Origin of the sequence: Allobosea sp. TND4EK4, assembly GCF_900156025.1 — a bacterium.
GTDB lineage: Bacteria > Pseudomonadota > Alphaproteobacteria > Rhizobiales > Beijerinckiaceae > Allobosea.
The window spans coordinates 57,672-115,146 of the sequence record NZ_FTMO01000009.1 but is presented as its reverse complement, the minus strand read 5'-3'; the positions used below and the strand labels follow the sequence as shown (position 1 = coordinate 115,146).

Sequence of the window (57,475 nt, the reverse complement as noted above, 5' to 3'; positions counted from 1 at the left end):
GGCGGAGGCCACCGCGACCCCCCTCTCGCCGCAGCGAAGCCTCGAAGCGCCCGAGACCGAACGCAGCCACCTGTTCGACTACGTCCTCCATGAGCTGCGCCATGACATCGCCGAAACGAGCGGCGATCCCGCCATCGTGGCGGCCGCCAAGAACACCGCCAAGGTGGTGAAGTATCTGCGCGAATGCGATCGCTTCGGTCACGCCGTCGAGGACGCTGAGCGCGCAGCCCTCACCGACGTTCTCGGCTCGCCCCCCGCCGATATCGCAGCCGGCATGGCGACGCTGGCGGACCGGCTCGAAGCCGGGGACATATCGTTCGAAACCGCGCTCCGCTTCTTCGCCGGAAGCGTCGCGCGCGACGCCGCCTTGGCGGCCTCCGCGTCCGGCGGCCTCGCCACGCGTGACTTCCCGCCTTTGACAGAGAAGACCCATGTCTGAGTTCGCCATGCCCGAGACCGCCCCGCTCGCCACCGGAACGGACACGCCCTTCACGGCGAAGGACGACAGCTTCCATTTCGACCAGATGAGCGATCGCTGGTGGGAGACCGAAACCGCCTGGTTCGCCTTCTGTGCGCCCGAGCGCAAACTCGGTGGCTGGCTCTACAGCATGGCGCGGCCCAATATCGGCACCATCGCGGGCGGCTGCTGGATCTGGGACAACACGGCCTCCGTGCCGTGGGAGGTGCCCTACTCCGCCAACTACACGGCGCTGCGGCTGCCGCGCGACCAGGACCTGACCGACATCGCGTTGCCGACCGGAGTCAGCATCAAGGCGCTGGAACCGCTGACGCGCTACAAGCTCGGCTTCGCGGATGAAGACCGCCTCACGGTCGATCTGACCTTCGACGCGGTGATGCCGGCCCGCCCGCTGCGCAAGGGCGATTCCTCCTTCAAGAACCTCAACCATTTCGACCAGTTCGGGCATGTCACCGGCAGCCTCGTCCTGCACGGCGAAACCATTCCGATCGACTGCTACGCCATCCGCGACCGCAGCTGGGGCCCCCGCCCCGAGCATCGCCCCGGCAAGAGCGCCTATGTGACCGGCATCGCCTCCCCCGACGACGCATTCCTCGCCGTAACCAAGTGGAACGACGAGGCCGACCCGATCGCCTACGGCTTCATGATCAAGGACGGGAGGATCGGCGATCTCGTCTCCGGCCGCCGCATCGTCGAGCGCGATCCCGACAAGGGCTGGGTCACCCGCATCACCATCGAGGCTAAGGACGAGTTCGGCCGCGATCTCCACGCTGTCGGAGAGCGCCTGAGCGGCATCATCATCAACCGCCACAGCTTCATCGACAGCAACGGGCTGATCGAATGGACGATTAACGGCAAACGCGGCCATGGCGAGGACCAGGACATGTGGCCGGTCCACCGCTGGTCGGCCTTCCGCCGCGACGCCCGGAAAGGCCGCGCGTCGTGAATCCGCTCGACCAGCCCCCCGATCCGGCGCGCCAGCCGCTCGACGGCATCGTCGTCGTCGATCTCAGCCAGATCTACAACGGCCCCTACGCGACCTTCCTGATGGCGGCGGCCGGCGCGACCGTGATCAAGGTCGAGCCGCCCGGCGGCGAGCCGCTGCGCCGGCGCGGCGTCGTCGGCGGGGCGGCCCTGCCCTTCGCCATGCTGAACGGCTGCAAGCAATGCATCGTGCTCGACCTCAAGAGCGCCGAGGGCAAGGCGACCCTGCGCGATCTAATCAGGGACGCCGACGTGCTGGTCGAGAACTTCGCGCCGGGCACGATGGACCGGCTCGAACTCGGTGCCGACATCCTGCAGGGGCTGAATCCTCGGCTGATCTATGCCTCCAGCTCGGGCTTCGGCAGCGACGGCCCCTACCGGAGCTATCCGGCGATGGACCTCACCGTCCAGGCGATGGCGGGCGTGATGAGCACGACGGGCTATCCAGACCGGCCGCCAGTGAAGGCCGGCCCGGCGCTCTGTGACTTCTTCGCGGGGGTCCATCTCTACGGCGCGATCGCGACCGCGCTCTTCGAGCGCGAGCGGACGGGCGTGGCGCGGCGGCTCGAGGTCGCGATGCAGGATGCGGTCTATCCCGCGCTCAGCTCCAGCCTCGGCATGCATTGGGGCCAGCGCGATGCCAAGAGCCCGCCGCCGCCCCGCACCGGCAACCGCCATGGCGGGCTCGCGGAGTCCCCCTACAACGTCTATCCGACGAGCGACGGCTGGATCGCGATCATCTGCGTCGGCGACATCCATTGGCGCTCCCTCGTCAACACCATGGAGCGGCCCGAGCTCGCCGAGGATCCGCGCTTCTCCGGCCTCAAGCAACGCGTCGCGCTGATGGACGAGGTCGACGCCCTGGTCTCCGATTGGACGAGCCACCGCACCAAGGAAGAGGCCTTCCAGGCACTGATGGCCAACAAGGTGCCCTGCGCACCTGTGCGTGATCTGGAAGAGGTCGTGAACGACCCCAACATGCATGCGCGCGGTTCGCTGCAATGGCAGGACCATCCGGAGCTGGGCCGCATCGTCGTTCAGCATTCGCCTTTGCGCTATGCCGGCGTGCCGCGCCTCACGCTGGAGCCCAGCCACGCGCTCGGCGCCGACACCGCCATCGTCCTGCGCGAGCGGCTGGGCCGGAATCAGCACGATTCTTCCGCCGCAGCGCCCCGCGCGGCGGCCAAGATCGGAGACTGAGATGGGCGGCATTGTCGGAATCGACGTCGGCGGCACCTTCACCGACCTGTTCTATTCGGCCGACGGGCTGGGCGTGGACGCCGTGCTCAAGGTCCCCTCGACCCCGGACGATCCAAGCCGTGGGCTCATCGACGCGCTGAAGGCGGCGAATGTCGCGCCGGCGTCGCTCGACGTCATCCTGCACGGCACGACCATCGCGACCAACGCGGTGATCGAACGCCGCGGCGCACGCTGCGCGCTGATCACCACCGCCGGCTTCCGCGACATCCTCGAACTCGGCCGCCGCGACCGGCAGCGCATGTACGGCCTCACCGGCTTGCAGCAGCCGCTGATCCCGCGCGCCATGCGCTGGGAGGTGGAGGAGCGGCTCGATCATCGCGGCGCGGTGCTGACACCGCTCGACCAAGCCGCTCTCGCCCGGCTCGCCGAGGCGCTGGCGCAGGAAGAGATCGACGCCGTCATCGTCTCCTTCCTCCACGCCTATGCCAACCCCGCCCATGAGCAGCGTGCACGCGACATCCTGAAGGCAGCCAATCCGAACTGGGAGGTTGTGATCTCCAGCGACGTGGTGCGCGAATATTACGAATTCGAGCGCACCAGCACGGCGACCGTGCAGGCCTATCTGCAGCCGCTCGTCTCGCGCTACGCCCGCAATCTCACCGGCAAGCTGCAAGAGCTCGGATTCAGGCGCCAGACGCTGGTCATGCAGTCGAATGGCGGGCTGATCCCGCTCGGGCAGCTTCACGAGCGCGCCGCCAACATCGTCCGCTCCGGCCCCGCCGCCGGCGTGATGGCGGCGGCCAAGCTCGCGGCCGAGGCCGGCTTCACCCATGTCATCACCGGCGACATGGGCGGCACCAGCTACGACGTCGCCGTGGTGGTCAACGGCGCCCCGCGCATCGCCGAGACCACCGAGCTCGATTTCCGCATCCCCCTGCGCCTGCCGATGATCGACGTGCACACGATCGGCGCCGGCGGTGGCTCGATCGCCTATGTCGACCGCGGCGGCATCCTGCAGGTCGGGCCGCGCAGCGCCGGCGCGGTGCCGGGCCCGGTCTGCTTCGGCCGCGGCGGCACCGAGCCGACAGTCACCGACGCCAACGCCGTGCTGGGCCGGATCAATGCGGACCAGCCGATCGGCATGAAGCATCTCGCCCGCCTCGACATTGAGGAAGCGCGCGCCGCGATGCAGGCGCTGGGCGAGCCTCTCGGCCTCGGGATCGAGCAGACGGCTGAAGCAATCCTCACCATCGTCAACCACGTCATGGCGCGGCGAACCCGGCTCCTCAGCGTCGAGCAGGGGCATGATCCGCGCGCCTTCGCGCTCGTCGCTTTCGGTGGTGCCGGGCCTCTGCACGGGGCGGCGATCATGCGCGAGGTCGGCATCCGCACCATGCTGCTGCCGCCTCATCCCGGCGTCCTCTGCGCGCTCGGCTGCGCCGTCGCCGATCTGCGCTACGACCTGTCGCAGACGGTCGAAAAGCCCCTCTCCGACATCGCGCCCGGCGTCGTGCGCGACGTGCTGACCGGGCAGCGCCGGGACGGCGAAGCCAGGCTGTCCGCCAGCCGCACGCCGCTGGACAGCGTCGTGGTCGGCCATGCCGCCGAAATGTCCTATCTCGGGCAGATCCACACGCTGCGAGCGGTCGTCGACCCCTCCTGGGACCATGCCCGGATGATCGAGGCCTTCGAGGAGGTATACCGCCGCGAATACGGCAACACGCTTGGCGACATCCCCGTCGTGATCGTCAGCCTGAAGACCTCGGTCCAAGGCGTGCGCGCCAAGCCGGAAATCCGCCCGAGCCCGCTCCAGCCGCGCCCCGCGCCGTCGAAGGCCAGCCGTGAGGTCTATTTCGGCGGCTGGATGACCACGCCGATCTACGACCGCACCGAGCTCGCACCCGGCATGACCTTCGACGGGCCCGCGATCATCGAGCAGGCCGACACGACCAGCGTCGTCGAGCCGGGCATGCACGGGCGGGTCGACGCCTACGGCAACATCCTGATCGAGGTGGCCTGAGATGGATCCGGTGACGCTCGCCGTCGTTCGCGGCGCCCTCGAACAGATCGCCGACGAGATGGACCTCCATCTCATCCGCGCCGCGCTCTCCCCGATCATCTCCGAGACGAACGACTGCGCACACGGGCTCTACGACCCGGTGACGGGCGAGACGATCGCGCAGGGCGGCTACGGCCTGCCGATGTTCCTGGCGAACATGCAGTTCACCGTGCAGCGCCTGATCCCGATCGCAGAACAAGCCGGCGGCTTCCGGCCCGGCGACATCTGGATCACCAACGATCCCTATCTCAGCGGCACGCATCTCAACGACGTCATTCTCGTCGCGCCGCATTTCGTCGACGGCAAGCTTTTCGCGCTCTTCGCCAATACCGGCCACTGGATGGATATGGGCGGCAGCGTTCCGGGCGGCTGGGCGCCCACGGCGCGCGAGATCCATCAGGAAGGGATGATCATCCCGCCGCTGCGCCTCTACGAGGAAGGCCGGCGCAACGATGCGGTGGTGGCGATGATCACCGCCAATGTCCGGTTGCCGCAGCAGCTGCTCGGCGATCTCGCGGCGATGACCAACGTCTTCGCGCTCGGCCGGCGCGGGCTCGACGACCTCGTCGCGCGCTACGGCGTCGCCACGCTGAAGGACTGCATCGACGAGATGATGCGCCGGTCCGAGGCGGAGATGCGCTCCTATATCGCCGAAATCCCGGACGGCACCTACGCCATCACCGATTATTTCGACAATGACGGCGTGGTCGACGAGCCCCTCGCCGTCACGCTGGTGATCACGGTCGAAGGCTCGGACCTCGTCTTCGATTTCACCGGCACATCCGGCGCAGCGACGGGACCGATGAATATCTCGGACGCGACGACGCGCTCGCTGTGCTTCGTGGCGCTGAAGCACATCTTCCCGGAGGTCCCGGTGAATGGCGGCGCCTTCCGGCCGACGCGCTTCGTCATCCCGCGCCGATGCATCCTGGCGGCCGAGTATCCCTCCGCCGTCGGCGGAACCACCGACGTCACCCAGCGCATCGTCGATGTCGTCTTCGGCGCGCTGGCGCAGGCTATTCCGGACCAGACGCCGGCCGCCCCCTTCGGCACCACCGGTGTGGCGACCGTCTCCGGCCGGCATCCCGACACCGGCAAGTACTTCGTCGCCGTCTATCCCTATCCCGGCGGTTATGGCGCAAGCCGGGACTCGGACGGGCTGATCAACGGCACGCCGCCGGGCTCGATGGCCAAGTTCATGTCGGTCGAGATGTCGGAGCATCGCTACCCTGTCCGCTTCGGGCATTACGCGATCCGCGAAGGCTCGGGCGGCGCCGGCCGGCACCGCGGCGGCTGCGGCTCCGACTACGCCATCGAGACCCTGACCGACACGGTGATCTCGATCCTCGGCGACCGCGTCGATCATGCGCCCTTCGGCGTCCAGGGCGGTGGCCCGGCGGCCACCAACAGCGTCGTCCTCACGACCGGCGGCAGGAGCTGGGTCCCGCCGATGCGCAGCAAGGCCGAGAAGATCCCCTTCGCGGCCGGCGACAGCTTCCATCTCGGCTCGCCCGGCGGCGGCGGCTTCGGCGACCCGCTCGAGCGCGACCTCGCCGCGGTCGAGACCGACCTCAACGCCGGGTTGATCGACAAGGCGGCGGCCGAGGCCGTCTACGGCGTCGCGATCGCGACGACACGCAGCATCGACGGCCGGCCCGTCTTCACCCTCGACCCGGAGCGAAGCCGGGCGAGACGAAGCGGCATGAGGCCGGACCGGCGCCGGGCCGGCTGAACGACAGAACAGATAAAAACAATCACGAGGGAGGATGAGATGAAGCTGACGAGACGGCAATTCGGAGGCGTAGTCGCCGGTGCGGCGATGATGGCTGGGACGCGCGGCTCCTTCGCCCAGGGTGGCCCGATCAAGATCGGTGCGATCAACCCCTATTCCGGCGCGATGGCGCAGTATGGCGACGAGGTCACGCGCTGCTACGAGCTGGCGGCCGACTGGGTCAACGGCCAGGGAGGCGTGCTCGGCCGCCAGATCCAGATCGTGCGCGGCAACGCGACCTCGGCGCAGGAGGGCATCGCCGCCATCGAACAGCTCGTCGGGCGCGACAAGGTCGATATTCTCGCCGGCACCTACGTCACCGCGATCTCGAACGCGGCCAGCGAAAGCGCGCTGAACTACGGCAAGCTCTATTGGGAGACGAACGCTCTGGCGCGCGACCTCACAGATCGCGGCCTGCCCAATTTCGTTCGCTCCGGCCCGAGCAGCAACGAATTCGCCTCCCGCGCCGTCGAAGGCGCGCTGAAGATCGTCGCGGCCAAGCTCGGCAAGCAGCCCAAGGACCTCAAGGCCTGGGTCGAGCACGAGGATTCCGCCTATGGCACCTCGATCGCCACCGAGCAGCAGCGCCTGCTCAAGGAGGCCGGGGTCGGCTTCGGCGTCGGCTCGCACAGCGCGCGGGCCATCGACGTGACCGACTCGATCCTGCGCGCCAAGAACGCGGCTCCCGACATCTGGATCAGCACGGCCTATGTCGTGGACACCAATCTCCTGCTCCGCGCCGCGCGCGACCAGGGCTTCAAGCCCGCCGCGATGATGCTGTGCGGCGTCGGCGACACCAAGGAAACGCTGGAGGCGCTCGGCAAGGAGTATCTCGAAGGCATCTTCGTGGTCTCCTATCCGAGGCCCGACGTCAGCGAGAAATACGGGCCCGGTGCCGGCGCCTTCCTGAAGCTCTACCGCGACAAGCTCGGCCGCGACCCGATCGCCCCGCAGGGCATGAACGCCTTCGTCGGGATGAAGATGCTGTTCGAGGCGGTGAAGGCCGCGGGCGGCGTCGACTACGAGAAGGTCGTCAAGGCGGCCGCCGCGATGGACAAGCCGCTCGGCACCTACGAGACCGGCTACGGGGCCAAGTTCGACGCCAAGATGCAGAACACTCGCGCGCTCCCGGTCGTCGCGCAGTGGCAAGGCGGGCTTGTCAAGGCGGTCTTCCCGACCGAGGCGGCGGCCGAAGGCGTCGCCGTCGTCAACCTGCCGCGCGCCTGACGCGATAGCGAGGGGCCGCAAGCCGGCCCCTTCTCGCCCCTATGCCCGGAGAAGCCCGTGGCCGAATTCCTGAACATCCTCGCGATCGGGCTGCTGCTCGGCGGCATCTATGCGCTGGTCAGCGTCGGCCTGAACCTGATCTTCGGCGTGATCCGCGTCGTGAACTTCGCCCAGGGCGAGTTCGTGATGCTGGGCATGTACGGCGCCTTTGCCGCGCAGACGGCGCTGCGTCTCGACCCTTATCTCGCGCCCGTCCTCGTAGTGCCCGCACTTTTCCTGCTGGGCTGCGCCGTCTATTGGGTGCTGCTCCGGCCTCTCCAGGGCGAGCCGATGATGCAGGTCTTCGCCACCTTCGGGCTGCTGATGGTGCTGGAGAACAGCGTGCTCGCCGTGACGCGCGGCGTCAGCTTCAGTGTCGGCTCCGTGCTTTCCGACACGACGATCGCGATCGGACCCGTGCAGATGCCGCTCGCGCGCATCATCGTGCTGGCGGCGGCGACGGTGGTGGCCGCCGGCCTCGGCTGGTGGCTGCGCGCGACCATGCCCGGCAAGGCGATCCGCGCCGTGGCGCAGGACCGCAAGGCCGCCAGGCTGATGGGGATCCCGGTCGAGCGGATGTACATGGTGACTTTCGGCGTCGGCGCGGCCCTGGCGGGGCTCGCCGGCTGCCTGCTTTCGCCGCTCTATTCCATGTCCCCCCAGATCGGCATGAACTTCATCATGCCGGCCTTCGCCGTCGTGGTGCTCGGCGGCCTTGGGAGCGTGCGCGGCGCCTATGTCGGCGGCTTCATCGTCGGCCTCACCGAGGCGCTTGCGGGGTTTTATCTCGATCCCGCGCTGAAGCACGCCGTACTATTCATGGTCTTCATCGCCGTCCTGATCATCCGCCCCTCCGGCCTGTTCGGGGTCGCGGGCGCCGAAGAGGTGGGTCTTCGTGAGCAATCCTGACACCCGCTCCGCCGCGCCTGCCCGGACGGGCGTCCGGACGCTCCGGCACGAGCTGCCGGTGACGCTCGGCGTGATCGCCGCGGCCGGCGCCCTGATCGCCGTCTTCTCCGGCGACAGCTTCACCCTGAACATCCTCGCCACCGCCTTCCTCTTCGCCGGGCTCGCCACGGCGTGGAACATCATCGGTGGGCTGGGCGGCCAGTTCTCGCTCGGCCACAGCGTGTTCTTCGCGATCGGCGCCTTTACGGTCGCGAACATCTACCTCAAGCTTCAGATCTCGCCCTGGCTCGCCATCGTCCCGGCGGCGGTGTTCTCGGCGCTGCTCGGGGCCCTGATCTCCTGGCCCGTCTTCCGGCTGCGCGGGCCGTTCTTCGCCATCGCGACCATGGCGATGACGGAGGTCCTGCTCTCGCTTTCACTGTATTTCGACACCTTCACCGGCGGCTCGCGCGGCATCTCGATCCCGTTCCGGCTCGGTGTCCAGAACATGATCTTCCGGGACCGGATGTCCTATGCGCTGCTGATGCTCGGCTTCCTCGCCATCTGCCTTCTGGTGATGGCGGCCGTGACGCGCAGCCGCCTCGGCTACGCCCTCCAGGCGGTGCGCGACAACGAGGACGCGGCGCTCGCCGCCGGCATCGACGTGCTACGAACCAAGCTGACCGGCATGGCGATCAGCGCCGCGCTGACCGGCGTCGGCGGCGTGCTCTATATGATGTATGTCCGCGTCGCCGACCCGCCGACATTGTTCTCGCTTTTCGACATCGGCGTGAAGATCGCGCTCATCGCCCTGATCGGCGGGATCGGCACCGTCTACGGCCCGTTGCTCGGCGCCCTGCTGATCGTGCCACTGGAAAACTACCTGCGCGCCGAGCTCGGCGGTTCGGTCCCCGGCGCCAATCTCATCGTACTCGGCGTCGTCCTGATGCTGACGGCGCTGTTCCTGCGCCACGGCGTCATGGGCGCATTGCGGGCGGGCGCACTCAGGCTGTTTGGAGCGCGAGCATGACGCCGGCGCCCTTCCTCGGCATCGAGAACGTCTCGCGCCATTTCGGCGGCCTGCGCGCCGTCGACGAGGTCAGCTTCACGGTTTCGCGCGGCGAGATCGTCAGCATCATCGGCCCGAACGGCGCCGGCAAGACGACCCTGTTCAACCTGCTGACAGGCCAGCTTCAGCCCTCCAGCGGCACCGTGCGCTTCGAAGGCCGCGACATCGGCTCCCTGCGGCCGAACGAGCGGGCACGGCTCGGCTTCGGCCGCACCTTCCAGATCTCGCAGACGCTGACCTCGATGAGCGTGCTCGAGAATGGCATGGTCGGCGCCTTCATGCATGAGCGCTCGCTGCCGGGCGCCGCGGCGCGGGCCGCCGAGGCGCTGGAGATGGTGGGGCTTTCGAAGCGTGCCGGCGATCGTGCGGGCTCGCTCACGCTGGGCGAGCGGCGCCGGCTCGAGGTCGCCCGCGCACTGGCGATGAAGCCACAGATCGTGCTGCTCGACGAGGTGATGGCCGGGCTGAACCAGACCGAGGTCCGCGAGATCATCGACATGGTCCATGCCCTCAACGCAGCCGGCGTCGCCTTCCTCGTCATCGAGCACAATCTCAAGGTCGTCCGCGCCTTCTCGCGACGCGTGGTCGTGATCAATCGCGGCCGCCTGCTCAAGCAGGGAACGGCGGACGAGGTACTGGGCGATCCGCAGGTGATCGAGGCCTATGTCGGAAAGACGCGCTCATGAGCGATGAACTCGTCGTCGAAGGCCTCTGCGCCGGATACAACGATCTCGGCGTCCTGCACAACGTGGCCTTCTCGGTGCCGCATGGCTCGGTCGCCGCCATCGTCGGCGCGAACGGGGCGGGCAAGAGCACGCTGCTGTCGACGATCGCTGGGCTGATCCCCTCGTCGGCCGGCCGCATCGCGTTCAAGGGCCGCGACATCACCCGCGAGAACGCCGACGCCCTGCCTGGGCTGGGCCTGGCTCTGGTGCCCGAGGGCGGGCGCCTGTTCCCGTTCATGACCGTGGAGGAGAACCTCCAGCTCGGCGCCTATTCCCCCCATGCGCGCAGCGGCATGGCCGCGCGCATTCGCGAGGTGACGGCGGCCTTTCCCGTCCTGACGGAGCGTCGCGACCAGCTCGCCGGCAAGCTCTCGGGCGGCGAGCGCCAGATGTGCGCGATCGCACGGGCGCTGATGTGCCGGCCCTCGCTACTCCTGCTCGACGAGCCCTCGGTCGGCCTCTCGCCGCTGATGGCCGAGAAGGTGCTGGAGATCGTCGCGGGCCTGGCGCGCGACGAGGGGCTCAGCGTCCTGATCGTCGAGCAGCGCGTAACCGAAGTGCTGGAGATCGCCGACGAGGCCCATATCCTGGACCATGGCTGCATCGTCCGGTCGGGGCGCGCCCAGCAATTCCTCGCCGACAGAAGCATTCAGGAAGCCTATATGGGATTATGATACCAAGGGTGGACCATTGACCACGCCTCGTGCCGACGGCCGAAGGAAAGCTGCATGACCGTGAAGTTGTCCGCCCTGATCTCGCCGGTGGTGGTTCCCAAGGCGGCCGATGTCCTGGCGAACCGCCTCCGGGACCTCATCGTCAAAGGGCAGATCACGCCCGGCAGCTTTCTGCCCACGGAGCGGGACCTCGTCACCGAATCGGGCCTCAGCCGGACCTCCGTGCGCGACGCGCTGCGCGTGCTGGAATCCGAGGGGCTGATCACCACCAAGGTCGGCCGCACCGGCGGATCGATGGTCACCCTGCCGGGCCGCGCTTCGGTCGCCCGCTCGGTCGAGCTGTTCGTGCGGACGCACGGCATCCGCCTCGAATCACTGCTGGAGTGCCGCGTCGCGGTGGAGCCGACGCTGGCCCGGCTCGCCGCCAAGCGCCGCACCGACGACCAGCTCGCGGAGATGGAGGAGCTGCACGAGCAGTTCGTCGGCTCCGTCGACGACGTCGCGCGCTACAAGAACATCAACCTCGACTGGCACCTGGCCATCGCCCGCGCCAGCGGCAACGAGCCCCTGATGGCGCTGATGGAAGCGATCTCGACGCCGATCCGCGACGCGATGGACTATCAGCACGTCACCACGCCGGAGCTGCGCGTCATCGCCGTCAAGGCGCATACGGTCATCCTCAAGGCCATTCGCGAGCAGGACCAGGACGCCGCCTTCCAGCGCATGGACCGGCACGTCGCCGGCTATCGCGATATCGCGACCGGCGCAGCCCCGATGCCCTCCGCCGCAAAGAAGGTGGAAGCCGGGACCTCATGATCGATTTTTGAAATAATTGGACCATTTAGCTTGCCTGCCGTCCGGCAGGCGCATAATCTCGCCCCCGGATGCGGCCCTCAAGGTCGCCGCACGCATAAGCGCCCAGAATGCGCGTTCGCGGGAGGATCGAGATGAGATTTCTGACAGCATTGACGCTCGGTGCGGCAATCGCCCTTTGCGCGGCTGCGCCGGCCGGCGCCCAGAGCTATCCCAGCCGCAACGTGACCATCGTCGTGCCCTTCGCGGCCGGCAGCGGCAGCGACACCGCCGCCCGCGTCCTCGGGCAGCATCTGGCGGCGCGGCTGAAGCAGAACTTCATCATCGAGAACCGCGCAGGCGCCACCGGCGCCATCGCCACTGCAGCCGTCGCCAAGGCCGCGCCCGATGGCTACACACTGTTGCTCGGCACCAACTCCACGCATGGCTCGAACAGCGCGCTCTACAAGAAGCTCGCCTATGATCCGATCAAGGATTTCGCGCCGATCGCCCATACCGGCGTTTTCTCCTACTTCCTGGTGCTGGATCCCAAGCTGCCGATCAAATCCGTCGGGGACCTGATCGCCGCCGCCAAGGCGAAGCCCGGCGAGATCAGCTATGCCGGAGGCAGCTCGACCAGCATCGTCATGGCCGAGAGCTTCGCGAAAGGTGCCGGCATCCAGCTTCTCAAGGTGCCCTATCGCAGCAATCCGCCAGCCCTGACGGACGTGATCGGCGGCCGCATCAACATGATGTTCTGCGACATGTCGTCGGCCATCGGCTCGGTGAATTCCGGCAGCCTGCGCGCCATCGCCGTGACGACCAAGAACCGCAGCACGCTGGCGCCCGACCTGCCGACCATCGCGGAGACCGCCGTCAAGGATTTCGACCTCGCCTCGTGGACCGGCCTGTTCGCGCCCGCAGGAACGCCGAACGAGATCGTCGAACGGCTGAACACCGAGGTGAACGCCATTCTGGCCCTGCCGGACGTGAAGGAGCGCTTCGCCCCGCTTGGTATCGAGGCGCAGCCCGTCTCGGCCGCCGAATTCACTCGCTACGTCCAGGGCGAGGTCGTGAAATGGACGGCACTGGTCAAGGAAGCCGGCATCGAGCCGGAGTGACACGCAACCGAGGCCGGCGATGAGAACCATCAGGATCGGGGCCGGATCGGGCTTCGGCGGCGATCGGGTCGAGCCCGCGATCGAGCTCGCCGACCGGGGCGGCCTCGACTACCTTGTCTTCGAGTGCCTGGCCGAGCGCACCATCGCGCTCGCCCAGCAGGCAAGGCTGCAGGACCCCGACGCCGGCTACGATCGCCTGCTCGAAGAGCGCATGGATCGGGTGCTGCCGCCCTGCCGCAGGAACGGCATCCGGATCGTCAGCAATATGGGCGCGGCAAACCCCGCCGCCGCGGCTCGCGCGGTCGCCAGCGTCGCGCGTCGGCTCGGCCTTGCGGGCTTGAAGATCGCCTATGTTCTCGGCGACGACGTGCTTAGTCCGGTTCGGGCCGCGAACTGGCCGCTTACGGACGGGCCGAGCTCCACGGCCGATCTCGGCGCGCGCATCGTCTCCGCCAATGCCTATCTCGGCGTCGAGCCGATCGTATCGGCGCTCAGACAAGGCGCCGACATCGTCATCACCGGGCGCGTCGGCGATCCCGCCTTGTTCGCCGCGCCGCTGGTCCATGAGTTCGGCTGGGCGCTGGACGATTGGGTTAGGCTCGGCCGCGGCGCCATGATCGGCCATCTGCTGGAATGCGCCGGTCAACTGACGGGCGGCTACTTCGCGGATCCCAGCCGCAAGGACGTGCCGGGACTGGCGCGCCTCGGCTTCCCCTTCGCCGATGTCGATGAGGACGGCACGGCCCTGTTCGGCAAGGTCGACGGCTCTGGCGGCGAACTCAGCATCCGCACCTGCAAGGAACAGCTGCTCTACGAGGTTCACGACCCGGCTCGCTACATCCAGCCCGATGTCGTCGCGGACTTCACCAGCGCGCGTTTCACGCAGGCCGGCCTCGACAAGGTCCGGCTCGAGGGCGGCGGCGGCTCGCCTCGGACCGACAGTCTCAAGGTCACGATCGGCTATCGCGACGGCTTTATCGGCGAGGGGCAGATCTCCTATGCCGGCACCGGCGCGGAGCGGCGGGCGCGTCTGGCGCTCGAGGTGGTGCGCGAACGGCTCGATCTGATCGGGGTCGCCATCTCCGAGCTGAGGCTCGACGTGATTGGCGTCGACGCGCTCTATGCCGGCCCGCGCGGTCCGCATGAGCCGATGGATGTCCGCGCGCGGATCACGGGCCGGACCGCATCGCTTCAGGACGCGCAGCGCATCGGCCGCGAGATCGAGGCCGCCTGGATCAATGGCCCGGCCGGCGGCGGCGGCGCGACATGGTCGGCGCGCGAGGTTATCGCCGCAGCCTCCATGCTGCTGCCGCGCGACCTCGTCGAGCCGACCATCCATTGGCTGGAGTCGTGACGATGCGCCTCGGCGAACTCGCCCATGCCCGGGCCGGCGACAAGGGCGACATCTCCAACATCAGCGTCATCGCCTATGAGCCCGGCGACTACGCCTTCCTCGCCGAGCATGTGACGGCGGAGCGTGTGAAGGCGCTCTTCGGCGACATCGTCCGCGGCGCGGTGACCCGCTACGAACTGCCGGAACTCGGCGCCTTCAACTTCGTGCTCCAGCGGGCGCTCGGCGGTGGCGTGACCCGCTCGCTGAGGCTCGATCCGCATGGCAAGAGCCTGAGCTCGCTCCTGCTCGAACTCGACATTCCCGATCGGCAACGCGCATGACGCCGATGCCGCTCTCGACCCGCTTCAGCGGACGCTGCGTCCTCGTCACCGGCGCGACCGGCGGCATCGGCCAGGCGGCCGCCCGGCGGCTCGCCGAAGACGGTGCCAGCCTCGTCCTGACCGACCAGGCCGAGGGACCGCTGGCGGAACTCGCCGCATCGTTCGGGCCGCAGGCGATCACGATCGTCGGCGATGTCACGCGCGAAGAGACGATGGACCGCGCCGTCCGCGATGGGCTCGCCGCCTTCGGACGCATCGACGGCGCTTTCCTCAATGCCGGGATGGTGGGTCGCGTCGCGCGGCTCGGCGAGGCTGCGCTCGCCGATTTCGAGCGGGTCATGGCCGTCAATGTCGGCGGCTGCTTCATCGGCCTGAGCAAGTTGATGCCGCTGATGACACGGCAAGGCGGCGGATCGATCGTGCTGACCTCTTCGACCGCCGGCCTGCGCGGCAGCGTCGGGCTGGCGCCCTATGTCGCTAGCAAGCATGCCGTGCTCGGCCTGATGCGTTGCGCCGCGCTGGAAGGTGCCGCCGCGGGCGTGCGCGTCAATGCGCTCCACCCCGGTCCGATCGACACCGTCATGATCCACAAGATCGAGCGCGGCTTCGCGCCCGAGGCGCCGGAGATCGCCGGCAAGGCGACGATCGCCCGTGTGCCGCTCAAGCGCTACGGGACGCCCGAAGAGGTCGCGGCGCTGCTCGCCTTCGTGCTCAGCGACGAGGCCTCGTTCTGCACCGGAAGCGCCTTCTCGATCGACGGCGGGATCATGGCAGGCTCGGCCGGCTGAGACATCAGGCTTGCCGCTAGGCTTCCACCAGCACCGCGCGGCCGGTGATCTCGCCGTGCCTGAGCTTCTGCAGGACGTCGTTCGCCTGATCTTTCGGAAACCGCGTCACCGGCATGGCCGGCAGCTTGCCCGACTTGGCGAGTTCGACCACGGCGCGCAGGTCCTTGACGCTGCCCGTGTTGCTGCCGACGACGCTCACGGCGCGGAAGACCATGCCGGCGAGTGACAGCGTCAGCTCGCCACCGGCCACACCGACATTCACCAGCCGGCCGCCCTTGGCGAGCGCACCGAAGCCTGCCGCGGCCGTGCTCGTCGCATTGACGAAGTCGATAACGGCCCGCACGGGTCCGCCGGCGGCATCGATGATCGCCTGCGCGGCGCCCTCCCCGCCGCCATCGACGGCGGCGGTGGCGCCCATGTCGAGCGCCGCCTGCCGCTTGGCCGGATCGAGATCCACCGAGACGATCGCCCGGTGTCCGAAGGCCCGCAGCATCGCGATCGCGGCGAGGCCGAGCCCGCCGGCGCCGATCAGCACGATCGGCTTGTCGGGCGCGATCGGCATCACCTTCTGGATCGCGCTATAGACAGTGATGCCCGAGCAGGCGAAGGTCGAAGCCAGCGCCGGGTCGAGACCGCCGACCGGCACGAGATAACGCGGATGCGGCGCCACCACCTCCCCGGCGAAGCCGCCATGCTGCATCACGCCGATGCTCTTCTGGGCAGTGCAGAGATTGTCGTCCTCGTTCAGGCAATTCTCGCAATCGCCGCAGCCGATCCAGGGATACACGATATAGCTTTCGTCTATCGTCACGCCCGAGGCGTCCGGCCCCGTCGCGATCACGCGCCCGACGACCTCGTGGCCCGGCGCGCGCGGCAGCGTCACGCCGCGATCGGTCAGCGTCATGGTCTTGCCGCCGCCGAGATTGTAGCTGCCTTTCCAGAAGTGAAGGTCGGAGTGGCAGACCCCGCAGGCCTCGACAGCGAGCACGACCTGCGTGCCGGTCGGCTGCGGCGTCGTGACCTCGATGCATTCGAGCGGCTCGTTGTTGCGGACGACGGCCCAGGCTTTCATGCGCGTTTCCTTCGGTCAGGCTGAGGTGCGTTGTGCGGGCGCGGCGGCGTCGCGACAGGCCGCTTGCGCGAATTCCGCAGCGGCCTTCATCTCCTCACGGGCGACGTCGAGCAGATTGTGCAGGCGGATGAAGCCATGCGTGACGCCCGCGGCCTGCCTGCGCGTGACGCGCGTTCCGGCCCGCTCGAGCGCATCGGCATAGGCCCGGCCCTCGTCGGCGAGAACATCGCATTCGGCAAGCGCGATCAGCGTCGGCGGCAGGCCGCCCAGCTCGTCGGCACGCAGCGGAGCGATCTGCGGCGAGCCCCATTCACTCTCAGATGCGTAATGGCGGAAGAACCAGACCATGTCCTGTCGCGTCAGTGGCAGCCCGGTGCCGTATTCAACGTAAGACCGCCGTTCGAAATCGCTGTCGGTGACGGGGTAGATCAGGATCTGCGCAGCAAGGGTGACCTGCCCTCGAAGGTTCAGCGCCGCGACCGTGGCGAGATTGCCACCGGCACTGTCGCCGGCGATGACAAGCGGCAGCGTCGCTCCAAGCAGCGCCTCGCCCGCCTTCGCAAGATGGACAAGCACGTCCTCGACATCCTCCAGCCCCGCCGGGAACGGATGTTCGGGCGCGAGCCGGTAATCAGGCAACAGGACGGCGCACCCGCTTTTGGCGGCCAGCGTCCGCGCGAGCGCGTCGTAGTCGTCCAGCGTGCCGATCATCCAGCCCCCGCCATGCAGATAGACGATCAGCCCGGCCGGCGACGGACCCGGTCGGAAGAGCCGCGCCTTGATCGCGCAGCCGCGCGTCGGAACCGTGAGATCACGGACGTTGGCCAGTTCAGGGCCTTCGCCCAGAACCGGGCGGCTCGCCGCAACCATCGCGCGCGCCTGCTGCGGGGTGCCGGCCGAGAGGGCCGGCCGGCCCTTCAGCTGTTCCAGCATCGCCGCGATGAAAGGATGAAGCGTCATCAGCTCGGCTCCCGCCGTTCAGGCAAAGACGAAGCCTTGGTAGCCCTTGGCGACGATCTCGTTGCAGGTGCGGCGATAGCGATCGACACCGCCGACATAGGGCATGAAGACCCGCGGCTTTCCGGGAATGTTGGCGCCCATGTACCAGGACGCCGCCTTCGTCAGCAGCGTGCCGGCTGCGACCTCCCCGACATGCGCGACCCAGGCGTCTTCCGCCGCCGCTTCGGGTTCGATCTCGGCCCTGGCCTTCTTGCGCATATGGGCGATGCAGTCGGTGATGAACTCGACATGCTGCTCGATCGAGGTGATGACGTTGCTCAGCACCGACGGGCTGCCAGGCCCTGTCACCATGAACAGGTTCGGGAACCCCGCGCTCATCAGCCCGAGATAGGCGCGCGGGCCGTGCGCCCATTTGCTGCGAAGGTCGCGCCCGTCGCGGCCGCGGATGTCGATGCGGTTCAGCGCCCCGGTCATCGCGTCGAAGCCGGTGGCGTAGATCAGCACGTCGAGATCGTAATGACCGCCGGCGGTGCGAATCCCACCTGGCGTGATCGCCTCGATCGGGTCCGTCCGGATGTCGACGAGCGTGACGTTGGGGCGGTTGAAGGTCGCGTAATAATCGGTGTCGACGCAAATGCGCTTGGTGAAGATGGGATAGTCCTTCGGCGACAACAGATCGGCCGTGCGGGTGTCCTTGACGATCTCCCTGATCTTGCGATGCACGAACTCGGCCGCCGTCCGATTGGCCGCCTCGTCGACGACGAGGTCGTTATAGGCATGCATGAAGTTGGCGCCGCCCTTGTCCCAGCGCCTCTGATATTCGGCCTCGCGCTCCTCTTCGGTGGCGGCATGGGCGGATTTCGTGGCGAATTCATAGATCGTGCCTGAGCGCGTCTCTTCGCGCGCCCGCCTGCGCAGCGCCGGGTAATCGTTCTTCCACGAGGCGACATAGTCCGGCGTCAGGGCGGCGTTCTTCGCCGGCACGCTGAAGTTCGGGGTGCGCTGGAAGACGAAGAGGTGACCGGCGGTCTTCGCGATTTCCGGGATCGCCTGGATCGCGGACGAGCCCGTGCCGATGACGCCGACGCGCTTGCCGGCGAGATCGACCGGACGATGCGGCCAGTTGCCGGTGCGATAGACCTCGCCGCCGAAGGTCTCCGCACCGTTGATCTCGGGGTCCCGCGCCGCCGAAAGGCACCCCGTCGCCATCACGCAGAAGCGCGCCGAAACGGCCGCGCCCTTGTCCGTCGTCAGCGTCCAGCTTCGTGCCGCCTGGTCGTAGACCGCGCTTTCGATCGTGGTGTCGAGCTCGACGTCGCGCTTCAGGTCGAAGCGCTCGGCGACATGCTGGGCGTAGGACAGGATTTCCGGCTGCGTCGCGAAGCGTTCCGACCAGTTCCACTCCTGCTGCAGATCCTCGTCGAAGGAATAGGAGTACTGCATGCTTTCGACATCGCAGCGCGCACCGGGATAGCGGTTCCAGTACCAGGTTCCACCGATGTCGCTCGCCGTCTCGAACGCCCGGACGCTAAAGCCCATGCGGCGTAGCCTGTGAATCAGGTAAAGGCCGGAAAAGCCTGCGCCGATGATCGCGACGTCGAAGTCCTGCCCCGCCTTACCCGCATCTGCCATACCGACCTCCCGAGCCCCGACGCCTTTCACTTCGCCAGCGGGCAGAGGGCCGGGTCGGCGGGTGCAAAAGCCTTGTCCGCAGGGATTTCGGCGACCTGCTTGTACAGGTCCCACTCGCCCTTCGACTCGTCCGGCTTTTTGACCTCGAAGACGTACATTGGCCGCATCACCCGACCGTCCGGCCGGATCGAGCCGTTGGTCGTCATGAAGTCGTTGATCGGCATCTCGCGCATCGCCTTGTTGACTGCGGCGGTGTCGTCGGTTCCGGCGCTCTTCACGGCATTGAGATAGTGCATCACGGCGCCGTAGGCGCTGGCCTGGATCATGTTCGGCATCTTGCCGAAACGGTCGAAATAGCGCTTCGCGAAGGTACGGGTCTTGTCGTTCTGATCCCAGTAATAGGGTGCGGTCTCCAGGAGGCCCTGCGCCGTCTGCAGCCCCATCGCCTTGGTGTCGTGCAGCGTCAGGCTTAGCGCCGCCAGCTGCTGCTTCGGCCGGACGCCGAATTCGTCGGCTTGCTTCACGATGTTGCCGGCATGCGAGGTGGTGGTCGCGAGCGCGATCACCTTGGCGCCGGAGCCCTGCGCCTTGAGCAGATCGGACGAGTAATCGGTGGTATCGAAGGCGTGCTTGGTCGAGCCGACGATGGTGCCGCCCGCCTTCTTGATCATCTCGGTGGTGTCGCGCTCGACATTGACGCCGTAACCGTAATTCACGGTCATGAAGTACCAGCTGTCGTTTTTCTGCTCGATCAGCCGGTTCACCACGCCGAGCGCCTGACTGTAGTTGTTGTAGGTCCAGTGGATGCCGTTGGGGCTGCATTTGGCGCCCGTGAGGTCGGAACTGGCGGTCGACAGGTAGATGACGAGCTTGTTCTTGTCCTTCGAGAGATCCTGCATCCCCAGCGCCACCGTCGTGATGCCGATGTCGAAGATCGCGGCCACCCCCTCGTCATACCAGCGCCGCGCGATGCCGAGCCCCACATCGGGCTTGTTGAGATGGTCGGCCGTGAGCAGTTCGACCGGCCGCCCCAGCACGCTTCCGCCGAAATCCTCGATGGCCAGCTTCATCGCGACCGTCGTGCCCGGACCGGACAGATCCTTGACGATGCCGGACATGTCGCTGAGCTGGCCGATCTTCAGCGGCCTCTCCTGCGCCGCTGCAGGCAGCGATCCGAGACTCAACGCGACACAGCTCGCGGCCCAAAGGACCAACTGCGAGGCGATCCGCGGCATGCTCGCCATTGTAACCTCCCGATCGCCGGGCGCGCTTCGTTGATGAGCACGTCTCAAGCCGACGACGAGAGACGTTAACCGACCCATTTATTTGGTCAACCATTAAATTGGGTGATGTTATTTCAGTTTGGTTTTCGTGGATTTGTATCGATTAAGCTCGATACTCATAGGTTGCGCAGCATGAACTCGATGCCCCTTCCGCCGTTTCAAGCAGGCCGGGATTTGCCGCGAGTACGGCTCGTTAACGCTTCCGTACGGCTGGACTTCTGGGCGACTGCCGATAGGCCTTCAGCTCGTCGGTACCGATCGACATCTTCTCGATGTCGCAACGCGGCTTCAACCTGCCTTAGATGGGCCGAAGAGCTTCGAGGCCGGCTCTCCGGCGACTTAGGAATGGTCAACAGCTTTCTCCGGAAAAGTGATACGCCGCCAGCGTCGACTTTTAGGCGAACATTCAATATCGGCATGGCCTGCTCACCCCCCCAACAAGAGCCGCGCCTGGGTGATCACACTGCCAAAACGGTCATTGCGGCCAAAACGGCTCAAGGGGGCCGATCTGATCTCTCAGGACCGGTTTCTCGCCGGTCCAAGGGCCCCTTCATCATCGGGTGTCGGATCGCGATTACCGTCGCCATTCAGAATGCTCTGGGCCATCGCAGCAAGCCGTTGATGATGCTCCCGAGCGAGTGCCGCCCCGGCCTGCGCGCGCGCGCGATCCGAGGTGGAAGTTTTCTGCACTGGCATATCGTCGAAAGTCTCGAAGCCGCTAAAAGGCGCAAGCTCAACACGCCGAGGGGATATCCTTCTTTCGTCATCGATCGGGGCAGGCTCCGCGGCTTTGCCGGTAGCCAGAGCTTCCAGAGCCGCAATCCGCTCCGGCTCGGCTCTGGGGATCGCCGACGCCGACCAACCCTTCGTCTTGCCGGCATAGGCCGAGGCGCTCTTTACCGAGGCGTGCCCGGCAAGCGCAGCGATCTCCCAGGGCGCCAGGCCAGCCTTCTTCCAGGTCGCAAGCGCGACATGACGGAAGCTGTAGAGCGACAGCCGCCGGAGGCCGCATTTGGCGCAGGCTCGTGCAAGCAGTTCCGCCAAGGCGTTGCGCCAGAGCTCGAAGGCCGCAGCCTCGCCGGCCGAGAGCGGCGCAAAGACCGCGAACGCCTTGACCGCCTCGATCACGCGGGAATCGTAGCCGGAGAGATCGAAGCTGCGCTCTTCGAAGCCGGAGCGCCCGTTGCTAAATTTCGCGTTCTTGACGAACAGAACGTCTCCCTCGACGGAAGCGTTCATCCACTCGACAGGGCGGCAGCCAAACCGGGGGACGACATAGACATGGAGCGCCAGCATGCAGATCGGATGGATATTCCCCCGACCACGAGCTCTCTTGGCGAGATAGCGGAAGACGGCGAGCGCTTCGGCCTCTGTCGCGTCCTTGACCTTGCGACTGGCTGTTCTCGGCTCGTCGGGGATGCCGCTCCGGGCGGCCAGCGCTGCGCCGATCTGCTCGATTGCGTTGGCCCGGGACGATGCGAGAGCCTGCCCCCTTGAAACCAAGATGTCGACCGCCGCAATCAGCTCCTGCTTGTACAGTCGGGCCGTCGCACTCTTGATGATCGTCGGATCGTCAGTGACCGACAGTACCAGACCTTCGAGGAGATCGCGTTGGGATGGCACTTATGGGCTCGCCGCAGATGCCGGTGAGCCTCGATCTGATAAGCCCGCTCGGTTTCCGGCGACCGCTGAAACGCCATGCCCCGCACCCCTATTTCCACGTTAGTCCACGAATTCTCTCTCTGGATTAAAGCTGCCTCGTGAAAGGGACCACACCAAACTCAACCTGAAACGCCCCAGGTTTGTCGGACGCTCCAACCCCTGAGAGCACGGGGCTATGACAAGCAAGACGACGAACAAGTTCTCGCCTAAAGTGCGTGCGCGCGCGATGCGAATGGTGCTGGATCACGAGGCCGAGCACCCGTCGCGCTGGTCAGCGATCACGTCAATTTCGGCCAAGATCGGCTGCACGGCGCAGACGCTAAGCGAGTGGGTGAAGAAGGCTGAGATCGACAGCGGCCGCAAGCCTGGGCTGATGACAGAGACGACGGCTAAGCGCAAGGCTCTCGAAGGCGCGAACCGCGATTTGCGGCAGGCGAACGAGATCCTGCTCAAGGCGTCGGCGCATTTTGCCCAGGCGGAGCTCGACCGCCGACAACGGTCATGATCGCCTCAATTCACGATCACCGCGGGGCATTTGGGGTCTAGCCGATCTGCAATTTCCTGGCGATCGCCCCGTCAGGGCCGCGCGATGCCCGCAGGACCATGTCAACCGGGTGTTCCACGCGCCCGCGCCCAATCGGCTCTGGCTCTCGGGCTTTGCCTACGTTTCGACCTGGTCGGGCTTCGTCTGATCCATCGGCCCGGGCCGTGGCGATCCTTCTACGCCGTGGAATTCGCGGCCCTGAGCGGGTCAACTGGTGCAACCAGCGCCGGCTGCTGGAGCCCATCGGCAGCATGCCGCCGGCCGAATCCGAGGAACGCCGTTACGCGATGCTGGACGAGCCAGCCATCGCAGCCTGACTCAAACCAAACGGCCTCCAGCGAAAGTAGGACGGCTCAATGCACAATGGGCAGGCGGGTCCGCGATTTTTTGGAGACCCCGCAACCACTGCTCGGAAGACACGCAGATCACCTAAGGCCAACTGTGACGGTCGTTGGACGTTCGGGGCATTGCGCTGGGCACACCGATGGGGCACAACTGGGCCAGTTGGGCACTGAAACCTTCCGAAATTGCTTATTTTTGAGGTGATATCGGGAATGCCGCGCAGTTGCTGGGGGTCCTAGTCCCCCAGCCATCGTCTCTTTCCCCGGGACAATTGGCTAAAGTCGCTCAGACAACCTCTGATTTCCGCGGGCTTTTCGCGCACCTGTTTGGTGCCCTCGAGGCGCACAGGTCTACCGGACAGGTCACCCGTACCCGAACGGTGCCGCAATGCGCAGGCCAGACGGCGACGCGGATCGACCTGGGCGGCTCAGCGGCGGCGGTTGGCTGCGGCCGGGTCCTTTTCCCAGGTCTCGACGGACAGGGTCGGCAGGTCGAAATAATCCCGGGTGCTGGCATAGCCATGCCCTCCCATGCGCCCCACCGCGTCGAGCGCGACGGGGTCGACGTGCAGGCGCTCGTCGACGGTGTCGGCCCGGAAATGCGCGTAGACGACCTCGCCCAGGATGATCTCCCGCGAATTGCCGATGCCGAGCGTGGTATGGTGGCGGCATTCGAAGGCGGCCGGCGCCTCGGCGATCCAGGGACAAGGCACTGTGCTTCCGGGCAGCGCCGTCAGTCCCGCACGCTCCAGTTCGTCGATGCCAGGCTCGAACGGCACGGCGCAGACGTTCATGCCCTCCAGCAGGGCGTCCGAGACGATGTTGACGGTGAAGGACAGCGTCTCGCGGACATTGCGCCCGGTATCCTTCTGCGCGCCGCTGGGCCGGTACTCGACGCCGAGCGCCAGGATCGCCGGATCGGCGGACAGGCAGTTGAAGAACGAGAACGGCGCGGCATTGACCACCCCTTGCGCATCCACCGTCGTCACCAGCGCGATCGGTCGCGGCACCACGGCACCGATCAGCAGCTTGTAGCGTTCGCGCGGGGAAAGCCTGGCGAAGTCGAAGGTGACGATCTCGGGCCGGGCAGCGGCACGATCCTCGGCGAGCATGCTGGTCACGGCGGGGTCAATCCTTCGCTGAGGGCGTAGCGCGACAGGGCGTCGCGCAGGTCGGGTTCGGTGCGGGGCGACAGGAGAGCGCGCGTCACCACGGATTGCAGGTGATGGTCCATCAGCTGCGCGGCCTTGGCCGCATCTCCCGCACGAAGCGCATCGATGAGCTGCCTGTGTTCGGACACGGCGCATTCGGAGGAATGCGGCCGGCCGTAGATCGCCAGGATCAGCGAGCAGCGCGACGAGGATTCCTGAACATAGCGCAGCAGCAGCGCATTCCCGGTCATTTCGGCGAGCTTGATATGAAACTCGCCGGAGAGCCGGATCGATTCCGGCCCGTCCTGGCCATGCGCCTTCTCTTCCTGCCGGACATGCTCTTCAAGCTCGGCCGCCTGGGCCGGCGTCAGGCGACCGGCCAGGTTCTCGGCGACCAGGCGCTCGAGGCCCCTGCGCACCTCGAAGACATCGCGCGCCTCCTCCAGCGTGGGATAGGCGACGGAGGCACCCTTGTTGGGCTTCAGCTCGACCAGCCCCTCGACCGAGAGGCGGTTGAAGGCCTCCCTGACCAGAGTCCGGCTGACCCCGAGCTGCTCGCCGATGGAATCCTCCGGCAGCTTCATGCCGGGCTTCAGCGCCTGCTCGATGATGGCGCGTCGCAGCGCCCTGTACACCGATTGCGCACGCAATCCCGGTGTCCGTGGTTCGCTCATCTCGGCCTCTCCCCGCCGCTGTCTCGTCCTGTCGGGGGCCGTCAATGTCACGATGCGGGGCTCCGTTCCAGTTTCCGCTTGTGTTGGATAATCGCATACAATACCTTTTACATATCGTATGCAAGTTTGATGAGTAATCGCACACGAGATGGCGCGGAAAGCGCCACGATGCACACAGAGGCGGCAGAACCATTGGCGCCGAGCGCGCATGAGCAGAGGGGATCACCACGATGAAGAAGGCCTGGTTGCTGGCGGCCGTCGCCGCCTTCGCGCTGAGCGGCGCGGCGGAAGCCAAGACGCTGAAATGGGGCGCAGGGCGCGAGATCGCCTCGCTGGACCCCTACTCCTTCGGCGAAACCTTCACGCTCTCGGTGCTGAACCACGTCTATGAGGGGCTCGTCCGCTACACCGGCGATCTCAAGATCGAGCCCGCTTTGGCCGAATCCTGGGAGACGGTCTCGCCGACGGTCTGGCGCTTCCGTCTGCGCAAGGGTGTGACCTTCCACAACGGCGACCCCTTCACCGCCGACGACGTGCTGGCTTCGCTCGACCGGGTGTCGGACGCCGCCTCGCCGCTGAAGGGGAATCTGCCGGCCTATAAATCCGCGAGGAAGATCGACGACCATACGGTCGAGATCGAGGTCGTCGGCCCCTATCCGCTGCTGCTGAACGACCTCACCAACATCTTCATCTTCGACAAGAAGTGGCTCGAGACCAACAACGCACTGAAGCCGACCGATGTCGGCAAGGGCGTCACCGGCTATCCGACCGACCATGCCAACGGCACCGGCCCCTTCTCGATCGAGAGCCGCCAGCCGGACGCCAAGACGGTCTTCGTCAGGAACCCGAAATGGTGGGACAGGCCGCAGCACAATATCGACCGCATCGAGTTCACGCCGATCACCTCGGCCTCGACCCGCGTCGCCGCGCTGCTCTCCGGCGAGATCGACTTCACCAATGTCGCCCCGCTCCAGGACCTGCCGCGGCTGAAGGCCTCGCCCGACGTCAAGGTTCAGCAGACCAACGAGCTGCGCTCGGTCTTCTTCGCGCTGAACCTCAGGGACAAGCTGTTCGAGAGCGAGGTGAAGGACAAGAACCCGCTCAAGGACATCCGCGTCCGCGAGGCGATGTATCGCTCGATCGACATCGACGCGGTGCAGAAGCGCGCCATGCGCGGCCTCTCGCGCAACACCGGTGCGCTGATCGCCCCTGCCATTCCCGGCTATGAGCCCTCGCAGGACGAGCGCCCGCCCTTCGACCTTGCGGCGGCCAAGAAGCTCTTGACCGAAGCCGGTTACCCCAACGGCTTCTCCTTCCAGATGAACTGCCAGAGCGACGGCCTCGTCAACGAGGAGGAGTTCTGCCAGGCGGTGGCCTCGATGTGGTCCCGCGCCGGCCTCAAGCCCAACTTGAGCCTTGCGCCGCGCAGCCAGCAGACGCCGAAGCGCACCAAGGGCGAGTTCGACGTCATCTCCTTCGGCTGGGCCAACGAGCCGATGATCGACGCCTATTCTCTGCTGGTGCAGGTCATCCACTCGAAGACCGGCACCGCCGGCGTGTTCAACTGGGGCGACTGGGGCAGCGCCAAGGTCGATGCGCTGATCGACCAGGCCGGCGTCGAGCTCGACAATCCCAGGCGCATCGCCCTGATGAAGCAGGCGCTCAAGCTGGTGAAGGACGAGACGCTCTTCATCCCGCTGCACCAGCAGCCGATGGCCTGGGCCATGCGCGGCGATGTCGAGACCATGGTGCAGGCCTCGGACAACAAGCCGCGCCTGTGGCTGACCAGGCTGAAGTGATCCTTCTGTCATTCCGGGGCACGCCGAAGGCGTGAACCCGGAACCCACGACCGGGCGAGCGGCCTGCATTGCCGCTGTTCCATGTCTCATCCCGTCGTGGGTTCCGGGTTCTTCGCTGCGCGAAGCCGCGGAATGACAGCCAAAGACCGACGCCCGGATCAGGAGACCATCCCATGCCGGCCTTCCTCCTCAAGCGCCTGCTGAACGCCGCCGGCGTCATGCTCGCGGTGGCGTTCCTGGCCTTCGTCAGCTTCCGCTTCGTCGGCGACCCGGTCGAGCTGATGCTGAACGAACAGGCGAGCCAGCAGCAGCGCGACGAATTGCGCACGCGGCTGGGTCTCGACCGGAACGTCGCGCTCCAGTTCGCGACCTTCGTGAAGAACGCGGCGCAGGGTGATTTCGGCATCTCCTACCGCAACCAGCAGGATGTGTTCGGGCTGATCGCAGAGCGCTTCCCGGCGACCTTCGAGCTCGTGCTGGTCGCGACCTTCCTCTCGCTCGCCATCGGCATCCCGCTCGGCGTCTACACCGCGATCCGGCGCGAGAGCCCGTTGGCCAGGGCGTTGCAATTCGGCTCGGTGCTCGGCGTCTCGCTGCCGAGCTTCGCGCTCGGCATCATGCTGATCCTCGTCTTCTCGGTGACGCTGCAATGGCTGCCCGCCTTCGGCCGCGGGCAGGTGGTCAAGCTCGGCTGGTGGAGCACCGGCTTCCTGACGCCGTCCGGCCGCGCGGCGCTGATCCTGCCCGGCATCACGCTCTCGGTCTTCCAGATCACGCTGGTGATGCGGCTGGTGCGCGCCGAAATGCTGGAGACGATGCGGACCGACTTCATCCGCTTCGCGAGGGCCCGCGGCCTGCCGTCCCGCTCGGTCCATTTCGGCCACGCGCTGCGCAACTGCCTGATGCCGGTCATCACCGTCACCGGCCTGCAGATCGGCAATCTCATCGCCTTCGCGCTGGTGACCGAAACGGTGTTCCAGTGGCCCGGCATGGGCATGCTCTTCGTCCAGGCCGTGACCTTCGTCGATATCCCGGTGATGGCGGCCTATCTGATCATCGTCTCCTTCATCTTCGTCTCGCTGAACACGCTGGTCGACCTGACCTATGCCTATGTCGATCCGCGGCTGCGCGACGACGCGCTTTCGGGAGCCGCTAATGCTCGTTGAGAAGGTCCGGCCCGCTGAAACCGCCAAGGCGCCCGGCCGCCTGCGCCGCTTCCTCGACAGCGACATCGGCTGGAGCTTTCGCACGACCCCGGTCGCGTGGCTCTCGGCGCTGGTCCTGCTGGTTCTGGTGGCGACGGCGTTTCTCGCTCCGCTCATCGCGGTGCAGAATCCCTACGACCTCTCGCAGATCTTCATCGACAAGGCCGAGATCCCGCCGATCTGGCAGGAGGGCGGCGAATGGCCCTTCCTGCTCGGCACCGATCCGCAGGGCCGCGACGTGCTCTCCGCCATCCTCTACGGCTCGCGCATCTCGCTGATCATCGGCTTCTGTGCCGTGGTGGTGTCGATGGTCATCGGCGTCTTCGTCGGCCTCGTGGCGGGCTTCCATGGCGGGCGCATCGACAATCTGCTGATGCGGCTCGGCGACACCGTGCTGTCGATCCCGACCTTGCTGATGGCGATCCTGGTTTCCGCCCTGTTCCGCGGCCTGCTGCCGCCGGAGCTGCGCGAGCCTTTCGCCGCGATGGTGCTGGTGCTCTCGATCTCGCTGACCAACTGGGTGCAATACGCCCGGACCGTGCGCGCCTCGACCATGGTCGAGCGGCGCAAGGAATATGTGCTCGCCGCCCGCATCATCCGGGTGCCGGCGACGCGCATCATGCTGCGCCACATCCTGCCCAACACGCTGACCCCCGTGATGGTCGCGGCGACGCTCAATCTCGGCCTCGCCATCCTCTCGGAAGCGACCCTGTCCTTCCTCGGCGTCGGCATGCCGATCACCCAGCCCTCGCTCGGCACGCTGATCCGCATCGGCAACCAGTACCTCTTCTCCGGCTCCTGGTGGCTCGTCGTCTTCCCCTCGCTTCAGCTCGGGCTGATCGTGCTGTCGGTCAATCTGCTCGGCGACTGGCTGCGCGACGCGCTGAACCCGAAGCTGCGCTGACGATCACAAGAAACCACGAGGACACGCCCATGACCGCCTCCCTCCTCCTCAAGAACGTCCGCCCCTATGCCGGCCCGGCCGTCGACATCCTGGTCGACGGTGGCCGCATCGCCCGCATCGGTAAGGATATCGCGGCGCCGGCCGGCGTGGCGGTCGAGGACGGGCGGGGCGAGATCGTCATCCCCGGTCTCGTCGAGGCCCACACCCATCTCGACAAGAGCCTCTGGGGCCAGCCCTGGTACAAGAACGAGGTCGGCCCCAAGCTCCTCGACAAGATCGACAACGAGCGCGAAAACAAGAAGCGGCTCGACATCGACCCGGCCCGGCAATCGGCACGCCAGTCGATCCAGTCCTCGCTGATGGGCTCGACCCATATCCGCAGCCATGTCGACGTCGACACCGAGCATGGGCTCTGGGGCGTCGAGGGCGTGATGGCGACCCGCGACGCCTATCGCGACATCGTCGACATCGAGCTCGTGGCCTTCCCGCAATCGGGCCTGCTGCGCCGCCCGGGCACGCTGGAGCTGATGGAAGCGGCGATGAAGGCGGGCTGCGAGATCGTCGGCGGGCTCGATCCCTGCGCCATCGACCGCGACCCGAAGGGCCATCTCGATGCCGTCTTCGGGCTTTGCCAGAGCCATGGCAAGCCGCTCGACATCCATCTGCACGAGCCGGGCGAGATGGGGCTGTTCTCCTTCGACCTGATCGTCGAGCGCACCCGCGCCCTCGGCATGGCCGGCAAGGTGACGGTCAGCCACGCCTTCTGCCTCGGCGGCGACCCGGCGCAGGTCGATCCGCTGATCGAGGAGCTGGTCGCGCTCGATATCGCGATCATGACGACGGCACCCGCCAGCCGCCCTGCCCCGCCGGTGAAGAAGCTGCTGGCCGCCGGCGTGCGCGTCTGCTCCGGCTCCGACGGCATCCGCGACACCTGGGGGCCCTATGGCAATGCCGACATGCTGGAGCGCGCCATGTTCGTCGGCCTGCGCAACAACTTCCGCCGCGACGATGAACTGCGTCTGGCGCTCGACGTCTGCACCACCGAAGGCGCGAAGGTGATGGAGATCGCCGATTACGGCCTCGCCGAAGGCAAGGCCGCCGATCTCGTCATCCTGCCGGGCGAGACGGTGGCGGAAGCCATCGTCACCCGCTCGCCGAAGCGCCGCGTGCTGAAGCGCGGCAAGGTGGTGGCGCGCGACGGCGTCTCGGTGAGGACCGCGCCGTGAGCCTGCAGCCGGCCCAACGTCCGGAAGGCCGCATCCTGCTGACGGCCCGCTGGCTCGTCGGCCACAAGGACGGCCGCCACCGGCTCTACGAGAATGGCGAGATCGTCTTCGAGGGCGGCGCCGTCGTCTTCGTCGGCCATCGCTTTCCCGGCGAGGTCGCCCGCCGCATCGATTACGGCCAGGCCGTGATCGGGCCCGGCTTCATCGACTGCGACGCGCTCTCCGATCTCGACACCACCATCCTCGGCTACGACAACCAGCCGGCCTGGAAGAAGGGTCGCGTCTGGCCGCGCAGCTATCTCGAGGCCGGCCCCTACGAGATGTATTCGCGCGAGGAACTGGCCTTCCAGAAGAGGCACGCCTTCGCCGCGCTGATCCGCAACGGCATCACCACAGCCCTGCCGATCGCCTCGCTGTTCTACCGGGCCTGGGGCGAGACGGTTCAGGAATTCGAGGACGCGGCAGAAGCCGCCGCTTCGCTCGGCCTGCGCGCCTATCTCGGTCCGGCCTATCGCACCGGCAACCAGCTGGTCGAGGCGGACGGAACGATCGCCACCCATTACGACGAGGAGCGCGGGCTCGCGGAACTCGACGCCGCGATCGATTTCGCCAGGCGCCATGAGGGCGCCGCGGGCGGCCTGATCTTGGGCATGCTGGCGCCCGACCGCATCGAGACCTCGACCGCCGAGCTGTTGCGCCGCACGGCAGCCGCTTCGCGCGACCTCGACATTCCCGTTCGGCTGCATTGCTGCCAGTCGAAGATCGAATACGACCTCGTCCTCGCCCAGCATGGCATGAGCCCGCCGGAATGGCTGGAAAGCCTCGGCTTCCTGAACGAGCGCTGCCTGCTGCCCCATGGCACCGTCGTCTCCGGCAGCCGCCTCGTCGAGCGGCCCGGCCGCGACCTCGAGATCATCCGCGATGCGGGGGCCAGCATCGTCCACTGCCCGCTGGTCTCCGGGCGCCACGGCAGCGCCATCGACCATTTCGGCCGCTACCACGCGATGGGGCTCAAGCTCGCGATGGGCACCGACACCAGCCCGCCCGACATGGTGATGAACCTGCAGGTCGGGATGATCCTGGCGCGAACCATGGCGGGCAATGCCGCCGCCGTCCGCTCCGAGGATTATTACGATGCCGCCACCATTGGCGGGGCCGATGCGCTGCGCCGGCCCGATCTCGGCCGCCTCCAGCCCGGCGCGCGCGCCGACATCGTGGTCTTCGATCTCGACCGCCCGCATACCGGGCAGGTGATCGACCCGATCCAGACGATGCTGCTGACCGGCCATGGCCGCGACGTCTCGACGGTGGTGATCGACGGCCGCTTCGTCATGGAGGATCGCGTCATCCCCGGCATCGACGAGGCGGCCGACAATGCGCGCGCCCAGCGGCAGTTCGAAGGACTGATGGCGCGCTATCCGCAACGCACGCACAACCACCCGCCGGTGAGCGAGATCTTCTCGTCGAGCTATCCGATCGAGGCCGCCCCATGACCGCATCTGTCGCCGCGCCGCTTCTCTCCGTCCGCGACCTGCGCATCGTCTTCGACGGCCGTCATGGCCCGCTGACGGCGCTGGACGGCGTCTCCTTCGACATCGCACCGGGCGAGATCCTGGGCGTCGTCGGCGAGTCCGGCGCCGGCAAGTCGCTGACCGGCACGGCGGTGATCGGCCTGCTCGACCCGCCCGGCCGGATCGCCGGCGGGGAGATCCTGCTGGAGGGCCGCCGCATCGACAATCTGCCGGCCGAGGAGATGCGCCGGCTGCGCGGGCGCCGCATCGGCGCGATCTTCCAGGACCCGCTGACCTCGCTGCACCCGCTGCTGACGGTCGGCGACCAACTCGTCGAGACCATCACCACCCATCTGCCGGTCGGCAAGGCGGAGGCGCGCCGCCGCGCGCTCGCGCTGCTGAAGGAGGTCGGCATTCCCGCCGCGGAGACGCGCATCGACCAGTATCCGCACCAGTTCTCCGGCGGCATGCGCCAGCGTGTCGTCATCGCGCTCGCGCTCTGCGCCGAACCGGCGCTGATCATCGCCGACGAGCCGACCACCGCGCTCGACGTCTCGATCCAGGCGCAGATCACCACGCTGCTGAAGCGCCTTTGCCGCGAGCACGGCACGGCGATCATGCTGGTGACCCACGACATGGGCGTCATCGCCGAAACGGCCGACCGCGTCGCGGTGATGTATGCCGGCCGCATCGTCGAGATCGGCCCGGTCGAGGAGGTCGTCCGCCGGCCGCATCATCCGTATACGGCGGGGCTGATGGCTTCGATCCCGAGCGTCCACGCGCGGCACGCGCGGCTCAACCAGATCGACGGCGCGATGCCACGCCTCAATGCCATCCCGCCCGGCTGCGCCTTCAACCCGCGCTGTGGCCGCGCCCTGCCCTTGTGCCGCGACGAGAAGCCCGGCCTGCCGCCATCGGCCCACGCAGCCGCCTGCCATGTCCCATTGAAGGAGCTGGCCCATGCTTGATCAGCCGGCGATCCTCGCTTCGGCGGAGGACAAGACCGACGACGTCGTCCTCGACGTCTCCGGAGCCTCTTGCCGCTTCGACGTCTCGGCGCCAGCCTTGTCTCGCCTGTTCTCGAAGGAGCCGCGCCGCATCCTGCGCGCCGTCGAGAACGTCTCCTTCAGCGTGAAGCGTGGCACGACCTTCAGCATCGTCGGCGAATCCGGCTGCGGAAAATCGACGCTGGCCCGCATGGTGGTCGGCCTGCAGCACCCGACCGAAGGCGTGCTGAGCTTCCGCGACATCCGCCGCGCCGATGGCAGGCTCGGCCCGCCGCGGGTGCAGATGATCTTCCAGGACCCTTACGCGTCGCTGAACCCGCGCTGGCGCGTCGGGGACATTGTCGCCGAGCCGATCCGCGAGCTGAAGCTGCGCCCGGACAAGGCCAGCACGACGGAGCGCGTCGGCGATCTGCTGGAGATCGTCGGCCTGTCCCGCAGCGATGCGGCGCGCTATCCGCACGCCTTTTCCGGCGGGCAGCGCCAGCGGATCTCGATCGCCCGCGCGCTGGCGACGGAAGCCGATTTCCTGGTCTGCGACGAGCCGACCTCCGCGCTCGACGTCTCGGTCCAGGCCCAGGTGCTCAACCTGATGGTCCGGCTGCAGCGGGAGCTCGGCCTGACCTATCTCTTCATCAGCCACAACCTCTCGGTCGTCCGGCACATGTCGGATCAGCTCGCCATCATGTATCTCGGCCGCTTCGTCGAGGCGGGGCCGGCCGAGACCGTCTTCGCCGATCCGAAGCACCCGTATACGCGCCTGCTGCTGGACACGATCCCCGATGTCGAGCGGCCGAACCGCGCGCGTCGGCCGATGTCGGGCGAGGTGCCGAGCCCGATCGCGCCGCCGCCAGGATGCAGCTTCCATCCCCGCTGCGGCATGGCGATGGATCGCTGTCGTGTCGATCCGCCGGAGCTGCGCCCCCACGGGGGCGTGGCGGTCAGTTGCCATCTGCCCGGCGCCGCGGCTGCCTGAGCCGGCCCATCTGCTTTCAGAGCACCGTCGGATCAGCCGCGCCGTGGCGCCCGACGCCTGATCTTCCCATCAGGGGCGAGACCCGGAGGTGGCGCCCTGCTGATCAGCACCGAGGCGATCATCGCGGAGCGTTAAAAGAAGCATCTTGCTCCGGCAATTCGGGTGGGTATGGATGACCGACGATGCGAGGGCGCCGCGGCTGACGGGCGCCCGCCTGTTTGAAGTCGATCCGGATATCAACGATGACGAACGCCACCCCCGAGCAGCGCAGTTTCGAAGCCGACGTCTCCCGTCTCCTGCACATGATGGTCCACTCGGTCTATTCGGACCGGGACGTCTTCCTGCGCGAGCTGATCTCCAACGCCGCCGACGCCTGCGAGAAGCTGCGCTACGAGGCCATCGCCAGGCCCGAACTGCTCGGCGAGGAGCCGAAGCTGGCGATCACCATTGCCGCCGACGCGGAAGCCGGCCGCCTCGTCATCGCGGATAACGGCATCGGCATGAGCCGGGACGAGATGATCGAGGCGCTCGGCACCATCGCCCGCTCCGGCACGCGCAGCTTCATGGAGCGCGTCGCAACGGCGGAAGGCAAGGAGGGCGCCCAGCTCATCGGCCAGTTCGGCGTCGGCTTCTATTCCGCCTTCATGGTCGCGAGCAGCGTCGAGGTCGTCAGCCGGCGCGCCGGCAGCGACGAAGCCTGGGCCTGGTCCTCCGACGGCAAGGGCGAGTTCACCGTCGCTCCGGTGGCGCTGGAGGATGCGCCGGCCCGGGGGACCCGCGTGGCGCTCCATCTGATGGAGGACGCCAGGACCTATGCCGAGCGCTGGACGCTGGAGCGCATCGTCAAGGAGCAGTCCGGCCATGTTCCGGTCCCGATCGCGCTCGTCGAGAAGCCGGGCGCCGAGGCGCAGACGCTCGCCGACGGCGCCGCGCTCTGGACCAAGCCGAAGAGCGAGATTTCCAAGGAGGATTACGCCGAATTCTATCGCGGCGTCGCCGGCCAGTATGACGAGCCGGCCGCCACGATCCATTTCCGCGCCGAGGGCCGGCACGAATACACCGCGCTGGCCTTTGTCCCGGGCGCGCGCCCGTTCGATCTCTTCGACGCCGACCGCAAGGGCCGGATCAAGCTCTATGTGAAGCGTGTCTTCATCACCGACGAGGCCGAGCTGCTGCCGCGCTATCTGCGCTTCGTCCGCGGTATCGTCGATACGGCCGACCTGCCCCTCAACGTCTCGCGCGAGATGATCCAGGACAGCCCCCTGCTCGGAGCGATCAAGAAGGGCGTGACGAACCGGGTGCTGTCCGATCTCGCCAAGCTCGCCGAGCAGGATGGCGACGCCTTCGGCAAGATCTGGGAGAACTTCGGCGCGGTCATCAAGGAGGGGCTCTACGAGGATGTCGAGCGGCGGGCGCAGCTGCTGGGCCTCGCCCGCTTCCGTACGACGGCGTCCGGCGAAGGCCGGCGCAGCCTGCAGGACTATCTCGGGTCCCTGCGCGAGAACCAGACCGCGATCTACTATATCGCCGGCGACGATGCCGAGCGGATCGCGGCCTCGCCCCAGCTCGAAGGCTTCCGCGCGCGCGGCATCGAGGTGCTGCTGCTGTCCGATCCGGTCGACAGCTTCTGGGTTTCCGCCGGTCTCGACTTCGAGGGCAAGCCGTTCAAATCGGTGACGCAGGGCTCGGCCGATCTCGGCCTGATCCCGCTGCTCGACGGCGAGGCCCCTCCCCCGGCCGACACCAGTGCCGAGATCGGCGCGCTGCTCGCCTCGATGAAGGAGGTCTTGGCGGAGGAAGTGGACGATGTACGCGCCTCCGACCGGCTGACCGAGAGCGCCGTCTGCCTGGTCGCCTCCGACCAGGGGCCGGACCGCCAGTTCGAGCGCCTGCTCAGCGCCGCCGGGCGCCTCGGCAGCGCAGCCAAGCCGATCCTCGAGGTCAATCCGCGCCATGCGACGGTCGCAGCGCTCGCCACGATCGAGGACGCCGCCCTGCGCGCCGACGCCGCCCATCTGCTGCTGGACACCGCCCGCGTCCTTGACGGCGAGCGCCCGCGCGATGCGAGCGCCTTCGCCGAACGGATGACGCGACTTCTGGCGCGGGGTCTCGGAAAAGCCGTGGAAACGGCCTGAGGAGGCCCGGCCGCGAGCGGACGCTGATTGCTCTCAGCCCGGGGACGGAGCCGGGATCACGCCACGGTTCCGCCTGTGCCGCAGAGCCGGGGGGAAAGCGTCATGCCTTGTCCTTCCTCCAGAACAATCTGACCCCGCCGCCTTCGGTCGATTCGAGGCCCGGCACGGCCGAGAGCAATGTCTTCGTATAGGCGTGCTGCGGGTTGTCGAAGATGTCGTCGCGCGGGCCTTCCTCGACGATGCGGCCCTCGTTCATGACGACGACCCGGTCGGCGATCTGCTCGACGACGCCGAGATCATGGCTGATGAACAGGCAGGAGAAGCCGTGTTTCTTCTGGAGGTCGTCGAAGAGCTCCAGCACCTGGGCGCGCACGGTGACGTCCAGCGCCGAGACGGGCTCGTCGGCGATGACGAAGCTCGGGCGGCGCACGACGGCGCGGGCGATCGCGACGCGCTGGCGCTGGCCGCCGGAAAGCTCGTGCGGATAGCGCGCGGCGAAGCCGTCGCCTAAGCCCACCTCGGCGAGAACCTCGGCGACGCGGGCCTTACTGTCGCCCGGGCTCATGTCGGTGACCAGCCGCAAGGGTTCAGCCACGAGCTGGCCGATCGTCATGCGCGGATCGAGCGACGAGTAAGGGTCCTGGAACACCATCTGGCAGTTCAGCCGGTAGTCCCACCAGGCGGTTGCGCTTTTGGTGATCGGGTTGCCGTTGAAGCGGATTTCGCCACCGGTCGGCTTGACGAGGCCCGCGATCGACTGGCCGAGGGTGGTCTTGCCCGAGCCCGAGCCGCCCACCACCGCGACGACCTCGCCCGGCTGCACCTCGAGGCTGATGCCGTGCAGCGCGCGCTTGGCCTCGCCCTTGCGGAAGAAGCCCTGCCGGCCGGGATAGTCGACGACGAGGTCGCGCACCGCGACGATCGGCGTCCTCGCCTCCGGCAGGAAGCGCGCCGGCAGGCGATGCGGCATCGCCGAGAGCAGCTTGCGGGTGTAGGCGTGCCGCGGCCGGGCGAGGATGTCCTCGGCCTTGCCCTGCTCGACGACCTCGCCCTGGCACATCACGACGATGCGGCTGCAATAGCGCGCGACCATGCCGAGATCGTGCGAGATCAGCAGCACGGCGGTATCGTTGGCCTTGGTCAGCTCGACCATCAGCTCCATGACGTCGCGCTGGACCACGGCGTCGAGCGCGGTGGTCGGCTCGTCGGCCAGCAGCAGCGCGGGCTTCAGCAGCATCACCGAGGCCAGCATGATGCGCTGGCGCATGCCGCCCGAGAACTGGTGCGGATAGGCGCTGAGCGCGCCTTCCGGATCGCGCAGGCCGACGCTGCGGAGCATGTCGAGGATCAGCGCCCGGCGCTGGGACGCGTCGAGCTTGCGGTGCAGCGCCAGCCCCTCGTCGAGCTGGCGCCCGATCAGCATCGAGGGGTTGAGCGAGGTCATCGGCTCCTGGAAGACCATGCCGACCTTGGCGCCGCGCATGGCGCGCAGGTCCTTGGCGGACATCGCCATCACGTCCTGGCCTTCGAAGCGGATCGTGCCGCCCTCCAGCCTGACCGCCGGCGGGATGAAGCCCATCACGGCACGCGCCGCCAGCGTCTTGCCCGAGCCGGATTCGCCGACGATGCCGACGATCTCGCCCGGAAAGACCTGGAAGGAGACGTCGGCGACGACCGTGCGGCCGGTCCCGCCGATCCTGAGCGTCAGGCCGGCCACATCGAGGAGCGCAGCTGCGGCGGCCTTGGTCGACACATCTTCTTCGCGCGAGACGATGCCCGCTTCGCTTGAGAGCGCTCTTGTCATCGCGAGCCCCTCATCCGTGGGTCGAGCCTGTCGCGCACGGCATCGCCGAGCAGGTTGATGCCGAGCAGCGTCAGCGAGATCGCGAGGCCCGGGAAGATGCCGAGCCAGACGGCCTGGCCGATATAGGGCCGGGAGCCCGCAAGCATGTTGCCCCAGGTCGGGGCCGGCGGCGGCACGCCCAGCCCCAGGAAGGAGAGCGCGCTCTCCGCCAGCAGGACATAGCCGAACATCGAGGTCGCGAGCACGGTCAGCGGCGCGATGCAGTTCGGCAGGATGTGCCGGACCATGGTGAAGGCCTCGGAATTGCCCATCACCCGCGAGGCGGCGATGAACTCCCGCTCGCGCAGCGAGAGCACCGTGCCGCGCACGACGCGGGCGACGGACGGCGTATAGGCGATGCCCAGGGCTACGATGATGCCGTATTTGTTGGCCCCGACCACCGCGAGCAGGCCGAGCGCCAGCAGGATGCCGGGGAAGGCGAGCAGCGCATCGTTGAAGGCCATGATGATGCGGTCGGTCCAGCCGCGCATATAGCCGGAGAACAGGCCGATCAGCGTGCCGGCCACCACGGCGAGCGTCACGGTGAGGATGCTGATCCAGACCGAGGTCGCCGCGCCCGCCATCAGGCGCGAGAGCACGTCCCGGCCGAACTCGTCGGTGCCGAGCCAGTGCAGGGCCGAGGGTGCCGCGAGCTTCTCGCGGAAGGAGAGCTTCAGCGGGTCGTAGGGCGTCCACAGCGCGCCGGTGCCGGCGGCGAGCAGAAGGATGCCGATCAGCGTGCCGCCGACGATCGCGTTGGGAGCCGGGAGCTTCGTGCGGCTGGGTTTTTTCACGGAGGCGCCGGTGCCCATGGTGCTGTCGCTGCTCATTGGGCGGTCACCCTTGGGTCGAAGACCGGGTAGCAGAGGTCGATGACGAGGTTCACCAGCACATAGGTGAAGGCGATGAAGAGCATGCAGCCCTGAATCACGGGGTAGTCGCGGGCGAAAATGGCATCGACCAGAAGGCGCCCGAGACCGGGGATGGTGAAGACCGTCTCGACCACCGCGATGCCTCCGAGCAGATTGCCGAGCACGAGGCCGATCAGCGTCCAGGTCGGGCCGAAGGCGTTCTTGAAGGCGTGGCGCCAGAGCACGGCGCCCTCCGAGAGGCCCTTGGCGCGGGCATGGGTGATGTAGTCGAGCCGCAGCACCTCCAGCGTCGAGGCGCGCGCCATGCGCAGGATCACGCCGATCTCATGCAGGAACAGCGTCAGGATCGGCATCACGAGGTAAAGCACGCCGGCCAAGGGGTTCTCGGCGATCGAGACATAGCCGACGACCGGCAGCCAGCCGAGCTTGAGCCCGAAGAACAGCAGCAGCAGGAGGCCGAGCCAGAAGGTGGGAACCGAGAGCAGCAGCGTTGCGGTGGCGACGAGGCCGAGGTCGAGAGCCGAATCCTGCTTCCAGGCGGCGATGACGCCGGCCGGCACGGCGACGAGGCTCGCCAGCAGCACCGCCACCAGCACGATCTGCGCGCTGACGGCGAAGCGCTGCAGGATCAGCGGCAGCACCGCCTGCTGCGACGAGATCGACTGGCCGAAATCCCCGGTCAGCACATTGCCGATCCAGATCCCGAACTGCGCCGGCAGCGACTGGTCGAGTCCCAGCCGGGCGCGCAGGTCAGCAAGGCTCGCCGGCGTCGCCAGATCCCCCAGCATGAGCTGGGCAGGGTCGCCCGGGATCAGCCGGATCAGCACGAATACCGATACCGCGACGATCAGCAGCGTCGGCAAGGCCATCCCGATCCGCGTCAAGGCAAAACGAAACATCAAAGCCCTCCCAAGCCCGATGCCGCTCGGTCACCCGCGCATCCGGCCGGATGCGCGGGTGACCGAGCCGATGTCTGTCGTGCCGCGAAATCACTTCGCGACACTGACCTCCCAAAGGCGGGGCTTCGAGGCGACCCATGGTGCGAAGCCCTGGATGCGCTTCGCGACGGCGGCCGTGTCGACCTGGTTGTAGAGGAAGACCAGCGGCGCATCGGCCAGCATCATCGTATGCAACTGGTCGAAGATCGCCCGGCGCTCGGCCTCGTCGCTGATCAGCGTCGCCTTCTCGATCAGGGCGTCGGCCTCGCGGCTGTCCCAGACCTTGGACGGCATCTTGTCCTTCGGGCCGGTGAACTGGTTGTAGCTCTGGGCCGGATCGAGGCGGGCGGAATAGCTGAAGGACATCATCTGGAAATTGCCCTTCGAGTAGCGGTCGAGCTGGGTGGCCCATTCCAGGATCTCGATCTCGGACTTGATGCCGGCGGCCTGGAGCATGGCCTGCGCCATGATCGCCACCGGATAGCTGGGAACGGTCGAGCGCTTGTTGGCGATCAGCTTGATCGTCTCGCCCTTGTAACCCGCCTCCGCCAGCAGCTTCTTCGTCCGTGCAGGGTCATGCGCGTAGCGCTTCTTCTGCACCGCATCGTGGAACGGCGAGGTGATGTAGACGGCCGAGTTGTTGACCTGGCCGAGGCCGTTCGAAGCGGCGCCCACGATCTCGTCGATATCGAGCGCGGAGGCGATGGCCTGCCGCATCCTGACGTCGGACAGCAGCGGGTCGCGTGTCTGGAGAAGCAAGGCGTGCTTGGTCGCGCTGGGCGCCGCCAGAACCTGCACGGTTCCGGCCTTCTTCATCTCCGCGACTTCCTCGTCGGGAATATCGGCGACATCCAGCGCCCCCGAGACCAGCCCGGCCTTGACGGTGGCGCCATCCGCGATCGCCAGGAACTTGACCTCGGAGACGAGCGCGCGCTTGGAGCCGACATAGCCGTCGCGCCTGTCGCCCGGCGGAGAAACATAGCCGTCGAACCGCTTCAGCAGCACATACTCGCCGCGGCGCCAGTCGGCGAGCTGGAACGGGCCTGTGCCGATCGGCTTGTCCCAGCTGCCATCGGGCTTGATCGAATCCCTGTGGAGGACCGCGACCATCGCGCAATCGGTCCGGGCCATGGTGTCGAGGAAGAGCGCGCTCGGCTTCTCCAGCTTCATCACGAAGGTTGCCGGATCGGGCGCCGCGACCTCGGTCACCTTGAGGCCGATGCGGCCATCGAATTCCGGTCGGCAACGCCAGTCGGTCTTGGCGTCCATATAGCGCTTCCAGCTCCACAATACGTCTGCCGAACTCATCTCGGCGCCGTTGTGGAACTTCACGCCCTTGCGCAGATGGAAGGTGTAGGTCAGCCCGTCCGACGAAAGGTCGATCTTCTCGGCCAGCAGCGGCGCGACGGCGCCGTTTTCGCGATAGCCGACGAGCCCCTCGACCATGTGCAACACCACCGCATCGGTGTTGTCGTCCCGGTTGACGCCCGGATTGGTGCTGCGGATGTCGGCATTGAGCGCCACGTTCACAGTCTGCGCCTGCGCCGTCGCGCCGAGCAGAGCCAGGACGAGGGCGGATGTCGCGATGCGGATCATGCTCGTTCCCTTCAAATGGTCGTCGTCAGGCGGCGCACGCGGCAGCGGAGCCGCGTCGGCGCGCCAGGATGTCGGCGAAGAAGTCCTGGACCCGCGGCACCGCGCGGATCCCGTCATGCGCCATGTTCGGCACCAGCTCGAAGCGCACCGCGATGCCGGCGGCGGCGAAGGAATCGCGCAAGGCGGCGAGCCGCTCGGGCCGCGTGCGACCGGCATCGTTGGCGCCGGGCATCCAGTTGCGGCCACCCTCGCGATGGGTGATCTCCCAGGTGTCGAGATCGGCCGCGCCGACGATCATCTGCACCGCCACCTCGCGCATGGCCGGCAGATCGGGCTCCACGCCGAAGAGCGCATGCAGGTTGCGGGTCCCGACCCACCAGTCACGGCTTGGGTCGAGCAGCGTGACCGAGCCAGGCGCACCGATCGAGGCCGCCCAGAGCCGCTTGGGGTTCAGCAGCATGAAACGGTGGGTGAAATGGCCGCCGCCGGAATAGCCGAACAGGCCGAAGCGGTGGAAGTCGAGCCCGTAGCGCGCCCCGACCTCGTCGACCATTGCCAGCAGGGCCTCGTCGTAGCGGATCGAGCCTTCGCGCATGTATTTGAAGCCGTCGCGATAGCCATCGCCGCAGACCCCGACCGGAAACAGCGGCGCGAGCACGATGCAATTGTGCCAGCGGGCGAACTCGGCGAAGGCGTCGCGATAGCCGATGAAGCCGCGGCCGGTGCCGTGCATGGCCACGATCAACTCCGGCTTCTCGTCGCGCTCGGCGAGATCCGGCGGCACGTAGAGGCAATAAGCAAAGCGCGGATCGGCCTTGCTGGCGAAGACGGTGGTGCGGTCGAGGTCGTAGAGCGCCCGCCCGCGCTGGTCCTGCTCGCTGGTCGCGGCGGTCGTCGAAGTCGCCATAACCTGGCCTCTCTCATAATTGGCGAATAAATTGGCGCCAATACAATGGCATTGTATTCTGCAGGGCGCAAGCGCTCGTCGGACCCGCCTCCTTCAGCCCATTCCGGGCCGGCCAAAAGCGCGCTAGAGAGGCCGCATGACGTTGCCCCAGCCCCCTGCTACGCCGGCCCCGAGCCCGAAGCGCGCCCTCGCCCAGGAAATCTGGACGGCGATCAGCGAGGGCTCCTATCGCCCCGGCGAGTGGCTGCGACAGATCGATCTCGAGCAGCGCTTCGCGGCGACGCGCTTCGACGTGCGCGCCGCGCTGGAGGAACTGGTGCTCCGTCATGCGATCGAGCATGTCCGGAACCGGGGCTATCGCGTCGCCGAGACGGATCTCGAGACCTTGCGGGCGATCAAGGCCGCGCGCGTGATCCTGGAGCGCGCGACCGCCTCCGGCATCGTCGCGAATCTCGACGAACCGAGCCTCGCCAGGCTTTCGGCCATGGCGGCGGAGTTCGGCCAGACAGTGCGCCGGGGAACCCGCGCCGACCAGAGCCGCGTCAACCGCGAGTTTCACCAGTTGCTCTACAGGCTGTGCGGCAACCCGATCCTGGAAGAGCTGATCTGGAGCCTGCGCGACCGGGCCAGGGGTGCTCCGCTGTCGGTCTGGGCCTCGCACGAATCCCTGCTTCGCAGCGAGAGCGACCATTACGAGATGGTCGAGGCGCTGAGGCAGCGCGACCCCGCGCGGCTGGCGGCCCTGATCGAAAGCCATATCCAGAAAGACACCCCATAGGGCCGAGGCCGCAGGGTGTCCGGTGCTAGTCAACCGAGACCTCCCACAGCCGCGGCAGCGAGGTCAGCGAGGAGGCATAGCCCGCGACCCTGCGCCCGCTCGCGCCGCCGGCGATGCCGTTATAGAGCATCACCATCGGCATCTCGGCCAGGAAGCGGCGGTGGAGGTCGTCGAAGATCGCCTGCCGCTGGGCGGGATCGGCGATCACCATGGATTTCTCCAGCAGCGCCTGCGCTTCGGGGTTGTCCCAGAGCTTGCGCGGCTGCTTGTCCTTGGGTCCGGTGATCGATTCGAAGGACAAGGCCGGGTCCATCCGGCCGGAATAGGGGAAGGCCTGGATCTGGTAGCTGCCCTTGCTGTAGCGGTCGAGCTGCGTCGCCCATTCCAGCACCTCGATCTCGACCTTGAGGCCCACCGCCTGCAGCATCTGCTGGGCGACCACCGCCGCGTTGAAGCTCTGCGGGTAGCGCTTGTTGGCCAGCATGGTGATCTTTTCGCCCTTGTATCCGGCCTCGGCGAGCAGCGTCCTGGCGGCGGCGGGATCGTAGGCGACATCCTCGTCCTGCACCTTGCCGTGATAGGCCGAGAGGCTCGGCACGACCGAGCCGTTCGGCTGCCCCAGCCCGTCCGTGACCGAGCCAACGAGTTCGGGCTTGTCGATCGCCGCGGCGATGGCGCGGCGCAGCTTTGGGTTGGCCAGGACCGGATCGCGCGTCTGCATGATCAGCCCGACGAGGCCCATATGCGAAACGACGGACAGCTTGACGCGGTCATTGCCCTTCAGCTCGGCGACATCGGCATTGGCGACATCCGGCACGACGTCGATGTCGCCGCTGACGAGCGCCGCCTTGGCGGTGGCGCTGTCCGGGATCACGACGAAGCGGACCTCGTCCACCAGCGGCCGCTTGGCGCCCGTGAAGCCGTCGCGCTTGCCGGGAAGCGCCGTGTAACCGGCGAAGCGCTCCAGCCGGATGAATTCGCCCCGCTTCCACTCCCCGAGCTTGAACGGGCCGGTTCCGACCGGCCTGTCGAAGGACCCGTCCGCCTTCACGGAGGATTTGTGGAGGATGCCGGCCATCGCGCAGTCGGTGCGCGCCAGCGAGGTCAGGAACAGCGCGCTCGGCCGGTCGAGCTCGAACACGACCGTCAACGAATCGGGCGCGGTCACGCCCAGCACCTTGACCTGCCCGCGGCCGTCGAACTCGGACAGGCAGCGCCAATCCGTCTTCGGGTCCATGTAGCGGTTCCAGCTCCAGACGACGTCCTGGGACGTCAGTTCGGCGCCGTTGTGGAACTTAACGCCCTTGCGCAGTGTGAAGGTGTAGCGCTTGCCGTCCGGCGCGATATCGACCTTTTCCGCAAGCAGCGGCTTGGGCGCGGCGTCCTCGCCATAGGCGACCAGCCCTTCGACCATGTGCAGCACCACGCCGTCAGTGTTGTGGTCGCGGTTCACGCCCGGATCGATCGAGCGGATATCTGCCGGCAACTGCACGCGCAGAGCGGTCGCCGCCTGCGCCGGCGCACTTAGCGTGAGCGCGGCGAGCGCCCCTCCCCAGACCATCTTTCGAAACATCGGCACGGGTCCCCTCTTGGCTTGTTGTCGACCGGGTGCTGACGAGGTTCCGGCCGCGCTCTATTCGGCGGCCTGCGCCAGGCTGCGCGGCTCCTCGCTCAGGCTGTATCGCGTGAAGGTCCGGTTCAGCGCCGGCAGCGGGCACACCTCCATCACGCCGAGCGCAGGCTGCATGACCACCATCGCCACGGTCGCGGACAGGTTGCCGGTATCGTTCGGGCGCGGCGGGCGGCACACCGAATGCGGCGTCAGGAAGTCGTCGAAGAACGCCGCCTTCATGTCCTCGACGCCGAGCTTGCCGCCCGCCTCGTCGAGCAGCTTCTTCACCCGCCAGTCGCGATAGAAGGAATCGGGCACGCGCGGCGTTCCCGCTTCCTTGACCTTGGCGAGGGCGACCGCACCGACCCAGTGATTGGCGTGAACGATCAGCCCGTCAGCCGGATAGATCGGGAAGGCCTCGTCCGGCGCGCATTCGAAATCGATCGCGAACCCCTGGACGGTCGAGATCATCATGTTGTTCGAGCAGGATTTCGGCGTCCCGGCGACCGCCTTGATCGCGAAGGCGAAGTGCTCCTGCTCCAGCACCTTGCGCCGGATCAGCGCCAGGGGCACGCCGAGCTGGCTGAAGTCGCGGTCGGATTCCAGATAGTTCGCGGTGATGCAGATGCCGGCGGAATTCATGCCGCTGCGCGCCAGCCCGCCGGCTTCCACGAAGGTGAGGATATCCGGCCCGTCCTCGCGCCGCACGCGCAGCACGATCGCCGTCTCCGCGCATTCGGCCTTCCAGTCCCAGTTCTGACCATGGATGACCGCGCCGGTCGCGCTGCGCTCGGGCAGGATCACGGCGCCCGTGCAGCCGTCGTCGGCCTCGTCCTCGCCGAGCTCGATCGGCTTGTTCTTCAGGAGCCGCGCCTTGGCGATCACCTCGGTGCGGGCATTGATCATGACGACGTCTTCGAGCGCGACGCCGGCACCATCGGCGATGCCGCGCATCTCCTCGATGTAATGGGCGCCGAAGGCCTCGATCTCCTTGGCGAAGTCGCGGATCAGCGCCGATTTCGCCGCGGCATCGTAGCCGAGCTCGCCGAGCTGCCCGCCATAGAGCTCGATCGAGCGCTTGACGCGGCCCGGCACTGCGGCGCCATGCTGGCGGCCGCGCTCGTAGGGCGTTCCGGAGACGTCGATGAAGGGGATCGGTTCGATCATGGCCAGGCGGGTCCGAAGCTTCGCTCGATGCGGTGTCTGATGTATTTCATCCGCAACAAAAACAATCAAGCCGGTTCATGACCACCAGACTTCAATTGGATCTCGCCGAGCGGATCATGGATCTGATCCGCTCCGACGGGCTGGGCGCCGGCAGCCGGCTGAACGAGAGCGACATCGCCCGCCGCCTCAACGTCTCGCGCACGCCGGTCAGGGGCGCGCTCGATCATCTCGCCTCCGTCGGGATCGCGAAGCGCAATCCCCATCGCGGCATCGAGCTGGTCGATCTCGATCCGCCCCTCACCGCCCCCGCCGGCGACGACGACACGATCGAGACCGCGATGGTGCGGCTGGCCCATGACCGCGAATCGGGCCAGCTCGCCGACGAAGTGTCCGAGCAGGAGGTGATGCGGCGTTACGGCCTCTCCCGCCAGCCGGCGCAGCAGCTCCTGCGGCGGCTGGCGGAGCTCGAGATGATGGAGCGCAAGCCCGGCTATGGCTGGCGCTTCCTGGCGCCCCCGCGGGATCCGCGCGCCCATGCCGAGCGCTACCGTTTCCGCGTGCTGATCGAGCCGATGGGCTTCCTGGAGCCGGATTTCGCGCTGGCGGAAAGCTGGATCGAGGCCATGCGGCGCGATCATCGCCAGACGCTGTCGCGTCCCTGGCGCGAGGGGTCGGCCATCGGCTTCTTCGAGATGAATGCCGCGTTCCACGAGGGGCTCGCGGCAGGATCGGGCAACCGCTTCATCCATTCCGCGGTGAAGCGGCTGAACCAGCTCAGGCGGCTCTCGAATTACGACTGGTCGTTTGGCTACGAGCGCGTCGAGGTGAACTGCCGGGAGCATCTGGCGATGCTGGATGCTGTCCAGGCGGGCGATCTCCGGCAGGCCAGCGTCCTCATGCGCAGCCATCTCGAGCGCGCGAGCAGACTGCGCTAGAGCCCCCCTGGCGGCGTCGCACCGGCAGCGGCCCGAGCCGGCGGCCCGCTCGCCCCGGCTTGCGCCAGAACGCGCTCGGCAAGGCGTCGGTAATGCGCCATCTGGCCGGCAGCCCAGCTTTCGAACTCCCAGAGGAAGTCGGGTGCGATGCTGACGCGTTGCCCGCCGCGACCCACGCTGAAGCAACCGTTCAGCTCGGCGTCGCCCAGGATATTGCCGACATGTTGGCGCGAGACGCGGAACCGTTCCGCCAGCGAACCATAGGAGAGAAGCGCCGGCGCCGGCACATCGGCGAGCGCGGCATAATGCGCTCCGAGGACGGCGGACAGCACGGGAAAGCCGCAATCCTGCGCCGTGAGCCGAACGATGTTGGCGAAGGGGCCGAAATAGATGTCCTCCTCCAGAAACGCATCATAGGAAGTGCCGAGCCAGTCGCCCGCGAAGACGGCGTCGCTGCCGAGCCTTGCGGTCATCGTTTGTGACGCAGGCTCCAGGCGCTCGGACGCCGCCAGAAAAGCCAGCGGCGAGCGTCCGATTTCCGCAAGAAGCGCCATGGTGGGGCTGAGCCGCAGGGCACGCCGGTCCTCCGGCAACGGGCTGGCGACGACATACCCGCCGAGCTTCATCGCAGTGATCAGCGCCGCGACCTGCCGGCCGCTCGCAGGCGCGACGCGCTGGAGCGTGGAGAGCGTCGGCGCTTCTCCCGCGCCCCGCCGCCAGCGCGCATCGAGACCGATCAGCACGAAGCAGACGAGATAGCGCAGCTTCTGGCCGAAGAACTTGTCCGCCGGCCAGCCCGCCGCGTGCGGCTGCAGCATCGTGGCGCAGTAGGAGCGCAAGGCATCCCGAAAGAGGCCGCGTCCGATCAGTCCGGCGGCATCGGGCCATGGTCCTTTTTCGGCATGACGGGCGATGGCGGGGTGAAGAAGATCGCGGCGGACGGCCGCATCCGGGACCTCAGTCATCGGCGATACTTGCAAAGTTTGGACTTTGCGGCCCCGGGGCGTCGTGGCCCTGATGCGCCGCATGCAGCCGCTTGATTCAAAGCAAGGATATCGTGCCGCGCCGATCGGCGCCACTCATCCCGCGGACCGTGCCCATGCCACGCCCTGCAGGGCCGCCATCCGCCTCGCCGCACGCCGGGATCGCAGGCACTCGCCGTTCCTCTGCGTCGCGCTGTTCGTCACCGCCGCATGCGCCGGCCTTCAGGAAGCCTCTGCGCAGACGAACGGCAATGTCGGGGGGTTGGGCGAGGTCTCGACCAGCAATCCCTACCCCTTCAACACGCTGACCTTCATCGGGACGGCCGGCCATATCCGGGCGCTCAACACGCTCGACCTCGGAAGCACTGTTCTCACCGATGACGACTCGACCGCCCGCCTGTCGGCGGTGGCCGGCCAGACCCTGTCATTCCGTTTCGGCCATCTCGGGGCCCGCTCCACAATCTATCTCGGCTCGGCCTCCGACACCGGAGATATTCTGGTGACGGGCTGGAACGGGTCAGGCGGCCTCGGTTCCCACCTGATCATCGACGGTGGCACCGTCATCGCCGGCCCGCGCAATCAGTTCGGGCTCGGTGACTTCGGCTTCGCCTTCGGGTCCACGACGATTGCGAACGGTGCGACGCTGCAGTTCGCGGGCGACAACTCCTATATCCGCCGCCTCAGCGGTGGCGGAGCCATCGGCATCGTGGGCGCATCCCTGACCATCGGCGGCGGAACCTTCTCGACCAGCATCACCGGCGCGTCCCGCCTGATCTTCACCGCTGACACCACCTGGACCGGAACCGGCGGAAGTATCGGAACGCTCGAGGTCCGTCCCGGGACCACGCTGACGACGAACAACCCGGCCGCGGTGGAAAGCGCGACCACTCTTCAGATCGACGGCACGCATGCGCTCAACTCGAACCTCGCCGTGGACGGCCTGACCGGCAGCGGCTTGATCGCGCTTGGCACAGGGGCGCGCCTGAGCGCCGGATCTCAGAATGGCAGCTCCACATTCGGCGGCGAGATCTCGGGCAGTGGCGGAGGCCTGACAAAGGAGGGAACCGGCACGCTCACCCTGTCCGGCAACAGCTCCTATACCGGCGCCACGATCGTCAACGGCGGCACGCTGCTGATGGGCACCTCCAATGCGCTTCCCGCAGCGAGCGACGTCACGCTCAACGCCGGAAGCTGGTCGCTCGCGGGATTCAGCCAGCATGTCGCCAGTTTGACGGGCAACCCGGGCGCTAACATCAACCTGGGTTTCGCCACTCTCACGATCGGCGGGGGAGCGAATATCGGCTATTTCGGGACGATCAGCGGCAGCGGGGGCCTGACCAAGGTCGGCAGCAACAGCCAGGATCTCTACGGGCTCAATTCCTACACGGGCCCCACCACGGTTTCAGGCGGGACGCTGCGTGTCGCGCTCGGCGGCACGCTCCCGAACTCACGGGCGGTCACCGTCAATGCGGGGGGGGATCTGGATGTCGCGGCGGTCAATGCCTTGTCGCCGCAAGCCCGCGTCACGCTCAACGGCAATGGGGCGCGCTTCCGGATCAATGCCGACCAGAGCATCGGCGCGCTCGACGGCACCGCCAGTTCGCAGGTCGTCTTCGGCGTCGGACGCAACCTCACCATCGGCGGCAGCAACGCCGACAGCAGCTTCGCGGGCAATCTCGGCGCCGACGGCAATGGCAGCCTGATCAAGACCGGCACCGGCCGCCTGACACTGAGCGGCACCAACAGCTATGCCGGCTCGACGATCGTAAACGGCGGGACACTGATCGTGAACGGGTCGATCGCGGCTTCCTCCGGACTGGCGCTGAACGCCGGCGCCACGCTCGCCGGCTCGGGGACGGTTCCGGCGGTCACGGTCATCGGCGGCACGCTCTCGCCCGGAAACTCGCCGGGCACGCTCACCATCGACGGCAACCTGACGATGGACGCGGCCTCGACCTATCGTGCCGAGGTGCAAGGCCCTGTCGCGGACCGCATCGACGTCTCCGGCACTGCTGCGCTCGCGGGAACGCTGCGGCTGGTGCCGCTCGGCGGCGCCTACAGCTTCAACAGCCCCTACACTCTGCTGTCCGCCGCGGGCGGCCGAACCGGCGCCTTCCAGGCCATCGATCAGGCCGGTGCCTTCGGCGACGGCGTCAGCACGACCGTGGCCTATACGGGCAATGAGGTGCGGCTGACCCTGGAGCCGCGCCCGCTGACCCCGATCGTGACGGATCCAACAGCGCCGACGCCGAGCGGAGTGGGCAGCGGGCCAGCACAGCCGACCCCGTCCCCGATTTCGCCGGCTACGGGAAGCGGCCCGGCCAATGCCCTGGCGGTGGCCGGCGCGATCGACGGCGCGGTCGCGGGCGGCGCCGATGCCTCGCCGCTCTTCAATCTGTACAACCTCCCGGCGGCCGCGATCCCCGCCGCGGTCAACCAGCTTTCAGGCGAAGCCCATACCGGCGTTCCGGCGCTCGCCAACGGGGCCGCCGGCCGGTTCCTGGGAATGATGCTCGATACGGCCCTGCCGGGGCGGCTTGCGCCTTCGGCCGCAGCGCCGGATGTGGCCACCTTCTCCAGCGGGGCCGGCAGCAGCGACGATGGACGGGGCCGACCATCCTTCCTCGACCAGCCGCGCTTTTCGCTGTGGGGCGCCAGTTCCGGCTCGGCCGCACGCATGGATGGTTCCGCTCGCATCGGCTCCGCGCCGCGCACGATCGGCGATGGCCACCTGGCGGTGGGCGCGGATCTGCGCGTCGGAGCCGGCACGGTCGCCGGCCTGGCCATCGCGGCCGGAAAGGCCCGCGCTTCACTCGGCGGAGGGCTCGGCAAGATCGATGCCGGCGTGCTCCAGGTCGGCGTCTATGGCCTGACCCGGCTGGGGTCGCTCGATCTGGCGGCAGCAGGCAGCTACAGCAGGCTGGACAGCGATGTCAGCCGCGCCGTGCCCCTGCTGGGCAACACGCTGCTCTCCTCCTACACCAGCACGGCCTGGAGCGGGCGCATCCAGGCCAGTGCCGCGCTTGCAAGCGGGGGCGGGTTCACGGTCTCGACGCTCGCGGCACTTCAGGCCGTCACGGTCCGCAGCCCCGCTTTCAGCGAGCGCTCCGCCTTCGGCACGAACGCGGCAGCCCTCGCCGTCTCCGGGCGCCGCGACACGACGAGCCGGACCGAGCTCGGCGCGCAAATCGACACGCAGGCTCTGCTGGGCGCCGTCCCGCTCTCCGCCTTTGTCCGGACCTCCTGGGCCCATTACCTCCAGCGCGATGCCGGGATCACCGCGAATCTGGTCGCCCTGCCCGGCGCCGGCTTCATCACCCGGGGAGCCAGGCCGGACAGGAACGCCGCCCTGATCGCCGCCGGCCTCGATGCCAGGCTCAGCGAGCGCGTGACCCTCGGCGTGCGCGTTGACGGCGAAGTTTCCGCCAGGACCAGGAGCCTCGGCGGAACCGCCCAGTTGCGAATGAGCTTCTGACGGGGACACTCCTGCCGCAGGTCGCCAGAGCCCCGACAGGTCGCTGCCCGGCCATCCGTCCCTGTTTGCGATCTGCCGGCACGGCGACCGCGGCGGGTGCCTGTTCGCCGGCCATGCATTTTCTCCCCGGCGGCCCCTTGCAGATATTTTAAGCTTGAAACAATATGACCCGGACGCGTGGCCACAGAAGTTTGAGGGAACTCGGCCGCGCCCCTGTCGCCTGTTCACCCCGGGAGGGTCTCGATGACGACTTTCAAATTCGCACTGGCGATTGGCTGCGGCGCGCTGGCGCTTTCGGTCGCCTCCGCACAGGCGCAGGAGCCGATGAAGATCGGCGTGGTCAGCGTGCTGACCGGCCCGGCCGCCTCGCTGGGGCAGCAGGTGCGCGACGGCTTCCAGCTCGCGGTCGACAAGAACGGCGGCAAGCTCGGCGGCGTGCCGGTCAAGATCACCGTGATCGACGATGAGCTCAAGCCCGACGTCGCGGTCGAGCGCGTGCGCAGCTTCGTCGAGACGGAGAAGCCCACCTTCGTCGTCGGCCCGGTCTTCTCGAACATCCTCGGCGCCATCGCCAAGCCGGTGCTCGATTCCGGCGCCTTCCTGATCAGCCCCAATGCCGGCCCCTCCACCATGGCCGGCAAGGCCTGCAACAAGAACTTCTTCGTCACCTCCTACCAGAACGACCAGGTCCACGAGGTGCTGGGCAAGTACGCGCAGGACCAGAAGTACAAGACCGCCTACATCATCGCGCCGAACTACCAGGCCGGTAAGGACTCGCTCGCCGGCTTCAAGCGCTACTTCAAGGGCGAGATCCTCGACGAGGTCTATGCGCCGCTGAACGCGATGGATTTCTCGGCCGACCTCGCCAAGATCGCCTCGACGAAGCCGGACGTCGTCTTCGCCTTCCTGCCCGGCGGGCTCGGCGTCAATTTCGTCAAGCAGTGGTCGCAAGCCGGCCTTCAGGGCAAAATCCCGTTCCTCTCCGCCTTCACGGTCGATGAATCGACCCTGCCGGCCCAGCAGGACGCCGCGGTCGGCCTCTATGGCGGCATGACCTGGGCCCCCAACATGGACAACCCGCAGACGAAGGATTTCGTGAAGGCCTATGAGGCCGCCTACAAGATCGTGCCAGGCTCCTACGCCCAGCAGGCTTATGACGCCGCCATGCTGATCGACTCCGCCGTCAAGGCCGCCGGCGGCGCCGGCAACGCCGACAAGCTGCGCGAGGCCATCAAGAAGGCGGACTTCACCTCGCTGCGCGGCAAGTTCAAGTTCAACACCAACGGCTACCCGATCCAGGACTTCTACCTCGTCAAGGTCGCCAAGCGGGCGGACGGCAAGTTCCAGACCGAGATCGCCCAGAAGGTCTTCACCGACTACGCCGACCCGCATGCGAAGGATTGCGGGTTGAAGTGACCTGAAGCAGCGGACACCCATCCGCCGCCGTCATCCCGGACAAGCCGCGCAGCGGCGCCCGATCCAGGATCCATGACAGAACGCCAACGCTTCACGCTCTGGCATGGATTCCGGGTCTCCGCTTCGCTGCGCCCGGGATGACGTGGAGGAGGTGTAGAACGATCGACATCACGCGATGACCACCAGCCTCCTCCTCGTCCAGCTCCTCAACGGGCTCCAGTTCGGCATCCTGCTGTTTCTGGTCGCGGCCGGGCTGACGCTCGTCTTCGGCGTGATGGACTTCATCAACCTGGCCCACGGCGTGCAGTACATGCTGGGCGCCTATCTCGCGGTGACCTTCGTCGGGCTGACGGGCTCCTTCCTCCTCGGACTCGCGCTCGCGCTGGCGGCAGCGCTCCTGCTCGGCCTCGTCCTAGAATTCCTCGTCTTCCGGCACCTCTATGAACGCGACCATCTCGATCAGGTGCTGGCGACCTTCGGTCTGATCCTGCTGCTTAACCAGGCGGTGAAGATGGTCTGGGGCGCAGCCCCTCTTTCCGTGCCGGTGCCGGAATTCCTGTCGGGCAATGTCCAGCTCCTCGGCGGCGTGCTCTATCCGGTCTACCGCTTCGCGCTGATCGGGGCGGGCCTCGGCGTCGGAGCGCTGCTCTGGTTCGTCGTCGAGAAGACGCGGACCGGCATGCTGCTGCGGGCGGGTGCCTCCAACGCGCCGATGGTCTCGGCGCTCGGCGTCGACATCCGCAAGCTCTTCATGATCGTCTTCGCCTTCGGCACGATGCTCGCCGGTTTCGCCGGTGCGATGGCCGCGCCGATCCTCTCCGTCGAGCCCGGCATGGGCGACGCGGTGCTGATCCTCGCCTTCGTCGTCATCGTGGTGGGCGGCATCGGCTCGATCCGCGGCGCCTTCGTCGGGGCGCTGATCGTCGGCCTCGTCGACACGCTCGGCCGGTCCTTCATGAACGACCTGCTGCGGCTGTTCATGGGCGCGGCCTCGGCGCGCGCGACCGGTGCGGCGCTCTCCTCCATGCTGATCTATCTGGTGATGGCGGCCGTGCTGTTCGTTCGGCCGGAGGGCCTGCTGCCCGCCAAGGGACGCTCATGAGCGCGGTCCTGCCGACGGCAACCCAAAATCCGCCTGCGGCATCGCGGCCGGCGGCATCGCCCGCGCGCCGGCTGGCGCCGCTGCTGATCTTCGGCCTGCTCGCGCTGCTGCCCTTGGCGACCGCGCTCGGCCTGCCCTCGCCCTGGCTGACGCTGGTGACGCGGGCCATGATCCTGGCGATTGCCGCGCTCTCGCTCGATCTCATCCTCGGCGTCGGCGGGCTGGTCTCCTTCGGGCATGCCGCCTTCGTCGGCATCGGGGCCTATGGCGCCGGCATCCTCATCACCGAGGGCCAGACCGAGATCCTCGTCGCCCTGCCCGTCGTCCTGGTCGCCTGCGGGCTTTTCGCCGCCGTGACCGGCTATGTCTCGCTGCGCACGCGCGGCGTCGCCTTCATCATGATCACCCTCGCCTTCGGGCAGATGGCCTACTACTTCGCGCAGGCGCTTTCGGCTTATGGCGGCGATGACGGGCTGACGCTCTACGAGAAGAGCACGCTTTTCGGCCGCGAGATCTTCGCCAACCGCACGGGCTTCTACTACATCGCGCTCGGCACATTGGCGCTCTGCTACTGGCTGGCGCGGCGCCTCGTCGCCTCGCGCTTCGGCCGGGTGCTGCGCGCGGCGCGCGAAAACGCCGTGCGCGTCACCGTCACGGGTTACGAGGTCGACCATGTCCGTCTCGGCGCCTATGTCGTCAGCGGCATGATGGCGGGCGTCTCGGGCCTGCTGCTCGCCAACCAGACCGATTTCGTCAGCCCCGCCTTCATCTCCTGGCAGCGCTCGGGCGAGTTGATCTTCATGGTCGTGCTCGGCGGCGTCGGCTCGCTCTATGGCGCCGTCCTCGGGGCTCTGGCTTTCCTGGTGGCGGAGGATGTCCTGTCCGGTCTGACCCAGCACTGGAAGGCGATCTTCGGCCCGCTGATCGTGCTCTTCGTCCTGTTCACCCGTGGCGGCATCGCCGGGATGATGGGCAAGCTGCGGGGGCCGCGCCATGGCTGAGCCCGCCCTCGCCCTGAAGGGCCTCGCCAAATCCTTCGGCGCGCTCAAGGTCACGAATGGCGTCGATCTTTCGATCGCGCCGGGCGAGCTTCACGCCCTGATCGGGCCGAACGGTGCCGGCAAGACGACGCTGGTCCACCAGATCTCAGGCACGCTGCGGCCCGATTCCGGCACGATCCTGTTCGCAGGCGAGGACATCACGCGCCTTTCGCCGCAGAAGCGGTCCCGCGCCGGGCTGGCCCGCACCTTTCAGATCACCTCCACCGTCGCCTCCCTCTCGGCTCTCGAGAATGTCGCGCTCGGCGTGCAGGCGCGCAGCGCGCACCCGCTCTCGCCCTTCCGGGACGCCGCGCATGACGCGGCGCTGAACGCGCCCGCCTGGGAGGCTCTGGAATCGGTGGGGCTGGCCGCCCGCGCCCATGCGCCGGCCGGCAGCCTCTCCCATGGCGAGAAGCGCGCGCTCGAGATCGCCATGGCGCTGACGCTGGAGCCCAAGCTCATTCTCCTCGACGAGCCGCTCGCCGGCGTCGGCCACGAGGAAGGCGAGCGGCTGATCGCGCTGCTGAAGGGCCTGAAGGGCCGCTTCGCCATGCTGCTGGTGGAGCATGACATGAGCGCCGTCTTCGCCCTCGCCGATCGCGTCACCGTGCTCGTCTATGGCGGGGTGATCGCCTCCGGCGAGCCAGCCGCCGTGCGGGCCGACCCGGCGGTGCGGCAGGCCTATCTCGGCGAGGAGGTCTGACGATGCTCAACGTCGAAGCCCTCGACGCCGGCTATGGCGAGGCGCAGATCCTGTTCGGCGTCGACCTTGCGGTCGGCGAAGGCGAGGTGGTGACGCTGCTCGGCCGCAACGGCATGGGCAAGACGACGACGATCCGCGCCATCATGGGCCTCCTGCCGGCGCGTGCCGGCCGCGTGTCCTTCGGCGGGCGGGACCTCACCGGCGCCGCCCCTTTTCGCATCGCGCAGGCCGGCATCGGGCTGGTGCCGGAAGGCCGGCAGATCTTCCCGACCCTCTCGGTCGAGGAGAACCTGATCGCGACCGCGGCCGACCGGTCCGGCCGCAAGCGCTGGGACCTGGAGCGCATCTATGCCTTTTTCCCGCGGCTGAAGGAGCGGCGCGAGAATCGCGGCAACCAGTTGTCCGGCGGCGAGCAGCAGATGCTGGCGATCGGCCGCGCCCTGATGACCAATCCCAAGCTGACCATCCTCGACGAGGCGACCGAGGGGCTCGCGCCCCTGATCCGCGAGGAAATCTGGACGTGCCTGAGCGCGCTCAAGGCGGAAGGCGAATCAATCCTGGTCATCGACAAGAACGTCGATGCGCTCGTCCGCATCGCCGACCGCCATGTCGTGCTGGAAAAGGGCCGCGTCGTCTGGCGCGGCACCAGCGCCGAGCTGCGCAGCGACAGCGCCGTCAAGGACCGCTTCCTGCATTTCTGAAACACCGTGATGACGAGGAGAGAGATCATGAAGCCGCTGACCGCAGGCGTGACCCGCGCCAATGAAGGCCTCGACGGAATATCCTGGAACATCCTCGGCCAGACCTATGTGCCGAAGACGCTCTGCGAGGACTCGTTCTCCTGGCACGCCACCTTTCCGCCCGGCACCTTCGTGCCGCCGCATATCCATCCGACGCAGGACGAGTTCGTCTACATGCTGGAGGGGCGCCTCGACGTGGTGCTCGACGGACAGGAGAGCTTCGCCACGGCCGGCGACCTCGTGCGCCTGCCCCGCAACGTCCCGCACGGCCTGTTCAACAAGAGCGATGCTCCGGTGAAATGCCTGTTCTGGGTCGCGCCAACCGGCCGGCTCTACGACCTGTTCTGGGGCATCCACTCCATGGCGGAGCAGAAGCCGGCCGACGTCGTCGCGCTCTCGGCCAGGCACGAGGTCGACTTTCTGCCGCCGCCGCCCGAAGGCGCCTGAGAGCGCTCGGCGGCCCGCTGGGAGCCTGCGGCAGAGCAGGCTCGCAGCGGGCCGTTTCGAAAGCCTTCGTTAACGCAGAATGGCGCCTGCGCGTCGAAAATCGCCGCGGCCTGCTATGATGGTTCCTGAGCCGGAATGACCGACGGGGGGCCTGACATGGAAGCGGAACGCAGACGCTCGCCGCGCATGCGCACCCTTCTGGCCGGCGTCGTGGCCTTCAACAATCGCTGCTCCACCTTCGATTGCACGATCCGCAACGCCTCGGACACCGGCGCGCTGCTGAAGTTCCCGCGCACCGTGCTGTTGCCGCCGACCTTCGAGCTGGAGATTCCGGCCCGGAACAAGACGGTCAAAGCCCGCATCGTCTGGCGCAGCGAAGACGCGATGGGCGTCGCCTTCGACAATGACGCCCCCGCCGCGCAGACCGAGCTTCTGGAACGGCTGAAGGCGAGCGAGGCCGCCAAGGCCCGGCTGCAGGAACGCGTCAGGCTGCTCACCGAATCCTGAGCAGGAGGGCGGCTCGATCTTATCGCGCCGCCAGCTTCTCGGCCGAGAAGCCCGCCTTGCCGGCATAGGACTTCACGATCTGCTCGCGCTTGGCGTAACCCATCACCCGCTCGACATCGTCGAAGCCGTTGGGCGCCAGCGCCTCCACCGCGTCGATCACGCGCTCGGGCCCGCCGACCCGGTTCATCGCCACCACCTCCGCCGTCGCCGGCAGGCGCTGCGCCTCGTAGGCGGCGAGTGCCTGGCGCGGATGCTCGGCCCTGACCAGCTGGTCCGCCAGGCAGCGCGCATCGAGGATCGCCTGGGAGGCGCCGTTCGAGCCGACCGGGTACATCGGATGGGCCGCGTCTCCCAGCAGCGTGACGCGCCCATGGGTCCAGCGCGGCAGCGGGTCGCGGTCGCACATCGGGTACTCCCAGAAGGTCGATGTCGCGCGGATCAGCGCCAGCACATCGACCTCCGGCACCGTGAAGCGGCGGGCGAAGGGCAGCACGTCCTCCAGCCGGCCGGGCTTCGACCAGGCCTCCTTCGGCGGCGGGCGCTCCGGATCGCCGTTGCGGATATTGACGACCCAGTTCAGCAACCGCGTGCCCGGCGTCGAGCCCTTGCCGATCGGATAGAGCACGAGCTTGCCGGCCATGCCGCCCGCGATGATCATGCTCTCGCCGTCGAGGAAGACCGGCCAGTCGCAGGCGCCGCGCCACATCTGCACGCCCTGCCAGCGCGGCGGCCCCTGATTCGGGAAATAGAACGCGCGCACGGCCGAATGGATGCCGTCTGCACCGATCAGGATGTCGCCGCGCGCCGTCTCGCCGGCCTCGCCGAAGCGCGCATCGGCAAAATGCG

At 67.6% G+C, this 57,475-nt stretch carries 49 protein-coding genes, 1 pseudogene and 1 other annotated feature (2 of these 51 only partly in view); of the genes and pseudogenes, 34 read left to right on the top strand and 16 right to left on the bottom strand.

What is annotated here, in order from left to right:
* The 15 genes from BW981_RS15440 to BW981_RS15370 all read left to right on the top strand — a co-directional run.
* On the top strand, positions 1-439 hold the 3' portion of the coding sequence (locus tag BW981_RS15440; RefSeq protein WP_076440753.1) for a phosphotransferase family protein. The gene continues 953 nt to the left of window position 1, outside the view; 439 of the gene's 1,392 nt are visible here — the last part of the coding sequence; the start codon falls outside the window, past its left edge; it ends in the stop codon at positions 437-439.
* The gene (locus BW981_RS15435; protein WP_083712394.1) at positions 432-1,424 is read left to right on the top strand and encodes a DUF7065 domain-containing protein; all 993 of its coding nucleotides are present in this window, start codon (positions 432-434) and stop codon (positions 1,422-1,424) included. The genes BW981_RS15440 and BW981_RS15435 overlap by 8 nt, the downstream gene beginning before the upstream one ends.
* Positions 1,421-2,662 (top strand): CaiB/BaiF CoA transferase family protein, encoded by a 1,242-nt coding sequence (locus BW981_RS15430; protein WP_076440802.1) that lies wholly within the window; start codon positions 1,421-1,423, stop codon positions 2,660-2,662. Before BW981_RS15435 ends, BW981_RS15430 begins: the two co-directional genes overlap by 4 nt.
* A 1-nt stretch (position 2,663) precedes the next feature.
* Positions 2,664-4,682 (top strand): hydantoinase/oxoprolinase family protein, encoded by a 2,019-nt coding sequence (locus BW981_RS15425; RefSeq protein WP_076440751.1) that lies wholly within the window; start codon positions 2,664-2,666, stop codon positions 4,680-4,682.
* A 10-nt stretch (positions 4,683-4,692) separates the two neighbouring features.
* Positions 4,693-6,453, top strand: coding sequence for a hydantoinase B/oxoprolinase family protein (locus BW981_RS15420; protein ID WP_210188673.1), 1,761 nt, complete (start codon positions 4,693-4,695; stop codon positions 6,451-6,453).
* A gap of 39 nt (positions 6,454-6,492) precedes the next feature.
* Positions 6,493-7,719: an ABC transporter substrate-binding protein gene (locus tag BW981_RS15415; protein WP_076440747.1), complete on the top strand. Its 1,227-nt coding sequence runs from the start codon at positions 6,493-6,495 to the stop codon at positions 7,717-7,719.
* Positions 7,720-7,776: 57 nt separating this feature from the next.
* Entirely contained in the window at positions 7,777-8,667 is an 891-nt protein-coding gene (locus BW981_RS15410; RefSeq protein ID WP_076440745.1) for a branched-chain amino acid ABC transporter permease, read from the top strand.
* Positions 8,654-9,676 carry a branched-chain amino acid ABC transporter permease gene (locus tag BW981_RS15405; RefSeq protein ID WP_083712393.1) on the top strand — a complete coding sequence of 341 codons (1,023 nt, stop codon included), beginning with the start codon at positions 8,654-8,656 and terminating at the stop codon, positions 9,674-9,676. Before BW981_RS15410 ends, BW981_RS15405 begins: the two co-directional genes overlap by 14 nt.
* On the top strand, positions 9,673-10,401 hold the full coding sequence (locus tag BW981_RS15400; protein ID WP_076440742.1) for an ABC transporter ATP-binding protein: 729 nt from the start codon (positions 9,673-9,675) through the stop codon (positions 10,399-10,401). Before BW981_RS15405 ends, BW981_RS15400 begins: the two co-directional genes overlap by 4 nt.
* Complete coding sequence (locus tag BW981_RS15395) at positions 10,398-11,114, top strand: ABC transporter ATP-binding protein (protein WP_076440740.1); 717 nt, start codon at positions 10,398-10,400, stop codon at positions 11,112-11,114. The genes BW981_RS15400 and BW981_RS15395 overlap by 4 nt, the downstream gene beginning before the upstream one ends.
* A 54-nt stretch (positions 11,115-11,168) precedes the next feature.
* Entirely contained in the window at positions 11,169-11,930 is a 762-nt protein-coding gene (locus tag BW981_RS15390; protein ID WP_076440738.1) for a FadR/GntR family transcriptional regulator, read from the top strand.
* 131 nt (positions 11,931-12,061) lie between these two features.
* Positions 12,062-13,027, top strand: a complete 966-nt coding sequence (locus BW981_RS15385; protein WP_076440736.1) for a Bug family tripartite tricarboxylate transporter substrate binding protein — start codon at positions 12,062-12,064, stop codon at positions 13,025-13,027.
* 19 nt (positions 13,028-13,046) lie between these two features.
* The gene (locus BW981_RS15380; protein WP_076440734.1) at positions 13,047-14,381 is read left to right on the top strand and encodes an acyclic terpene utilization AtuA family protein; all 1,335 of its coding nucleotides are present in this window, start codon (positions 13,047-13,049) and stop codon (positions 14,379-14,381) included.
* Positions 14,382-14,383: 2 nt separating this feature from the next.
* Positions 14,384-14,701 carry an AtuA-related protein gene (locus tag BW981_RS15375; RefSeq protein ID WP_076440732.1) on the top strand — a complete coding sequence of 106 codons (318 nt, stop codon included), beginning with the start codon at positions 14,384-14,386 and terminating at the stop codon, positions 14,699-14,701.
* Positions 14,698-15,489, top strand: a complete 792-nt coding sequence (locus BW981_RS15370) for an SDR family NAD(P)-dependent oxidoreductase (protein ID WP_076440730.1) — start codon at positions 14,698-14,700, stop codon at positions 15,487-15,489. The genes BW981_RS15375 and BW981_RS15370 overlap by 4 nt, the downstream gene beginning before the upstream one ends.
* 16 nt (positions 15,490-15,505) lie before the next feature.
* Here BW981_RS15370 and BW981_RS15365 read toward each other — a convergent pair whose 3' ends face one another.
* The 5 genes from BW981_RS15365 to BW981_RS15345 all read right to left on the bottom strand — a co-directional run bounded on the left by BW981_RS15365 (position 15,506) and on the right by BW981_RS15345 (position 22,059).
* Positions 15,506-16,561 (bottom strand): alcohol dehydrogenase, encoded by a 1,056-nt coding sequence (locus BW981_RS15365; RefSeq protein ID WP_076440728.1) that lies wholly within the window; start codon positions 16,559-16,561, stop codon positions 15,506-15,508.
* Positions 16,562-16,576: 15 nt separating this feature from the next.
* Positions 16,577-17,521: an alpha/beta hydrolase gene (locus BW981_RS15360; RefSeq protein WP_076440726.1), complete on the bottom strand. Its 945-nt coding sequence runs from the start codon at positions 17,519-17,521 to the stop codon at positions 16,577-16,579.
* A gap of 18 nt (positions 17,522-17,539) precedes the next feature.
* The gene (locus tag BW981_RS15355) at positions 17,540-19,153 is read right to left on the bottom strand and encodes a flavin-containing monooxygenase (protein WP_076440724.1); all 1,614 of its coding nucleotides are present in this window, start codon (positions 19,151-19,153) and stop codon (positions 17,540-17,542) included.
* Positions 19,154-19,179: 26 nt separating this feature from the next.
* Entirely contained in the window at positions 19,180-20,397 is a 1,218-nt protein-coding gene (locus BW981_RS15350) for an ABC transporter substrate-binding protein (protein ID WP_244560342.1), read from the bottom strand.
* A gap of 555 nt (positions 20,398-20,952) precedes the next feature.
* Complete coding sequence (locus tag BW981_RS15345) at positions 20,953-22,059, bottom strand: site-specific integrase (RefSeq protein ID WP_076440722.1); 1,107 nt, start codon at positions 22,057-22,059, stop codon at positions 20,953-20,955.
* A 214-nt stretch (positions 22,060-22,273) separates the two neighbouring features.
* Here BW981_RS15345 and BW981_RS22325 point away from each other — a divergent pair.
* Positions 22,274-22,959: pseudogene (locus tag BW981_RS22325) on the top strand (hypothetical protein).
* Positions 22,558-22,674 (top strand) — a sequence feature (AL1L pseudoknot). It overlaps the preceding pseudogene by 117 nt.
* Before the next feature lie 452 nt (positions 22,960-23,411).
* Here the strand turns inward: BW981_RS22325 and BW981_RS15330 are convergent.
* Both BW981_RS15330 and BW981_RS15325 read right to left on the bottom strand, forming a co-directional pair.
* The gene (locus BW981_RS15330; RefSeq protein WP_210188674.1) at positions 23,412-24,095 is read right to left on the bottom strand and encodes a flavin reductase family protein; all 684 of its coding nucleotides are present in this window, start codon (positions 24,093-24,095) and stop codon (positions 23,412-23,414) included.
* 5 nt (positions 24,096-24,100) lie between these two features.
* Complete coding sequence (locus BW981_RS15325) at positions 24,101-24,808, bottom strand: GntR family transcriptional regulator (RefSeq protein ID WP_076440716.1); 708 nt, start codon at positions 24,806-24,808, stop codon at positions 24,101-24,103.
* Between the two features lie 230 nt (positions 24,809-25,038).
* On the opposite strand from BW981_RS15325, the gene BW981_RS15320 reads away from it, so the two are divergent.
* The 8 genes from BW981_RS15320 (at position 25,039) to htpG (ending at position 35,568) form a co-directional block, all read left to right on the top strand.
* The gene (locus tag BW981_RS15320) at positions 25,039-26,607 is read left to right on the top strand and encodes an ABC transporter substrate-binding protein (protein WP_076440714.1); all 1,569 of its coding nucleotides are present in this window, start codon (positions 25,039-25,041) and stop codon (positions 26,605-26,607) included.
* A gap of 173 nt (positions 26,608-26,780) precedes the next feature.
* Positions 26,781-27,773, top strand: a complete 993-nt coding sequence (locus BW981_RS15315) for an ABC transporter permease (RefSeq protein ID WP_076440712.1) — start codon at positions 26,781-26,783, stop codon at positions 27,771-27,773.
* Positions 27,763-28,716: an ABC transporter permease gene (locus tag BW981_RS15310; protein WP_076440710.1), complete on the top strand. Its 954-nt coding sequence runs from the start codon at positions 27,763-27,765 to the stop codon at positions 28,714-28,716. The genes BW981_RS15315 and BW981_RS15310 overlap by 11 nt, the downstream gene beginning before the upstream one ends.
* A gap of 29 nt (positions 28,717-28,745) precedes the next feature.
* The gene (locus BW981_RS15305; RefSeq protein WP_076440708.1) at positions 28,746-29,942 is read left to right on the top strand and encodes an amidohydrolase family protein; all 1,197 of its coding nucleotides are present in this window, start codon (positions 28,746-28,748) and stop codon (positions 29,940-29,942) included.
* Entirely contained in the window at positions 29,939-31,435 is a 1,497-nt protein-coding gene (locus BW981_RS15300) for an amidohydrolase family protein (RefSeq protein WP_076440706.1), read from the top strand. The genes BW981_RS15305 and BW981_RS15300 overlap by 4 nt, the downstream gene beginning before the upstream one ends.
* A complete protein-coding gene (locus BW981_RS15295; RefSeq protein WP_076440704.1) occupies positions 31,432-32,421 on the top strand; it encodes an ABC transporter ATP-binding protein in 990 nt (329 codons plus the stop codon). The genes BW981_RS15300 and BW981_RS15295 overlap by 4 nt, the downstream gene beginning before the upstream one ends.
* Entirely contained in the window at positions 32,414-33,433 is a 1,020-nt protein-coding gene (locus BW981_RS15290; protein WP_076440702.1) for an ABC transporter ATP-binding protein, read from the top strand. The genes BW981_RS15295 and BW981_RS15290 overlap by 8 nt, the downstream gene beginning before the upstream one ends.
* A gap of 242 nt (positions 33,434-33,675) precedes the next feature.
* Positions 33,676-35,568 (top strand): molecular chaperone HtpG, encoded by a 1,893-nt coding sequence (gene htpG / locus BW981_RS15285; RefSeq protein ID WP_139333784.1) that lies wholly within the window; start codon positions 33,676-33,678, stop codon positions 35,566-35,568.
* Between the two features lie 100 nt (positions 35,569-35,668).
* On the opposite strand, the gene BW981_RS15280 is transcribed toward htpG, so the two are convergent.
* The 5 genes from BW981_RS15280 to BW981_RS15260 form a co-directional block, all read right to left on the bottom strand.
* A complete protein-coding gene (locus BW981_RS15280; protein WP_083712392.1) occupies positions 35,669-37,372 on the bottom strand; it encodes an ABC transporter ATP-binding protein in 1,704 nt (567 codons plus the stop codon).
* Positions 37,369-38,223, bottom strand: coding sequence for an ABC transporter permease (locus BW981_RS15275; protein ID WP_076440790.1), 855 nt, complete (start codon positions 38,221-38,223; stop codon positions 37,369-37,371). The genes BW981_RS15280 and BW981_RS15275 overlap by 4 nt, the downstream gene beginning before the upstream one ends.
* 14 nt (positions 38,224-38,237) lie before the next feature.
* Positions 38,238-39,182, bottom strand: coding sequence for an ABC transporter permease (locus tag BW981_RS15270; protein WP_076440700.1), 945 nt, complete (start codon positions 39,180-39,182; stop codon positions 38,238-38,240).
* Positions 39,183-39,272: 90 nt separating this feature from the next.
* Positions 39,273-40,817 carry an ABC transporter substrate-binding protein gene (locus BW981_RS15265; RefSeq protein WP_076440698.1) on the bottom strand — a complete coding sequence of 515 codons (1,545 nt, stop codon included), beginning with the start codon at positions 40,815-40,817 and terminating at the stop codon, positions 39,273-39,275.
* A gap of 25 nt (positions 40,818-40,842) precedes the next feature.
* Complete coding sequence (locus tag BW981_RS15260) at positions 40,843-41,724, bottom strand: hydrolase (protein WP_076440696.1); 882 nt, start codon at positions 41,722-41,724, stop codon at positions 40,843-40,845.
* 136 nt (positions 41,725-41,860) lie between these two features.
* Here BW981_RS15260 and BW981_RS15255 point away from each other — a divergent pair, with 136 nt between their 5' ends.
* The gene (locus BW981_RS15255) at positions 41,861-42,502 is read left to right on the top strand and encodes a GntR family transcriptional regulator (RefSeq protein ID WP_083712391.1); all 642 of its coding nucleotides are present in this window, start codon (positions 41,861-41,863) and stop codon (positions 42,500-42,502) included.
* Between the two features lie 25 nt (positions 42,503-42,527).
* Here the strand turns inward: BW981_RS15255 and BW981_RS15250 are convergent, their stop codons facing one another.
* A complete protein-coding gene (locus BW981_RS15250) occupies positions 42,528-44,075 on the bottom strand; it encodes an ABC transporter substrate-binding protein (RefSeq protein ID WP_076440694.1) in 1,548 nt (515 codons plus the stop codon).
* Positions 44,076-44,135: 60 nt separating this feature from the next.
* The gene (locus BW981_RS15245; RefSeq protein WP_076440692.1) at positions 44,136-45,281 is read right to left on the bottom strand and encodes a C45 family autoproteolytic acyltransferase/hydolase; all 1,146 of its coding nucleotides are present in this window, start codon (positions 45,279-45,281) and stop codon (positions 44,136-44,138) included.
* A gap of 77 nt (positions 45,282-45,358) precedes the next feature.
* Here BW981_RS15245 and BW981_RS15240 point away from each other — a divergent pair, with 77 nt between their 5' ends.
* Positions 45,359-46,216 carry a GntR family transcriptional regulator gene (locus tag BW981_RS15240; protein ID WP_076440690.1) on the top strand — a complete coding sequence of 286 codons (858 nt, stop codon included), beginning with the start codon at positions 45,359-45,361 and terminating at the stop codon, positions 46,214-46,216.
* Here BW981_RS15240 and BW981_RS15235 read toward each other — a convergent pair.
* Positions 46,213-47,181 carry a hypothetical protein gene (locus tag BW981_RS15235; RefSeq protein ID WP_076440688.1) on the bottom strand — a complete coding sequence of 323 codons (969 nt, stop codon included), beginning with the start codon at positions 47,179-47,181 and terminating at the stop codon, positions 46,213-46,215. The two genes, BW981_RS15240 and BW981_RS15235, sit on opposite strands and share 4 nt — an antisense overlap.
* 61 nt (positions 47,182-47,242) lie before the next feature.
* Here BW981_RS15235 and BW981_RS15230 point away from each other — a divergent pair, with 61 nt between their 5' ends.
* The 8 genes from BW981_RS15230 (at position 47,243) to BW981_RS15195 (ending at position 56,629) form a co-directional block, all read left to right on the top strand.
* The gene (locus BW981_RS15230) at positions 47,243-50,674 is read left to right on the top strand and encodes an autotransporter outer membrane beta-barrel domain-containing protein (RefSeq protein ID WP_175624142.1); all 3,432 of its coding nucleotides are present in this window, start codon (positions 47,243-47,245) and stop codon (positions 50,672-50,674) included.
* A 243-nt stretch (positions 50,675-50,917) separates the two neighbouring features.
* Entirely contained in the window at positions 50,918-52,090 is a 1,173-nt protein-coding gene (locus tag BW981_RS15225; protein WP_076440684.1) for an ABC transporter substrate-binding protein, read from the top strand.
* Positions 52,091-52,265: 175 nt separating this feature from the next.
* Positions 52,266-53,192, top strand: coding sequence for a branched-chain amino acid ABC transporter permease (locus BW981_RS15220; protein WP_076440682.1), 927 nt, complete (start codon positions 52,266-52,268; stop codon positions 53,190-53,192).
* Complete coding sequence (locus BW981_RS15215; protein ID WP_076440680.1) at positions 53,189-54,193, top strand: branched-chain amino acid ABC transporter permease; 1,005 nt, start codon at positions 53,189-53,191, stop codon at positions 54,191-54,193. Before BW981_RS15220 ends, BW981_RS15215 begins: the two co-directional genes overlap by 4 nt.
* Positions 54,186-54,935 (top strand): ABC transporter ATP-binding protein, encoded by a 750-nt coding sequence (locus BW981_RS15210; protein WP_076440678.1) that lies wholly within the window; start codon positions 54,186-54,188, stop codon positions 54,933-54,935. Before BW981_RS15215 ends, BW981_RS15210 begins: the two co-directional genes overlap by 8 nt.
* A 2-nt stretch (positions 54,936-54,937) precedes the next feature.
* Complete coding sequence (locus BW981_RS15205) at positions 54,938-55,636, top strand: ABC transporter ATP-binding protein (protein WP_076440676.1); 699 nt, start codon at positions 54,938-54,940, stop codon at positions 55,634-55,636.
* A gap of 27 nt (positions 55,637-55,663) precedes the next feature.
* The gene (locus BW981_RS15200) at positions 55,664-56,122 is read left to right on the top strand and encodes a cupin domain-containing protein (protein ID WP_076440674.1); all 459 of its coding nucleotides are present in this window, start codon (positions 55,664-55,666) and stop codon (positions 56,120-56,122) included.
* Between the two features lie 135 nt (positions 56,123-56,257).
* Positions 56,258-56,629, top strand: coding sequence for a PilZ domain-containing protein (locus tag BW981_RS15195; protein WP_083712390.1), 372 nt, complete (start codon positions 56,258-56,260; stop codon positions 56,627-56,629).
* A gap of 19 nt (positions 56,630-56,648) precedes the next feature.
* On the opposite strand, the gene BW981_RS15190 is transcribed toward BW981_RS15195, so the two are convergent.
* Positions 56,649-57,475 carry the 3' portion of a flavin-dependent oxidoreductase gene (locus tag BW981_RS15190; RefSeq protein ID WP_076440670.1) on the bottom strand. It continues 415 nt past the right edge of the window, so 827 of the gene's 1,242 nt are visible here — the last part of the coding sequence; its start codon lies off the right edge, out of view; the stop codon is at positions 56,649-56,651.

Excerpts from the sequence above, each read along its gene's own strand:
- BW981_RS15365 (WP_076440728.1), bottom strand. The coding sequence starts at position 16,561 with ATGAAAGCCTGGGCCGTCGTCCGCAACAACGAGCCGCTCGAATGCATC.
- BW981_RS15230 (WP_175624142.1), top strand. The coding sequence starts at position 47,243 with ATGCAGCCGCTTGATTCAAAGCAAGGATATCGTGCCGCGCCGATCGGC.
- BW981_RS15355 (WP_076440724.1), bottom strand. The coding sequence starts at position 19,153 with ATGGCAGATGCGGGTAAGGCGGGGCAGGACTTCGACGTCGCGATCATC.
- BW981_RS15400 (WP_076440742.1), top strand. The coding sequence starts at position 9,673 with ATGACGCCGGCGCCCTTCCTCGGCATCGAGAACGTCTCGCGCCATTTC.
- BW981_RS15220 (WP_076440682.1), top strand. The coding sequence starts at position 52,266 with ATGACCACCAGCCTCCTCCTCGTCCAGCTCCTCAACGGGCTCCAGTTC.
- BW981_RS15330 (WP_210188674.1), bottom strand. The coding sequence starts at position 24,095 with ATGCTCGCCGAGGATCGTGCCGCTGCCCGGCCCGAGATCGTCACCTTC.
- BW981_RS15350 (WP_244560342.1), bottom strand. The coding sequence starts at position 20,397 with ATGGCGAGCATGCCGCGGATCGCCTCGCAGTTGGTCCTTTGGGCCGCG.
- BW981_RS15205 (WP_076440676.1), top strand. The coding sequence starts at position 54,938 with ATGCTCAACGTCGAAGCCCTCGACGCCGGCTATGGCGAGGCGCAGATC.
- BW981_RS15385 (WP_076440736.1), top strand. The coding sequence starts at position 12,062 with ATGAGATTTCTGACAGCATTGACGCTCGGTGCGGCAATCGCCCTTTGC.
- BW981_RS15225 (WP_076440684.1), top strand. The coding sequence starts at position 50,918 with ATGACGACTTTCAAATTCGCACTGGCGATTGGCTGCGGCGCGCTGGCG.
- BW981_RS15255 (WP_083712391.1), top strand. The coding sequence starts at position 41,861 with ATGACGTTGCCCCAGCCCCCTGCTACGCCGGCCCCGAGCCCGAAGCGC.
- BW981_RS15280 (WP_083712392.1), bottom strand. The coding sequence starts at position 37,372 with ATGACAAGAGCGCTCTCAAGCGAAGCGGGCATCGTCTCGCGCGAAGAA.
- BW981_RS15200 (WP_076440674.1), top strand. The coding sequence starts at position 55,664 with ATGAAGCCGCTGACCGCAGGCGTGACCCGCGCCAATGAAGGCCTCGAC.
- BW981_RS15315 (WP_076440712.1), top strand. The coding sequence starts at position 26,781 with ATGCCGGCCTTCCTCCTCAAGCGCCTGCTGAACGCCGCCGGCGTCATG.
- BW981_RS15235 (WP_076440688.1), bottom strand. The coding sequence starts at position 47,181 with ATGACTGAGGTCCCGGATGCGGCCGTCCGCCGCGATCTTCTTCACCCC.
- BW981_RS15195 (WP_083712390.1), top strand. The coding sequence starts at position 56,258 with ATGACCGACGGGGGGCCTGACATGGAAGCGGAACGCAGACGCTCGCCG.
- BW981_RS15320 (WP_076440714.1), top strand. The coding sequence starts at position 25,039 with ATGAAGAAGGCCTGGTTGCTGGCGGCCGTCGCCGCCTTCGCGCTGAGC.
- BW981_RS15370 (WP_076440730.1), top strand. The coding sequence starts at position 14,698 with ATGACGCCGATGCCGCTCTCGACCCGCTTCAGCGGACGCTGCGTCCTC.
- BW981_RS15295 (WP_076440704.1), top strand. The coding sequence starts at position 31,432 with ATGACCGCATCTGTCGCCGCGCCGCTTCTCTCCGTCCGCGACCTGCGC.
- BW981_RS15380 (WP_076440734.1), top strand. The coding sequence starts at position 13,047 with ATGAGAACCATCAGGATCGGGGCCGGATCGGGCTTCGGCGGCGATCGG.
- BW981_RS15265 (WP_076440698.1), bottom strand. The coding sequence starts at position 40,817 with ATGATCCGCATCGCGACATCCGCCCTCGTCCTGGCTCTGCTCGGCGCG.
- BW981_RS15395 (WP_076440740.1), top strand. The coding sequence starts at position 10,398 with ATGAGCGATGAACTCGTCGTCGAAGGCCTCTGCGCCGGATACAACGAT.
- BW981_RS15435 (WP_083712394.1), top strand. The coding sequence starts at position 432 with ATGTCTGAGTTCGCCATGCCCGAGACCGCCCCGCTCGCCACCGGAACG.
- BW981_RS15210 (WP_076440678.1), top strand. The coding sequence starts at position 54,186 with ATGGCTGAGCCCGCCCTCGCCCTGAAGGGCCTCGCCAAATCCTTCGGC.
- BW981_RS15310 (WP_076440710.1), top strand. The coding sequence starts at position 27,763 with ATGCTCGTTGAGAAGGTCCGGCCCGCTGAAACCGCCAAGGCGCCCGGC.
- BW981_RS15260 (WP_076440696.1), bottom strand. The coding sequence starts at position 41,724 with ATGGCGACTTCGACGACCGCCGCGACCAGCGAGCAGGACCAGCGCGGG.
- BW981_RS15240 (WP_076440690.1), top strand. The coding sequence starts at position 45,359 with ATGACCACCAGACTTCAATTGGATCTCGCCGAGCGGATCATGGATCTG.
- BW981_RS15290 (WP_076440702.1), top strand. The coding sequence starts at position 32,414 with ATGCTTGATCAGCCGGCGATCCTCGCTTCGGCGGAGGACAAGACCGAC.
- BW981_RS15425 (WP_076440751.1), top strand. The coding sequence starts at position 2,664 with ATGGGCGGCATTGTCGGAATCGACGTCGGCGGCACCTTCACCGACCTG.
- BW981_RS15390 (WP_076440738.1), top strand. The coding sequence starts at position 11,169 with ATGACCGTGAAGTTGTCCGCCCTGATCTCGCCGGTGGTGGTTCCCAAG.
- htpG (WP_139333784.1), top strand. The coding sequence starts at position 33,676 with ATGACGAACGCCACCCCCGAGCAGCGCAGTTTCGAAGCCGACGTCTCC.
- BW981_RS15415 (WP_076440747.1), top strand. The coding sequence starts at position 6,493 with ATGAAGCTGACGAGACGGCAATTCGGAGGCGTAGTCGCCGGTGCGGCG.
- BW981_RS15275 (WP_076440790.1), bottom strand. The coding sequence starts at position 38,223 with ATGGGCACCGGCGCCTCCGTGAAAAAACCCAGCCGCACGAAGCTCCCG.
- BW981_RS15325 (WP_076440716.1), bottom strand. The coding sequence starts at position 24,808 with ATGAGCGAACCACGGACACCGGGATTGCGTGCGCAATCGGTGTACAGG.
- BW981_RS15250 (WP_076440694.1), bottom strand. The coding sequence starts at position 44,075 with ATGTTTCGAAAGATGGTCTGGGGAGGGGCGCTCGCCGCGCTCACGCTA.
- BW981_RS15305 (WP_076440708.1), top strand. The coding sequence starts at position 28,746 with ATGACCGCCTCCCTCCTCCTCAAGAACGTCCGCCCCTATGCCGGCCCG.
- BW981_RS15215 (WP_076440680.1), top strand. The coding sequence starts at position 53,189 with ATGAGCGCGGTCCTGCCGACGGCAACCCAAAATCCGCCTGCGGCATCG.
- BW981_RS15245 (WP_076440692.1), bottom strand. The coding sequence starts at position 45,281 with ATGATCGAACCGATCCCCTTCATCGACGTCTCCGGAACGCCCTACGAG.
- BW981_RS15360 (WP_076440726.1), bottom strand. The coding sequence starts at position 17,521 with ATGACGCTTCATCCTTTCATCGCGGCGATGCTGGAACAGCTGAAGGGC.
- BW981_RS15375 (WP_076440732.1), top strand. The coding sequence starts at position 14,384 with ATGCGCCTCGGCGAACTCGCCCATGCCCGGGCCGGCGACAAGGGCGAC.
- BW981_RS15270 (WP_076440700.1), bottom strand. The coding sequence starts at position 39,182 with ATGTTTCGTTTTGCCTTGACGCGGATCGGGATGGCCTTGCCGACGCTG.